We start from the raw sequence: 57,671 nt of genomic DNA, 5'->3' as shown, positions 1-57,671 counted from the left end.
GATTACTTCACCAACGATACGTGCAGACTTTTTATAAGCTTTGTCCGCCGTCATGCCAAGATCGTTCATGGCATAAAGAATACGCCGGTGAACAGGCTTTAATCCGTCACGTACATCTGGCAATGCACGGCTGACGATAACGCTCATGGCATAATCCATGAAAGATGTACGCATTTCCGTACTAATATTAATTTCTTTAACCCGGGAACGTTCCATTTCAGACATTCGTTTTACCTCCATAACCTCTAGAAAAACAGGTTTTTAAAGCCCCTAATTCGGCTTTTAAAGAAAACTTGGCTGACGCAAGCCTTTTCCGTCAGCCTTAGTTGCACTTATACTATCGACTTAAACTTGTTGCCGCGCCGAAAAATCATCGTGCAAACAAGTTGAAATTTCTGATAGTGTAAACGAACCGAAACTGGACCCTGTCCAGCTTCAGCATTTTCTATGTTCAGTTTCAGCACCTAAAAGCAAATGCTGAAAACATTCTTAATTAAATATCTAAATTCTTAACGTACTGTGCGTTTTCTTGAATGAAATCACGGCGGGGTTCTACTTTATCTCCCATCAAGATCTCAAACGTTTCGTCAGCAGCCATTGCATCCTTCATTTCAACTTGAAGCAATGTACGTGTTTCCGGATCCATTGTTGTTTCCCACAGCTGGGTAGGGTTCATCTCACCAAGACCCTTATAGCGCTGCAGCTGCGGCTTTGGAACTTGCGGAAGTTCAGCCAATAATTTTTCAAGTTCTTTATCATTGTAGGCATATTCGATACGCTTTCCTTGCTGCACTTTATAAAGCGGCGGCTGAGCGATATAGATGTAGCCATGCTCAATGATCGGACGCATGTACCGGAAAAAGAAAGTCAGTAGAAGCGTACGAATGTGTGCTCCATCGACATCGGCATCTGTCATGATAATGATTTTATGATAACGGGCTTTTGTAATATCGAACTCGTCGCCGATCCCTGTACCTAAAGCCGTAATAATAGCACGGACTTCGTTATTTGACAGGATCTTGTCCAGTCTTGCTTTTTCAACGTTAATAATTTTACCGCGCAGAGGCAGAATCGCTTGGAAATGACGGTCACGTCCTTGTTTTGCAGATCCGCCGGCAGAGTCACCCTCAACCACGTACAGTTCAGAGATGCTTGCATCTTTAGAAGAGCAGTCGGCAAGTTTCCCCGGTAATGAAGAAACTTCCAATGCACTTTTGCGGCGCGTTAGTTCACGTGCTTTTTTAGCTGCTACACGGGCACGCAGCGCCATCATTCCTTTTTCAACAATCGACTTCGCTACAACCGGGTTCTCAAGCATGAAAGATGAGAACGTCTCAGAGAAAATAGACTCAGTGATCTGTCTTGCCTCAGAGTTTCCAAGTTTCGTTTTCGTCTGCCCTTCAAACTGCGGATCAGGGTGCTTGATTGAAATAATCGCTGTTAATCCTTCACGGACATCTTCCCCTGTAAGGTTCGTGTCGTTGTCTTTAAACAGGTTATTCTTTCGCCCATAATCGTTGATCACACGAGTCAAAGCTGTTTTGAAACCTGATTCGTGCGTTCCGCCTTCGTGTGTGTTGATGTTGTTCGCAAAAGAATAGATATTGCTTGCATAACTGTCATTGTATTGGAACGCGATTTCAACGGAGATGCCATCTTTTTCACCTTCAACAAAAATCGGCTCTTCATGAAGTACTTCACGAGTACGGTTAATATGTTCAACGTATGACTTAATTCCGCCCTCATAGTGGTATTCCTTCACTTCTGGCTCTTCACCTCGTTTATCTTCTGCAATAATACGGAGACCGCGGTTCAAGTAAGCAAGTTCGCGAATACGATTAGAAAGAGTCGGGAAATCATATTCTAATGATTCAGTAAAAATTTCTGGGTCTGGCTTAAAGTGTGTACGTGTACCCGTCTTATCTGTTTCACCGATAATTTTCAAGTCGGCAGTCGGTACACCGCGCTCATAGGATTGGTAATGCAGTTTGCCGTCACGTGAAACCGTAACTTCAAGCATTGTGGACAGCGCGTTAACTACGGATGCACCTACACCATGGAGACCGCCAGATACTTTATATCCGCCGCCGCCGAATTTACCGCCGGCATGCAGTACAGTCATGATAACTTCCAGTGCTGGTCTTCCCATTTTTTCATGCATACCAACAGGAATACCGCGTCCATTATCTTCTACAGTGATGCTGTTGTCCTCTTCAATCGTAATGCGAATCGTATCACAGTATCCTGCTAGCGCTTCATCGATTGAATTATCAACGATCTCCCATACAAGATGGTGCAATCCGCGTACATTTGTTGCACCAATATACATCCCAGGACGTTTACGGACAGCTTCTAGCCCTTCGAGTACCTGGATATTGCTTTCATCATAATTTTGCTGATGCTCTAACTTTTGTTCAGTCGTCAATTGGTTCACCTTCATTCCGGTTTAAAAACGCTTTATTTATAAAACCTTTATTTGATATTCCAGCCATTTTCAAGTTCGAGGCGATCAGAGGCTCTCTTTTTTAACGTAGAGGCAGAAAGGGGAGACATGTAAATTGTTTTGTCAGTAATAATTACGGATTTTGCAGCATTCCCGCTCAAATCGGTTAATGTCTGATTCTTTTCATGCTTTTTAAGAAATTCCTTAGCAAGCTCAGAAGTCTTTAACGCATTAATATCCAATATAGCTAGTACATCTTTAGAATGAATAACTTCTTCATCACCTAAATGCAAAAGCAAATCCCTCACCTCATTTCAAACGTTCTATGGAGCCTGAATGAACTTGATAGGTTGCTGCCTTGAACAATGTTTCATGGTGAATTCCTTCAACACTGGTCGTAGTAACAAAGGTTTGAACTTTCCCTTGGATGGTATTTAACAGATGAGATTGCCTGAAGTCGTCTAATTCAGAAAGTACATCATCCAGCAGCAGAACAGGATATTCTCCAACTTCTGAATGAATCAAATCAATTTCGGCGAGCTTCAGTGAAAGAGCAGTCGTGCGCTGCTGTCCTTGAGAACCAAATGTTTGTACATCTTTCCCATTTACCGAAAACAGCAGATCATCCCGATGGGGTCCGAATAATGATGTACCCCGTTCAATCTCTTTTTCTTTTATTTTACCAAATTTCGAATGAAACGCTTCTATCATTTTCGACAAATCGGGTTCATCGCATACCTCTACGGCAGGTTTGTAATGAATTTCTAAGCTTTCGAGCCCTCGCGATATGCCATAATGGATCGGTTCTGCCCATCCTTGCAGCTTCTCCATGTACTTCATGCGTTTCAATGTAATCCTTGCCGCTTTATCTATAAGCTGTTCTGTTAATATCTCAAGCATCGTCATATTTTCGGTGCTTTTATTGCGATACATGTTTCTCAAAAGGGAATTTCGCTGAGACAGAATCTTTTGGTACACCGATAGATCGTTCAAATAAACAGCGTTTACCTGTCCGATTTCCATGTCAATAAAACGACGACGCACCTGCGGACTGCCTTTTACAAGATTTAAATCCTCAGGTGCAAACATGACGACATTAAAATGTCCGACGTAATCTGTTAACCGTCGCTGTTCAATGCGGCTGATTTTCGCTTTTTTTCCTTTTTGTGAAATGACGAGGCTCAAATCAAAAGAACTGTTTTTCTTTTTGATGCTACCCTCTATTTTAGCATATTCTTCGTCCCAAGTTATTAACTCTTTATCTTTTGACGTCCGGTAGGACCTCGCCATGGCCAAAACATAGATTGATTCCATGACATTCGTTTTACCTTGGGCATTTTCGCCAAGGAAAACATTGACCTTATTTTCAAAGCTTAAAGACTGGTCTTTATAGTTGCGGTAGTTCCTCAGATAAAGCTCTTCAATATGCAAAGGGATACCCCCTATTCCGTTGTTACCTTAAACTCTCCTATATCTGGAATGGACACGACATCACCCGCATATAATTTTTTCCCTCGGCGTGTTTCATGTTCTCCGTTCACAAGAACTTCATGTTCTGCTAAATACCATTTTACCATGCCGCCCGATTGGATGACATCGGTAGTTTTCAGCAGCTGCTGAAGTGTTATAAATTCTGTATTAATCTTTACGTTTTCCAATTAGAAAACCTCCTGCTTCCTTAATCTGCGTTGCTTTTGAAAGTGGTTGACTTCCGCTCCAGGTGCTCCCTTTCCACGGGGCGGTGAGCCCCCTCGACGCTTTGCGACATAGCGAGTCTCACCTGTCCCGCTGATCCCGTAGGAGTCTCGCACCTTGCGCTCCAATCAACCTATCAATGGAGAAAATTAACTAAATAAACCTCAAAGCAACGATTTATAAAAAATATTGTTATTATTCTTTCTAGTTTCTCCAAAAATCGAGTCTCTTAGAAAAAGAAAAGAAAGCCGCCGGTCATCCGGCAGCTTTATATTTAGTAAGTTCTTACCGGCAGGATTAACTGGCGGATCGTGTTATCTGATACAGGCTGGATAAGGAACGGTCTCATAGCACCTGTGAAAAGAATGCTGATTTCAGAACAATCCATAACCTTAAGTGCCTCCATCACATACTTTGCATTAAAAGAGATCTTCAGTTCTTCTCCTTCAATGTCTTCAGCGATCATATGTTCAAAAACTTTACCGATTTCAGGCGAGTTCGATGAAAGTTCGATCGTTTTGTTGTCGAGCGTTGCCAGTTTAACAACGTTATTTCTTCCTTCTCTTGCTAATAAAGAAGCTCGGTCGATCGCTTGCAAGAACTCTTTAGTTTTTAAAACAAATGTTGTCTTGCTCTCAGAAGGAATCAATTTTGAAGTATCTGGATAGTTTCCGTCCAATAAGCGCGAGAAGAGCATGATGTTCTTTGCTTTAAACAAGATCTGATTGTTCGTAACAACAATTTGCACTTTCTCTGCAGAATCATCAAGAATCTTAGAAAGTTCGTTCAAGCTCTTTCCTGGAATGACTACGTTTTGGAAAGATAACTCTTCTGATTGTGAATCGATTGGCATTTTACGCTCTGCTAATCTGTGGCTGTCTGTTGCAATACAGTTCAGCAGTCCATCAGTTAGTGCCCAGTTGACACCAGTTAAGATTGGACGTGTTTCTGAGGTGGACACCGCAAAGACAGTTTGTCGGATCATTGTTTTTAAGAGATCGCTTTGAATTTCAAAGACAAGATTCTCTTCTATCTGCGGCAAACGCGGATATTCTTCAGGATCAAGTCCCAATAAGCTGAATTCAGATGCACCTGAGCGAAGCGTTGTTTCAAACCGCTCTCCAACTTCGATCTCTACTGAATCATTAGGAAGCTTTTTAACGATTTCTGAGAAATAACGGGCTGGAAGAACAACACTTCCTTCTTGTTTTACTTCAATATGTACAAGATCTCCTTCTTCAGTCGGTATTAATCTTTCAATCGAAATATCAGAATCACTACCAGTTAAGTGTACACCTTCATAAGTCACTTCCATTTTTATTCCCGTCAAAATCGGAATTGTTGTTCGTGAAGAGACAGCTTTCATGACATCTTGAACTGCTTCAATCAATTGGTTTAATTGAATCTTAACTTTCATTGTTTTACCCCCCTGATATTAATTAAAAATCTTTTAAAAAATAGTAGTAATAGTAATAGGCGCTGTGAATGTGTGGATAACCCGTTTAAACAAAGATAGAACAGCCTATCCACATGTGGACAGACTGTGTATAAAGCAACAGTAGTTATTCACAGTATTCAAGGTTGCTATTTAGATCGATTTTAACTGATCATGAATTTCTTGTACTTTCTTTTGCAGCACCTGATCTGTAATAAGCAATGTTGAAATCTTTTCATGTGCATGAAGAACCGTTGTATGATCACGGCCTCCAAACTCTTCCCCGATTTTAGGAAGTGAGTTATCCGTTAGCTCACGTGAAAGATACATAGCGATCTGTCTTGGAAAAGCAACTGATTTTGTTCTCTTTTTCGCCGTGAAATCTTCGAGCTTAACGTTGTAATGTTTGCCGACTACTTCTTGTATATGATGAATGGTAAGAGTTCTTGGTTTTGCTGACGGTATAATATCACGCAGTGCTTCTGCAGCCAAATCTGCGTTCATATCCTGATTAATTAAGGAAGAATAAGCTACAACTCGTATAAGTGCACCTTCAAGTTCACGAATGTTTGTATCAATTTGATTTGCAATATAAAGCATAACTTCATTTGGAATATCAAGGCCTTCAGCTTTCGCCTTTTTTCGCAGAATAGCGATCCTTGTTTCTAGATCTGGCGGCGTAATATCCGTAATCAATCCCCATTCAAACCGTGAACGGAGCCTGTCCTCTAATGTTGGAATCTCCTTAGGCGGTCTGTCACTTGAGATGACAATCTGTTTGCTTTCTTCATGCAGTGCATTAAATGTATGGAAAAATTCCTCTTGAGTCTGTTCTTTTCCCGCAAGGAATTGAATATCATCTATAAGAAGCACGTCCACACTTCGGAACTTATTGCGAAATTCAACGGTTTTATTATCTCGAATAGAATTTATGAATTCATTTGTAAATTTTTCTGACGACAAATACACAACTTTTGCCCCTGGATTATGTTCCAGTACATAATGTCCGATCGCATGCATCAAATGCGTTTTTCCTAACCCGACTCCACCATAAATAAATAGCGGATTGTAAGCTTTCGCTGGTGCTTCTGCTACAGCTAGCGATGCAGCATGCGCGAAGCGATTTCCAGAACCGATTACAAACCGGTCGAACGTGTACTTTGGGTTTAGCATACTTTGAGACACTTCTTCGTGAGGTTCTTTTGGCGTTTTAGGTGCCTTTTTCATCGCCAGCTCTAAGTCTAAATCTATTTCTGATTGATTTTGTGGAATGATGAACTTTACATCCAATGCCGCCCCAGTAACGTCCAGCAAGGTTTCCGAAATAATGCCAGCATACCTTGATTCCAGCCAATCACGCGCAAATTCATTAGGTGCTGTGATAACAAGCGTATCATTTTGCAAAGCATGAGCTGTTGTTGATTTTAACCAGGTTTCAAAGCTGGGCTTACTAACTTTTGTTTCTATAGCCGCAAGTGCTTTGGACCATAGGTCATTAATGTTTTCCAACCAATTTACCCCCCTTATCTCTTTTAAGTCATCCTATTTTAGCAGTCGTTTTCCCTGTTGTTTAAGGTTTGTACATGCAGTGAATACCTATGCATAAAAATAAAGTCCACATGAAATGTGAATGATAATTAATATAGTAGATAATAGGATTATAAACAGCCATACAGTGTTTGTGGACAACCTTTTAAACAGTGAATTTAAACTGTCCACAACTTTATCCACAGCATGTGAATAACTTTGTATAGCTAAGATGTTATTAACGAGTTAAAACACAACAAGCATATCAAAAAAAAGCAAGCTTGGCAACGGATTATTGTTACTTATCCACAACGCCCATACCTTGTGTAAAGAAGTTGTCCACAACACAAGATTTTGTGTAAAAGATGTCGATAATTGGTGTGGATAATGAAAAAAGTGTCGAAAAAGATGTCCACAGACAAGAGGATAAAGTTTTTGGAGAACGTTGTAGAAGGTTTAATTGAAGATCTTGAGAATCTTTCACAAAACGGGAGTTTTATCTAAAAGATTTTAGTTTTTGTTTGTCTTCAGCGAAATGTTGATGGGAGTGAATTATTTCTTTTATTCTTCATTGACGAGTTGATTGTAGTGCAAGGTGCGAGACTCCTGCGGGACGAGCGGTCAGGTGAGACCTTTAAGGCGCAAAGCGGCAAGGGGCTCACCGCACGCCCCGCGGAAAGCGAGCAACCTGGAACGGAAATCAACCACTTCTAAGAACAACAAAACATGCGAACCAGCCTAAAACTAAAAACCACCTTGACAAATTAATAGGTCAGTCATTATACTTTATTAGACTGTCTTTTATAAGAGATATCCTCAGGGAGGTGTAATATACATGAAACCTACATTTCAACCGAACAACCGTAAGCGTAAGAAGGTACATGGTTTCCGTGCACGTATGGCTACTAAGAACGGACGTAAAGTTCTAGCTCGCCGTCGTCAAAAGGGAAGAAAAGTGTTATCCGCATAGGCCACTGACATCAGTGGTCTTTTTTTACTTTTATAGACCTATCCGCTCACTCCGTTTCTTAATTTTTGCAGTACAGAATAATTCAGTTTTTGTCTAAACCATGTTTTATAAAACTAAATTAAACCGATACTGGAAGAGATCGCAGAACAATGGAATGAGATTGCTTAAATTGATGGAGTGTTAAATGAATGAAGAAAGAGCAGCGCATCAAAAAAAATGAAGAATTTCAAGAAGTCTTCAAAAAAGGAAAATCAACGGCTAATCGCCAATTTGTTATATACAGTTTAAAAAAAGAAGATCAAGAGCTTTTTCGTATTGGTCTGTCTGTCAGTAAAAAGGTAGGAAAAGCTGTTACGCGAAATCGCATCAAGCGCTCGGTTAAAGAGATTTTTTATAAATACAGCGAACAATTGCTGCCAGGCAGGGATTATGTTGTTATTGCGAGAATACCGACAGCAAATATGGATTTTCATGAAATTGAAAAAAGTCTGCTTCACGTATTAAACCGAGCGAATGTTTTAAAAAAGAGGGTGTAAGAAGTGAAATCCTTATTTATAGGGATTATACGTTTTTACCAGAGGTGGATCTCGCCGATGACTCCGCCTTCTTGCCGCTTTTATCCGACTTGTTCGCATTACGGAATAGAAGCTTTCAGGCAGCATGGTGCAATAAAAGGACTTTGGCTGACGGTAATTAGAATTCTGAAGTGCCATCCTTTTCATCCCGGGGGCGTTGACCTCGTGCCTGAAAAAAGAGACAATAAATAATTGAGATAAGATTTATGATTTTAAGGAGGATAAGAGTGTGCGCAAGAAAATAGGTTTAATCATTGCCCTTATCGCACTCATGGCTGTCCTATCAGGATGTGGAACGATGGATCCTGTCACAGAAGACAGCACGGGAATTTGGGACACGTATTTTGTTTATCCATTATCATGGCTGATCACATATTTTGCAGATCTGACTGGTGAAAATTATGGACTAGCTATCATTATTGTTACTTTATTGATTAGAACGGCTTTGCTTCCTTTAATGATAAAGCAAACGAAGAGTTCTAAAGCGATGCAGGAAATTCAGCCTGAAATTCAAAAACTGCGTGAAAAGTACAAATCAAAAGATGCTAACACACAGCAAAAACTGCAGCAGGAAACAATGGCACTATTCCAAAAAAATGGTGTGAATCCATTAGCCGGCTGTTTGCCATTACTTATCCAGATGCCTATTCTTTTAGGTTTCTACCATGCAATCATGCGTACAGAAGAAATAGCTAATCACAATTTCCTTTGGTTTGACCTAGGAGATCCAGATCCTTATTTTATTTTGCCGCTAGTTGCAGGTCTTACAACATTCTTGCAGCAAAAAATCATGATGGGCGGAATGGACAATCCAAATCCGCAAATGAAGATGCTTTTATACATCATGCCAGTCATGATCGTTGTATTTGCGATTAATTTCCCAGCTGCATTATCTTTATATTGGGTGATCGGTAACATCTTCATGATTGCACAAACATATTTCATTACGACCCCAATGAAAAAGAAAGAAAATCAAGTTGATGGGGGAGCTAAAAAGTGAAAAAGGTACAGGTAACAGGGAAAACGGTTGAAGAAGCAGTAGCAGCAGCACTAGACCAACTTCAGACTTCAAAAGAACAAGTAGAAGTGAAAATTCTTGAGGATTCCAAAAAAGGCTTTTTTGGACTCGGCGGGAAGCCGGCAGTTGTTGAAGTAACAGTGAAAGCTGATCCTGTTAAAACCGCGATCGAATACCTTCAGGATGTAACGTCCAAGATGGGGGTGCCCGTTACCATTTCTCAGCGGCAGGAAAACGATCACCTAGTGCTTGATTTAACCGGTGAAAAAATTGCAATTTTAATTGGAAAACGCGGACAAACGCTTAATGCGCTTCAGCTTTTAACAAATATGGTTGCAAACTCAGATCCAGAAACTAAGCATGTGAAAATTGTTCTAGATGCTGAAAATTATCGTACCAGACGGCAGGAATCACTGGAACGTCTTGCTGAGCATTCCGCTCAAAAGGTGTTCATCACGAAAAAGAGCTTCGCGCTTGAACCGATGCCTGCTAATGAACGAAAAGTGATTCACTTAGCACTCAAAGAAAACCGGGATGTTGAAACAACGTCCGAAGGGGTAGAGCCATTCCGAAAAGTGGTTATCCGTCCCAAAAATATGGTTAAGAGATAAAGAAGCTTCAGAGGGTATTCCTCTGGGGCTTTTTATTTACTGCTGGCTCATAATACGGTACACTATTTTTTATTGTGGATATTTATGTCCTTTTTTACGTAACAATTATCACAGCTGCCATTTAAGGTCATACTAATTGATAAATAGATAGAGCGTTTTATAAGGGAAGTTGAGGTGAAACAAATGGAATACGATACAATTACGGCTATTTCTACACCGATGGGTGAAGGAGCAATAGCAATCGTGCGTCTTAGCGGTCCGGAAGCGGTATCGATCGCTGACCGAGTTTATAAAGGTTCAAAAATGCTTGAAGAAGCTGACACTCACACGATTCATTACGGAAAACTGATTGATCCAAAAACGAACCAGGCAGTAGAGGAAGTTATGGTAAGCGTAATGAGAGCTCCGCGGACGTTTACGCGTGAAGATGTTGTGGAGATCAACTGTCACGGCGGATTAGTTTCTGTTAACCGGGTTCTTCAGCTCATTCTGCAGCAGGGTGCACGTCTGGCCGAACCAGGAGAATTTACGAAGCGTGCTTTTTTAAACGGACGAATCGATTTGTCACAAGCGGAAGCAGTTATGGACTTGATCAGAGCGAAAACAGACCGAGCCATGAACGTTGCGCTTAATCAGATGGAAGGCCGGCTTTCATCTTTAGTCAGCAGACTTAGACAGACACTTTTAGAAACCATTGCCCACGTCGAAGTAAATATTGATTACCCAGAATACGATGCTGAAGAAATGACTCATTCTTTATTAAATCATAATCTTTTAACGGTAAAAAAAGAGGTAGAATCCATTTTGCAGACGGCTCAGCAAGGGAAGATTCTTCGCGAAGGATTATCTACGGCTATTATCGGACGTCCGAACGTGGGGAAATCTTCGTTAATGAACGCTTTAGTTCATGAAAATAAAGCCATTGTTACAGATATAGCCGGGACTACAAGGGACGTTATTGAAGAGTATGTCAACGTAAGAGGTGTCCCTTTAAGGCTTGTGGATACTGCAGGCATCCGAGAAACAGAAGATATTGTTGAAAAAATCGGTGTCGAAAAGTCACGAAAAGTATTAAAAGAAGCAGATTTGATTCTGCTCGTTTTAAACGGAAATGAACCGCTGTCCCATGAGGATGAGAATTTATTTCGTGCAGCCGCAGGGCTGGATAAGATTGTAATCATTAACAAAACAGACTTAAAAACAAATCTGGATATAGATCAAGTTAAAGTTTTAGCGGAAGGTTCACCGGTTATTGCCACATCATTAGTTAAAGAAGAGGGAATAGATGAACTAGAACAAGCGATAGCGAATCTATTTTTTGCAGGCGGAATTGAAGCACAAGATCTTACTTATGTATCAAACTCAAGACACATTGCATTGCTGCAGCAGACCATTCACCATATTGACGAAGCATTGGGCGGCATTGAAGCTGATCTTCCAATTGATATGGTTCAGATCGATATTACGAGAGCATGGGAGATACTTGGTGAAATTGTAGGAGACACTGTTTCAGAAAGCTTGATCGACCAGCTTTTCTCTCAATTTTGTCTAGGAAAATAAAGAAGAAGGAGGTAAGAACACATGGGATATAAAGCTGACATTTTTGATGTTATTGTTGTTGGTGCCGGGCATGCAGGTGTTGAAGCGGCTCTAGCCTCAGCTCGTATGGGTGCAAAAACACTTTGCCTAACGTTGAATTTAGATGCCGTAGCCTATATGCCCTGTAATCCGTCTGTCGGCGGACCGGCAAAAGGGATTGTAGTGCGTGAAGTGGATGCACTTGGCGGCGAAATGGCTCGAAACATTGATAAGACGCATATTCAAATGCGGATGCTGAATACAGGAAAAGGTCCTGCGGTACGTGCATTGCGTGCTCAAGCAGATAAATATCTGTATCAGCATGAAATGAAGAAAACAATGGAGAATACTAAAAACCTTACATTGCGTCAAGGGATGGTAGAACGTCTTATTATGGAAGACGATGTATGTAAAGGTGTTATTACGAAGACGGGTGCAGAATACGAGGCAAAAGCAGTTGTATTAACAACGGGCACGTATTTGAGAGGAAAAATTATAATCGGTGAACTTGCTTATGAGAGCGGTCCGAACAATATGGCACCGTCCATTAATTTATCGTATCACCTGCAGGAACTTGGGTTTGATATGGTTCGCTTTAAAACCGGTACTCCGCCGCGTGTTAACAGCAAAACAATTGATTATTCGAAAACGGAAATACAGCCTGGAGACGATGTTCCAAGAGCTTTTTCATACGAAACGACTGAATATATCACAGACCAGCTTCCTTGCTGGCTGACTTACACGGGGGATGAAACGCACCAGCTGATCAACAGCAACCTTCACCGTTCACCGATGTATTCTGGAATGATCGAAGGAACTGGTCCTAGATATTGTCCGTCCATCGAAGATAAAATTGTACGTTTCAATGACAAGCCGCGCCATCAGATTTTCTTAGAGCCTGAAGGGAAAAACACAGAGGAAGTGTATGTGCAGGGCTTATCTACAAGTCTTCCTGAAGATGTGCAGAAGAAAATCCTTGCTACGATTCCTGGTCTTGAAAAAGCGGAACTTATGCGTGCGGGCTATGCGATTGAATATGATGCAATTGTTCCAACTCAATTATGGCCATCTCTTGAAACGAAGAAAGTAAGCGGCTTATTCACTGCAGGGCAGCTGAACGGTACGAGCGGCTATGAAGAAGCTGCCGGACAAGGACTTATGGCCGGTATCAATGCTGCGTTAAAGGTAAAGGGGAAAGAACCGCTTATTCTTGATCGTTCAGAAGCTTATATTGGTGTGCTTATCGATGATCTGATCACAAAAGGTACGAACGAACCTTACAGACTTTTAACATCGAGAGCTGAATACCGTCTTTTATTAAGACATGACAACGCTGATCTGCGATTAACGAAAAAAGGTTTTGAAATCGGACTGATACCGCAAGAACGGTACGAACGCTTTGAGGAGAAAAAAGCACAGATATCGATGGAAATTGAGCGTTTAGAACATGTTTCAATCAAACCATCTGAAGAGGTTCAGCAAGTTCTTGCAGAGGCACAGTCTTCAGCGCTTAAAGAACCAATGACTGCTGCAAATCTGCTTAAACGTCCTGAAGTAACCTATCCTGTGATTCAAAGATTAGCACCTGCAGAAACACAACTAAGCGAAACGGTTTCAGAGCAGGTCGAAATCCAAGTGAAGTATGCTGGTTATATTGATAAACAGCTCGCACAGGTAGAAAGAATGCGCAAGATGGAAAACAAAAAACTGCCTGTTGACCTTGATTATATGGCGATAAACGGACTCGCAACAGAAGCGAAGCAAAAGCTGCACGAAGTACGTCCGCTTTCTGTAGGACAGGCATCACGAGTATCCGGGGTAAATCCAGCTGACATTTCGATTCTGCTGATTTACTTAGAACAAGGCAAACTGGCTAAGATTGCCCGTTAGAAGGGGTTGATTTTCGTTCCAGGATGCTCGCTTTCCGTGGGGCGTGCGGTGAGCCTCCCTATCGCTTCACGCTGGCGGGGTCTCACCTGGCACGCTGATCCCACTGGAGTCTCGAACCTTGCACTTCAATCAATTTTCTTGTCAACGAAGGGTCTTCAAAAAGGGGGACGCAACAAAAATGAATATCGAGATGTTCCAAACTTCCCTAAAAGAAAAGGGAATTGAGTTATCAGAAAAGCAGCTGTCACAATTCGAAAACTATTTTCATTTGCTTGTTGAATGGAATGAAAAAATGAATTTAACGGCGATTACAGAAAAAGAAGAAGTATATTTAAAGCATTTTTATGATTCCGTTACAGCGGCGTTTTATTTTAATTTTAAGCAGGACATCACTGTATGTGATGTTGGAGCAGGTGCTGGTTTTCCAGCTATTCCGCTTAAAATTTGTTTTCCTGAAATCAAGTTAACTGTTGTGGACTCTTTGAATAAACGAATCGGTTTCTTAGAGCATGTTGTAAATGAACTTGGATTAGAGAATGTTTCAATGTACCATGATCGTGCCGAAACATTTGCTCACAGACCAGAATTCAGGCAGCAGTTTGATCTTGTTATGGCAAGAGCAGTTGCCAGACTTTCTGTTTTATCCGAGTTTTGTCTGCCGCTAGTGAAAAAAGGCGGCCATTTCCTAGGGATGAAAGGTGCAAATCTTCCTGAAGAAGTGAAAGACGGCGAAAAAGCGGTTAAACTTTTGGGAGGTAAGATTGAAGATGTTCATTCTTTCTTGCTTCCGATTGAAGAAAGCGAAAGAAATATTGTCATTATCGAAAAAGTTAGTGGGACGCCTAAAAAGTTCCCACGCAAACCTGGAACTCCTAACAAGTCACCGATTCAATAAAAACGGCCTGTGTTTCACGTGAAACACAGGCGCTACATAAAAGAAAGATTTTTACAGACTTGCAGGATTTTAGGACTAGTGGGAAGAAATAGATTAACAGGCAGATTACAAAAGGTGGTGTATTCGCATGAAGCATCCTTTTTCACGTTTATTCGGCATCGGCGAAAAGAGCCAGCAGACATTAGATCCAGAACCAGCTGAAAAAAACGACAACGAAGAAGTACTTCAAATTCCGGTTCAGTATATTATCCCAAACCGGTTTCAGCCCAGAACGGTTTTTATAGATGAACGAATTGAAGAATTATCACAAACCATCGAAGCTCACGGCATCATTCAGCCAATTGTTGTTCGCGGCATTGGAGAAGACCAATATGAATTGATTGCGGGTGAGCGCAGATGGAGAGCTGTCCAAAAACTAGGCTGGGAGAAGATACCGGCTATTGTAAAGGAAATGGACGATTCACAAACAGCATCAGTAGCTCTTATTGAAAACCTTCAGCGGGAAGAATTGACGGCGATTGAAGAAGCAATGGCTTACGCGAAGCTGCTGGAATTACATGGACTTACACAAGAAGGACTGGCACAAAAGCTAGGCAAAGGCCAGTCAACGATTGCAAATAAGCTTAGATTATTAAAGCTTCCGCAATCCATTCAAGATGCTCTTTTGCAAAAAAAGATTACAGAACGTCACGCAAGGGCTTTGATTGTCTTAAAGACACCAGAAAAAATGGAACTGGTCTTAGCAGAGATTCTTGAAAAGCAATTAAATGTTAAACAAACAGAAGACCGGGTTAAAAGAATGATAGAATCTGAAACCGCAGAGAAAAAACCTCAGCCTCGCCGCAAGTCTTACAGCAAGGATATGCGCCTTGCTATCAATACGGTAAGACAGTCAGTGGATATGGTCGTTCAAAGCGGACTTTCTATTGATACTGAAGAAGAAGAGCACGAAGAATTCTATCAGTTTACAATCCGAATTCCTAAAAATTAAGAGTTAAAACCATCAGCTTTTTATAGCTGGTGGTTTTTTTGTATTATTTCCTCGAAAATTAATACTTTACTAAAGAGTGTTTTTAAAATGTTTCTTGAAGATGCTCCTTTGACTAGTTGATTGGAGTGGAAGGTGTAAGACTCCTGGGGGATGAGTGGGACAGGTGAGACTCCTGAAGTGCAAAGCGCTAGGAGGCTCACCGCACACCCCCCGGAAAGCGAGCACCTGAAACGGAAATCAACCACTCACAGGAGCAGCGAAGCATGCACAAACTGTCTTTCAAAAAGATTAAATACAATGCACCAGAAAAAAACTCTAAATTTCATTATTTCAATAAGTTATTTTAAAATCTTCATGATAGAATAATAGGTAATTGATTGTTCATAAAGTGAGGTAGGTGACAACGTGGCGAAGATCATTGCAGTAGCCAACCAGAAAGGCGGAGTCGGAAAAACGACTACGTCAGTCAACCTTGGTGCATGCTTAGCATATTTCGGGAAAAAGGTATTGTTAGTAGATATAGATCCTCAAGGTAACGCAACAAGCGGTGTAGGAGTAGACAAAGGAGATATTGATCAATGTATCTACAATGTCTTAGTTGAGGATGTGGAAGTTAAAGATGTAATTGTTGAAACGATCTGTGAAGGACTACATATTCTCCCTTCTACTATTCAGCTAGCAGGGGCGGAGATCGAACTTGTACCGACTATTTCTAGGGAAGTACGATTAAAAAGAGCACTTGATCAGGTAAGCTCAAACTATGATTTTATTATTATCGATTGCCCGCCATCTCTTGGTCTGCTTACGATCAACTCTTTAACAGCATCAGATTCTGTCATAATACCGGTGCAATGTGAATATTACGCACTTGAAGGCCTTAGCCAGCTTTTAAACACAGTACGGCTTGTCCAAAAACATTTGAATACTGATCTTAAGATTGACGGAGTATTGCTTACAATGCTTGACGCCCGAACGAATTTAGGGATTCAAGTCATTGAAGAAGTGAAAAAGTATTTTCAAGATAAAGTGTATGAAACGATCATACCAAGAAATGTTAGACTATCAGAAGCGCCAAGTCATGGAAAACCGATTATTATTTATGATCCTAAATCCCGGGGTGCAGATGTTTACTTAGATTTTGCGAAGGAAGTGATTGGCATTGGCGAAAGGGTTAGGTAGAGGGCTTGGAGCATTAATAAAAAATGAAGAAGAACAAGTCCAAGAAGTCAGTGTAAAAGAACTAAGACCGAATCCGTATCAGCCCCGAAAAGTTTTCGATCAAAAAGCGATTGACGAGCTGAAGGAATCCATTCAGGAACATGGAATACTGCAGCCGATCTTAGCTAGGAAAAGCATAAAGGGCTATGAGATCATACTTGGCGAGCGAAGGTTCCGAGCTGCATCAGAAGCAGGTCTTAAGACAATCCCTGTTATCATAAAAGATTATTCAGAAGAAAAAATGATGGAAGTGGCACTGATTGAGAACCTTCAGCGGGAAGACTTAAATCCTGTGGAAGAAGCTCAAGCTTACCAGAAGCTAATAGATCATCTTAAACTTACACAAGAGGAACTGGCTTCGAGAGTTGGAAAAAGCCGTCCGCATATTGCGAACCATATCCGCCTCTTACAGCTGCCGAAACCTGTCCTAGAGCTTTTATCCAGTGGCATGATTACGATGGGACACGGCCGTGCATTACTCGGACTTAAGAAAAAATCAAAAATGCAGCGGGTCGTTCAGAGAATCACCGATGACGGGTTAAATGTTAGACAGCTCGAGAAACTCATTCAAGACATCAATATGAATGTTTCACGTGAAACAAAAAAGAAAACAGCTCAAACAAACGTGTTTTTTAAAGAGAAAGAATCATCATTGCGAGACCGTTTTGGTACAAGTGTTTCTATCAAAAAGTCAAAACGCAAAGGCAAAATTGAAATAGAGTTCTTTTCTCAGGATGATTTAGAACGAATTTTAGATCTTTTAGAAAAGTAAGTATGAAACCATCAATGAGGTGGTTTCTTTTTTACACTATAAGTTATATGACTAGCAGTTTTCTCAACATGCAAGGAGGAAGAATAATTGTCTATCATCTACTTTGACCATGCAGCAACCTCATATCCAAAACCTAAAGAAGTTATCGAAGCTGTTGGACGAGCTGTTAACTTAGGAAATCCTGGCCGCGGCGGTCATTTTTTGTCTAAAGAAGCCTCGAGAGTGGTTACAGACGCAAGATATGAGATTGCATCCTTCTTTGGCTGTGAGTCTACGGAATCTGTCATTTTTACGAAGAGTGCTACTGAAGCAGTTAATCTTGTATTAAAAGGATTTCCGTGGAAAAAAGGGGATCATATAATTGCTTCTGGCTTTGAACATAATGCTGTCTATCGGACTCTTCATTTTCTTGAAAAAACAATAGGGATCAGCGTTACTTATTTACAAGGCAGTGAAGCATTTCATAAAGAAAAGATCATCTCTAACATCACAGAAAACACCAGGTTATTGGTTTGTACCCACGGATCAAATGTGGATGGAACACTTTTACCGGCAGATATATGGGGCGGTGTTTCAAAGAAATATAAATTAAAATTACTCGTGGATGCTGCTCAGACAGCTGGTGTTCATCCCATTCATATGACAGATGAAAATATTGATTATTTAGCGGTACCTGGCCATAAAGGGTTGCTAGGCCCGCAAGGCATTGGGATGCTGCTTATAAACAATAAAGAAACGCTGCTTTCTCCATTAATTTACGGCGGAACAGGAACATTTTCTGAACATCCCGAACAGCCAAATGAACTTCCATACAGACTCGAGAGCGGAACATTGAATGTTTCTGGAATAGCAGGAGTTCACGCTGGTGTTAAAGAGGTTTTACATAGAGGGTTAAAGAATATTCAAAAGCATGAAGAAGAGATGCTTTTTGAATTTCTGAAGCAAATTGAATCTATACCTGAAGTAAGCATAACGAAACCTTCTTCATTTCCAGACCGGCTACCTGTTGTATCGTTAAGAGTTGAAGGGCTGGATGTTCATGAAATATCCGTGATTTTAGATGAACATTACAATATTGCCGTAAGAGCCGGACTGCATTGTGCACCGCTTGCTCACAGCCGGACAGGAACAAACAATGAAGGAGCTTTGCGAATCAGCTTCGGTTATACCAATACAAAAGATGAAGTAAACACTTTGATCAGAGCTTTAAGGGAAATCATCAATGGTCTACTTGGATAGGAGATAAATGACATGTCACTTCTAGGAACATTTGTTAACGGAATCGCGATCATCTCTGGCAGCTTTTTAGGTCTGTTTTGGACATCTATACCCGATCGGATAAAAGACACCATTCTTCAGGCAATGGCACTGGCAGTTACTATTTTAGGAATAGGCATGGGGCTTAAGAGCGAACAATTTCTTATCGTTATCGCCAGCCTGGCTGTTGGAGGAGCGCTAGGCGAGTGGTGGAACCTTGAAGAAAAACTGAATTCAGTAGGAAAATGGCTTGAGACGAAAGTAGGGAAACAAGATAAAGGATCTGTTGCAACAGGCTTTGTTACAGCTACACTCGTTTTTGTAGTTGGAGCTATGTCTATTGTCGGCGCTTTAGACAGTGGATTGAGACAAGAGCATGATGTCCTTTATACAAAGGCTTTGATTGACGGATTCTGTGCCATTTTATTTACTTCAGCACTTGGAATTGGTGTGATGTTCTCTGCAATTCCAGTTATCTTATATCAGGGTGCCATTACGCTATTAGCCACACAAATCGACCGTTTTGTGCCGCAAGAGCTCATGGATGCTCTTATTGTAGAAATAACGGGAACAGGTGGAATTATGATTGTCGCAATAGGTCTAAACCTGCTCGGAGTAGCTAAAATCCGAGTTGCCAACTTGCTTCCAGGACTTTTAATCGCAGTGATTCTTGTTTTTATTGTAGAAAAATGGGATAGCATCCTAGCTTTTTCACAGGGAATCCAATAAGAAAAGCCGCTTGTATCATTGATACAAGCGGCTTTGTTTTTATTGAATTTTATAGATGTCTTGTGATCGAGATTCTGTTTGATGCATCATGTTTTTTTGCTGAATCTTTTTTCTCAGGCAAGCCATGTGAAGGGAATCAGCAATCAAATCTGCCATTTTCATTACGATGCTGAGCCTCGTATTCTGAAGAACGAAATACTCCATAAAACCGCTCACGTTTACAATTCCAGTTATATGCATGTCCCCGACAGGAGGAAGCTGTTTGTTCACTCCTGCACCAGGTTTAACTGGACCATCATTAATGGATACCATCCCAACATGATTTAACCGTCCCAGACAAGCATCTATTCCGATGATAAATGCGCCTGGATTTTCAGTTTCAATCATTTTTAGTTTTTCTTCGAGATTCACCGCATGAACGGGGTCATCAAGGGTTCCATACACATGAAAGGGAAAAGTATCTTTATTGTATAACTTCGTGCCAACGAGGGGACCAAGTGCGTCGCCGGTTGATCTGTCTGTACCAATGCATACGACAACGACTGGCTGGCGGCTCGATTCCGGAAGCATAGGTAAAATTTGTTCTGTAATTCGCAGTGTGGCTTCCTTTTCTTCATGGTGCAATTTATATTGAATGGGTTTCCCTAGTCCTAGCTTCCGTTTGAGGAACATGACATCCTCTCCTTTATTATGGTACTACTTAGTATACGGAAGAATTCCTTTTCCTATACATGGTAGAATAGAATAATCACAGACTTTTGTTTAGGGACTATACCCGTTTAGGTCATGCTCGTAACCGAATAAATTTTTCATACAGGTTTTCTATGAATGACATTGTAATTCCATGTGAAAGCTGATTAAATAATTTCATAATCTTTTGAGAGGATGGAGACTTCATTGGCAGGTACAGATTTACCTAAAAAAGCAGAACAAGCAGTAACGATATTTTCAGACAAAGATTGGTGGGCTGGGATTGGTGCTACCGGACTGAAAATTACAGCAATCATTATTATTGCAATCATCTTTAAATACGTTATTAAAGCGGCAATCGCTAATATTTTTAAGGTGAGATTAAAATCACCTTTACGGCTTAGTGAAAAAAGAGAAAACACATTATTCAGGCTCTTAAATAACGTAGCGACTTATGTGATTTATTCTATAGTCATCATAGCCATATTAGGTGAATTTATGGATGTAAGAGGCATACTGGCAGGAGCGGGAGTCTTAGGACTCGCAATCGGTTTTGGAGCTCAGAACCTCGTAAGAGATATCATTACAGGTTTTTTCATCATATTTGAAAATCAGTTTTCTGTCGGGGATACAGTACGGATTGCTAGTTTTGAAGGAACGGTAGAAGAAATCGGCCTTCGGACAACAAAAATTAAGAGCTGGACAGGAGAATTGCATATCCTGCCGAATTCGTCTATCACAGAAGTAACAAACTTTTCCGTTCATAACAGTATTGCCGTAGTAGATCTAAGCATTGCGTATGAAGAAGATATCGATAAAGCACAAAGAATCATTGAAGATGTTGTTAAACGAGTAAAGCCTGATTATCCTGAAATGGTTAAAGATCCTGAAGTACTAGGTGTTCAAATGCTCGGTGCTTCTGAAGTGATTATTCGTGTAACATCTGAAGTGCTGCCGATGACTCATTTTAAGATAGCAAGAGAACTTAGAAAAACATTGAAACTCGAACTTGAAAAAGCGGGTATTGAAATTCCATATCCGAAAATGGTCACCTATCATAAAGAAGCTAATATGAAAGAAAATAAGAACAAAATGGAGGGCTGACAATGCAGCAAAAAGAATTTCACCTTCATGATGAGGTGGAAATGAAGAAACAGCACCCATGTGGAACGAATCGCTGGAAAGTTATACGCATGGGAGCGGATATCCGGATTAAGTGTATGGGTTGTCAGCACAGTGTCATGCTGCCCAGGTCCGAATTTGCGAAGAAAATAAAGAAAGTATTAGCATCTCCAGGAGAGTAAAGTTTTACGGAATTGAATTGAAAAGATCAGCAGACAATGAACCGGGTATATCATAACCCGGTTCTTCTTGTTTTTTAAAGTGATAAAACCTATAATTGGGAAGGATATTTTTTTAACTGAAAAGTCTCGTCTTTCCGAGCTTTATATAAAACAGAGGAGTGAAATAACAGTGGCTCTTACAACTGGAATCGTTGGTTTGCCGAACGTAGGTAAATCAACATTGTTTAATGCTATTACTCAAGCAGGTGCTGAATCTGCCAACTATCCGTTCTGTACAATCGATCCTAACGTAGGGATTGTAGAAGTGCCTGATCACAGACTGCAAAAATTAACTGAGCTTGTACAGCCTAAAAAAGTTGTTCCGACAACTTTTGAATTTACTGATATCGCAGGAATTGTAAAAGGGGCAAGCAAAGGAGAAGGACTTGGTAACAAGTTCTTATCTCATATCCGCCAAACAGATGCAATTTTACAAGTTGTTCGCTGCTTTGATGATGAAAATATCACACACGTTCACGGAAAAGTAAATCCGATCGATGATATTGAAGTAATCAACCTTGAGTTAATCTTTGCTGATCTAGAGTCTATCGATAAGCGCGTTGCACGTGTTGAGAAGCTGGCAAAATCGAAGGACAAAGAAGCGGTAGCTGAATTTGCTGTTCTTTCAAAAATTAAAGAAGCACTTATGCAAGAGCTTCCTGCAAGAAGTGTGGACTTAACGCCTGAAGAGAAAAAGATTGTTCATGCAATGCACTTGCTGACAATGAAGCCGATCCTTTATGTAGCAAACGTAAGTGAAGATGAGCTTCTTGAAGGAACAAACGAGCACGTTGAAGCGGTAAAAGAGTATGCTGCTCGTGAAAATGCAGAAGTTATCGTAATCTGTGCAAAAGTTGAAGAAGAGATCGCCGAGCTTGATGGGGATGAAAAGATGGCATTCCTGGGTGAGCTTGGGATTGAAGAAGCGGGTCTTGATAAGCTGATTCGTGCTTCTTATTCACTACTTGGATTAGCAACTTACTTTACAGCAGGTGTACAGGAAGTTCGCGCATGGACGTTCCGTAAAGGAATGAAAGCTCCTGCTTGTGCGGGTATCATCCATACTGACTTTGAAAGAGGATTTATCCGTGCAGAGGTTGTCGCTTATGACGACCTAATGGCTGCAGGTAACATGGCGGCTGCTAAAGAAAAAGGAAAAGTTCGTCTAGAAGGTAAAGAATACGAGATGAAAGATGGAGATGTTGTTCATTTCCGTTTTAATGTTTAATAAAAAAACACTGTGAGGGGTTGGTCTCCGCTCCAGGATGCTCGCTTTCCGCGGGGTGTGCGGTGAGCCTCCTAGCGCTTTGCGCTGTTAGGAGTCTCACCTGTCCCACTGATCCCGCAGGAGTCTCGCACCTTACGCTCCAACCAACAAGTCAACGAAGTTTCTTTACAAAACCACCAATTTCTTTTTGGAAAAGATTCCAAAACAAAATAGTAAAAAACGGAGGAAAAGCAGTCGCTTTTTCTCTTTTTTATGCTTTATTTTAAAGTAAGCTTGTTTTATACAACATGTTTTGATATAATTCTTTATTGTGAGTTAATTGTCAACAAATATTGTTTTTGATGATTTTCTCCTTGCCCGGAACGAATGTTTTGGGCCGCTTAGACCAAAAGGAGGTGAACGGAATGAAAAAGTACGAAATCATGTACATCGTCCGTCCGAATATTGAAGAGGAAGCTCTTAAAGCAACAAAAGAGCGTGCGAAAAGCATCCTAACTGATAACGGTGCGGAAATCGCGAACGAAAAGGAAATGGGTAAGAAGCGTTTAGCTTACGAAATCAATGACTTCCGCGATGGATACTACACACTATTAGACGTTGTAGCTCCAAACGAAGCGATTAATGAATTTGACCGTCTTATGAAGATCAACGAAGATGTTCTTCGTTTTATGACAATCGTAGACGAAAGAAATTAATCCTTTAAGGAGTGGTTCTGAATGCTAAATCGTGTAGTACTGGTGGGACGTTTAACGAAAGACCCAGAATTAAAGTACACTCCAAACGGTGTGGCAGTAGCTAATTTCACACTTGCTGTAAATCGTCCTTTTTCGAATCAGCAAGGTGAGCGTGAAGCAGATTTTATTAACTGTGTCGTTTGGCGAAAGCCCGCTGAAAACGTGGCAAACTACCTGAAAAAAGGTTCTCTTGCCGGAGTGGATGGACGTGTTCAAACGCGTTCTTACGATAACCAGCAGGGTCAAAGAGTCTATGTTACTGAAGTAATGGCAGAAAGTGTTCAATTCCTTGAACCTAAAAACGCTAACGCAGGCGGCCAGCAATATCAAGGCGGCAGCAACTTTGGTGGACCATCAAATGACCGCGGATTTGGGCAGCAAAATCAGAACCGCAGCTATGGAAGTGACAACGGATTTGGCGGACAGCAGCAACAGCAGCAGAACCCAAAACGTAATAACTTCAACGATGACCCGTTTGCAAATGATGGCACGCCGATCGACATTTCTGATGACGATCTGCCATTCTAAACAACTAACGTAAACTATGAATCGGTATATATAAAAAAATAAAAAAATTAAAGGAGGGGACCATCAATGGCTGGACGTCGTGGTGGACGCCAAAAGCGTCGTAAGGTTTGTTTCTTCACTGTAAACAAGATCACTTACATCGACTACAAGGACACTGATCTTTTGAAGCGTTTCATTTCTGAGCGCGGTAAGATTCTTCCTCGTCGTGTAACTGGTACATCTGCTAAATATCAACGTCAATTGACTCGTGCGATCAAACGCTCGCGTTACATGGCTTTGTTACCATATGTATCTGAATAAGATCAAACAAAAGGAGCAGCGAGATTTCTCGCTGCTTCTTTTTTGCTTTTTGAAGGATACTTGTATGGTTTTCGAGAAGAATTAACGGAATAATATGTATAAGGGAGCGTTTATAGATGCAAAAAACGAAAGCAACGCCTTTTCAAATTCCGTATCTTCAATTACCGGTAAAAGATCCTGTTCGTTCGGCTGAATTTTATAAGAATATTTTCGGGATGGAGTTTTCTTTTCCTTATAATCCTGAAGATGGTGCAGCCTATATGGTGTACCGTGATAATGTCGCTGTTGGTTTGATCGAATGTGAAGAAGTTCCAAGCTTTGATTTTATGAATAAAAATGGTGAACTGCAAGCGGTCCTTACGTTTGAAATTAATGATATTCACACATTTTATAAAGAACTTCAAAGTCAGGGAATTGAGACCGAAGAAATGACATTTAAGTCTGACGGGGGTTATAACTTTATCGTCAGAGACCCAGATGGGCATGCTTCACACGTATGGAGCGGATGGCCAGAGTAAGCTAGTATAATTACTCCGAAAAACAGCTTATAGCTGTTTTTTCCTTTTATACACGTGTACAATGTCACTTTTTGTTTACATCTAATAAAGTACGTCTATGCTAGAATTATCGTTAAAGTTGAATTACTGCGGTTATGTTACTACAATTAAAGCATATGAAGAATTATTATGAGGTGAATCATGCGCAATACTAAAGTGTTGGTTGAGGGTGCTGTCGTTTCAGGCATATACACTCTTCTTTTTTTAATGAGTATGTACATACCGTTTTTTAGTATTTTCTCTTTGTTTTTTCTGCCGCTGCCGTTTATTATCTATCTCTACAGGCACAACCTGAAAGCGGGGTTGCTTCTTTGGGCAGTAACATTTGGGGTATCCCTTGCGTTCGGGGGACTCAGCGGTATTATTATTACCCTGTTTTCTGGATTGACCGGAATTGTAATGGGGGAACTTTATAGAAGAAAAAAATCTGCTTTTGCCGTCCTGCTTGGCGCCAGTTTAGCGAACCTATTAAACATGCTGGGTACGATTGTGATCGCCCAAGTTGTGATGGGCATCAACTTTGTTAAAGAGCTAGAGACTCAGTTTCAAACTGCCATAGGGACTGCAGAAGAGTTTTATAGATCGAGCGGTCAAGATCCTGCACAAATTGAAAAGTTTAAAGAGCAGGCGGAAATGATTCCAATGATGCTGCCTACTTATATTATAGGGGGAGCAGTCATTCTTGCCTTTTTAACACATCTCGCCGCAAGAATGCTGATGAAAAGACTTCGGTACGATATCCCTTCGTTTCCTCCATTTAGAGAGTGGAACCTGCCGAAATCATTTTTGTGGTATTATATTGTAGCGATTGTTTTAACTTTCAGTATGCCTGACAAAGGTACTGCTTTATATATTGTAACGATAAATTTGTATATGATATTATCGTTTGTACTAATCATACAAGGTTTTACAGTGATTTTTTATTATGCCTGGATAAAGAATTGGAAGAGAAAAAGAATCATATTGTTGATTATACTATTATTTTTGCTGAACTCTTTCCTGCCAATTCCTCTGGAAGTCGTGAAATTCTTAGGTATAATTGATTTAGGTTTTATGATTAAAAAACGGTTGAAACCAAAACAGTAGGAGCTGAAAATATGCCAAAGTTTTTATTAAAACGGTGGCATGGTTATCCCGTCATCGCCTTATTTGTTACTTCTGTTGTGCTGGTCAGCATCATCACATATTTTCAATGGATGATCGGAATGGCAGGCTTTGTGCTATTAGGCGGCTTATTTTATTATGCCATGAAAGCCGAAGCAAGTTTTCAGGAGGAACTAGGTGACTATATTTCTACGCTTTCGCATCGCTTAAAGAAAGTGGGCGAAGAAGCGCTGATGGAAATGCCGATCGGGATTATTTTGTATGATGAGGATTTCAAGATTGAGTGGGCGAACCCCTATATGGGAGCACTGATTGAAGAGGAATCCTTTATCGGGCATTCTCTAAACCATGTTTCAGAAGAGCTTATTCCTTATTTAAAAAGTGATGCTAAGGAAGAAGTTATTAAGATTAATACACATAAATTCCAAGTGAATTTTAAGAAGGAAGACCGGCTTCTGTACTTTTTTGACGTAACCGAGCAGCTTGATCTTGAGCGGTTATATGATGAAGAGCAAACGGTTATGGCGATTATCTATCTAGATAACTATGATGAAGTCACACAAGGGCTGGATGATCAATTCCGTTCGACGATCAACTCAAAAGTAACATCTGTTTTAAATGCGTGGGCGAACGACAATGGCATCTTCCTTAAACGAACGTCTTCAGAGCGTTTTCTAGCTGTTTTTAACCAGCGGATTTTATATGAATTAGAAAAGAATAAGTTTAGTGTTTTAGATGAAGTTAGAGAATCAACGGCAAAGCAGAATGTTTCTCTTACGTTGAGTATCGGTGTCGCAGCCGGAACTTCTTCGCTGCCTGAACTTGGGCAGCTTTCTCAATCGAGTCTTGATCTTGCTCTCGGACGCGGAGGCGACCAGGTTGCCATCAAGCAGACGAACGGAAAAGTGCGTTTCTATGGCGGTAAAACGAACCCTGTGGAGAAACGGACTCGTGTACGTGCTAGGGTTATTTCACATGCGCTGAGCGAACTAGTAGCTGACAGCGATAAAGTGATGATCATGGGACATAAGAACCCGGATATGGATTCTATCGGGTCTGCTATCGGTATTTTAAAAGTGGCTCAAGTTAATGGGAAAGACGGGTATGTTGTTCTAGATCAATCAGATATCGATATTGGTGTTCAGCGTCTGATGGATGAGATCAAAGAAACGGAATCCGTCTGGAAATTCTTTATTTCGCCTGAAGAAGCAATGGAGATTGCTTCACGGGATACCCTCCTTGTTGTCGTCGATACACACAAACCATCGATGGTTATTGAAGAAAAATTGTTAACCAAGCTTGACCATGTTGTTGTAATCGACCACCACCGCCGAGGGGAAGAGTTTATTAAAGACCCTGTACTCGTTTACATGGAGCCTTATGCATCTTCTACAGCAGAGCTTGTAACTGAGCTTCTGGAATATCAGCCTAAGAGGCTGAAAATGCGCATGCTTGAGGCGACAGCTCTTCTTGCAGGGATTATTGTAGATACGAAGAGTTTTACGCTAAGAACCGGTTCTCGTACGTTTGATGCCGCTTCTTATCTAAGGGCGCACGGAGCCGATACGATTCTCGTACAAAAGTTTTTAAAAGAAGATTTAAATACGTACACAAGACGCTCAAAGCTGATTGAGAGCGCCCAAGTTTATAAAAAAGGTATTGTTATCGCAAAAAGTACACCTGAGGATGCTTATAATCAGGTAGTTATCGCTCAGGCTGCTGATATTTTATTATCGATGAACGGTATTCAAGCGTCCTTTGTTATTTCAAACCGCATTGATGGCAAGGTAAGCATCAGTGCACGCTCACTTGGGGATATCAACGTGCAGATGATCATGGAACGATTAGAAGGCGGAGGGCATCTGACAAATGCTGCATGCCAGATCGAAAACAGCACGATTGATGAAGCTGAAAGACATTTAAAGCAAATCATTGATGAGTATATTGAAGGGGGAGAAGAGGAATGAAAGTAATTTTTCTTCAAGATGTAAAAGGCAAAGGTAAAAAAGGGGAAGTAAAGAACGTTTCTGAGGGGTATGCACGAAACTTTCTTTTTCCTAAAAACCTAGCTTCTGAAGCAACGGCAGGTGCGATGGCAGCACTTCAAGGGCAGCAGAAGAGCGAAGAGAAAAAACAGCAGGCACAGCTGGAAGAAGCTGAGGCACTTAAAGCGAAACTAGCTGAAATGACCATCACTATTAAAACAAAAACAGGTGAAGGCGGCCGAGTATTTGGTTCTGTCACAAGCAAACAGATTGCTGACGGATTAAAAGAACAAGGCATTAAAATCGATAAGCGTAAAATCGAGCTAGCTGATCCGATTAAATCACTTGGCTACACGAATGTACCGATTAAAATTCATTCGCAAGTAACAGGAATGGTTAAAGTACACGTAACAGAAGAATAAAAAAGCCGGGCTTTCCCGGTTTTTTCGGTGTTTATAAAAAGGTCTGTTTTCGTAATCTTTGTAGCACTTGAATGTGGTTGATTTCCGCTCCAGGTTGCTCGTTTTCCGGGGGGCGTGCGGTGAGCCTCCTGGCGCTCTGCGCCTTTAGGAGTCTCACCTGTCACACTCGTCCCCCAGGAGTCTCGCATTCTTGCGCTCCAATCAACTTGCAGATGAAGATCATAAAAAGACCAGAAAGCAACAATTTTATAGAGAAAAAAGAGGGGAGGAGGAAAAAAAGAATGAGTGATTTATTTGCCGACCGCATTCCGCCGCAGAATATTGAAGCGGAGCAGGCGGTGCTGGGTGCTATCTTTTTAGAGCCTGAAGCTTTGATTACTGCTTCAGAAATTTTGCTGCCGGAAGATTTCTACCGAGCCACACATCAAAGAATATATCGTGTCATGCTGGACTTAAACGCAAAAGGAGAACCGGTTGATCTTATCACCGTAACGTCTGAGCTTTCCGATAATAATCAGCTAGATGAAGTAGGCGGCTTATCCTTTTTAACAGAACTTGCAGACAGTGCTCCAACTGCCGCGAACATTGAATACTACAGCAAAATTGTAGAAGAGAAGTCACTGCTGCGCCGTTTGATTCGAACTGCTACTGACATTACAGCAAACAGTTATGCTCGTGAAGAAGAAGTAGAAGCGATCTTGAATGAAGCGGAGAAATCCATTCTAGAGGTTGCGAACCGAAAAAATACGAGCGCGTTTACACAGATTAAAGATGTTTTGGTACATGCTTATGACAACATCGAAGCTCTTCATAACCGTAAAGGGGATATCACTGGGGTTCCGACAGGCTTTAATGATCTGGACAGGATGACTGCTGGTTTTCAGAGAAACGATTTAATCATCGTAGCCGCACGTCCTTCAGTTGGTAAAACGGCCTTTGCCTTGAACATAGCTCAAAACGTTGCTACTAAAACGGAAGAAAACGTTGCGATATTCAGTCTTGAGATGGGTGCTGAGCAGCTTGTCATGCGTATGCTTTGTGCGGAAGGAAATATTGATGCACAGCGTCTTCGTACAGGTGCACTGATTCCGGAGGACTGGCAGAAGCTTACGATGGCGATGGGCAGTCTTTCAGCTGCCGGCATCTATATCGACGATACACCGGGGATCAGAATCAATGACATTCGTGCAAAATGCCGCCGCTTAAAGCAGGAAAAAGGCTTAGGGATGATTCTTATCGATTACTTGCAGCTTATTATGGGAAGCGGGAAATCTGGTGAGAACCGTCAGCAGGAAGTTTCTGAAATCTCCCGTTCACTAAAAGCTCTTGCACGTGAACTGGAAGTGCCTGTTATTGCCTTGTCTCAGCTGTCACGTGGTGTTGAATCCCGTCAGGATAAGCGACCGATGATGTCTGATATTCGTGAATCAGGTTCCATCGAACAGGATGCCGATATCGTAGCCTTCCTGTATCGTGATGATTATTATGATAAAGAGTCCGAGAGCAAGAACATTATTGAAATCATTATTGCGAAGCAGCGTAATGGTCCTACTGGAACTGTAGAGCTTGCATTCGTAAAAGAATATAATAAATTCGTTAATCTGGACCGGCGGCACGACGAGAGTGCCATACCGCCAGGCGCATAAAGAAAGCAGCTGGATTTTAGTCCAGCTGCTTTTCCATTTCTGTAATCTTTTTTTCGGATAGCCAACTTTCGATGCGGCCTTTCACTTTTTCTTTTTGAAAGGCATGCCATTTGTCCGTTAAGTTAAGTTGCGCGATTGTTTCATTAAATCGTTCAAACGGGTTATTTTCATTAAGTGCATGCAATAATTCATTATGCTGATTTTGATTTTCAAATTCGACCATCCAGCTAAAAGACTCAACGTTCATCACTTTTGGGATCTCAATAAAACGTTCTGGTTCATCAGCATCTAAAAACTCGAGATTAGGCAATCCTCCTGGTTCAATCGCATCAAGAAGAATGACTTGTTCATTTTTATCTAAATAGTATATGTGGTTAGCTGCGTTATCCATATAAGCAACCATTAATTTTTCAATAAACAAAGAATGATACCTCCTAAACAAGGTGAATACTACAGAATACGTTTGAGTTTTTAATCTTTTGACTATGGGAATGTAAAAATTTTACGAACAAATATATTAATTTTTGATTTAATGTTCGTGTTTTTCGTTGACTTTCGCGAAAGTTATTGCTAAACTAAGCATGGTTTTCAAGATTAGGCGATATATATCGCCAGTCGTTAATTTGATGGAGGTGCAACCATGTCATCAGTAGTAGTAGTGGGAACACAGTGGGGAGACGAAGGAAAAGGTAAGATTACCGATTATCTCTCAGAAAAAGCAGAAGTAGTAGCAAGATATCAAGGCGGAAACAACGCTGGGCATACAATTGTTTTTGAAGGTAAAAAATATAAGCTTCACTTAATTCCATCTGGAATCTTTTATAAGGATAAAATCTGTGTAATCGGAAACGGTATGGTTGTTGATCCAAAAGCTGTTCTTGAAGAGCTTGCATATCTTCACAGCCACGGAGTAAGTACAGATAACCTTCGTATCTCAAACCGTGCTCATGTTATCCTTCCTTATCATCTTCGCCAAGATATTTTAGAAGAAGAAAGCAAAGGTGCTAACAAGATCGGTACAACGAAAAAAGGTATCGGCCCTGCTTATATGGATAAAGCAGCCCGCATCGGAATTCGTATCGCTGACCTTTTAGACCGAGAAGTATTTGAAGAAAAGCTTGAGCGCAATTTAGCTGAAAAGAACCGCTTGTTTGAGCGCATTTATGAAGCAGAAGGCTTTACGAAAGAAGAAATCCTGGACGAGTACTTTGAATATGGCCAGCAGATCGAAAAGTATGTTGTGGATACATCAGTTGTATTAAACGATGCACTAGATGACGGCCGCCGCGTTCTATTTGAAGGCGCGCAAGGCGTTATGCTTGATATAGACCAAGGAACATATCCTTTCGTAACATCTTCAAACCCGATCGCAGGAGGAGTAACAATCGGTTCTGGTGTTGGTCCATCTAAGATCAACCATGTTGTAGGTGTTTCAAAAGCATATACAACACGTGTTGGTGATGGTCCGTTCCCAACTGAACTTCATGATGAAATCGGAAATCAAATCCGTGAAGTTGGACGTGAGTACGGTACAACAACGGGACGTCCGCGCCGTGTTGGCTGGTTTGACGCTGTTGTAGTACGCCATGCTCGCCGTGTATCAGGTATTACAGATCTTTCTCTGAACTCAATTGATGTTCTAACGGGTATCGAAACTTTGAAAATCTGTGTTGCTTACAAGTACAAAGGCGAATTAACTTATGAGTTCCCAGCAAGCCTTAAAGTATTGGCTGAATGTGAGCCTGTATTCGAGGAAATGCCAGGATGGACAGAAGACATTACAGGGGTAAAAGATCTTGGAGAACTTCCTGAAAATGCGCGTCATTATGTAGAACGCATCTCACAAGTAACAGGTATTCCGCTATCGATCTTCTCAGTAGGACCTGACCGTGCACAAACAAACATGGTTAGAGGCGTGTTTGCTTAAAAATAATAATTAATCGAGGCTCCTTGTTCGCAAGGAGCTTCTTTTTTTATTTAACAGAGGAATTATCCTTTGTAAAAAAGCAACCTTAAAAGTTTTTATAAAAAATAAAACAAAAACATATTGTCAAACCCTCAATATCGTGATAAAGTAACACTTGTCGTGAAAAAACGACATCGTTTGTTTTTAAGTAAGAGCCATTAGCTCAGTCACGAGCTTTACAGCGTGATTGAACTACGAGTTGTCTCGACGGATACACTTACATTCTTCACTCTTAGAGGAAGAGACAGGGTACCGCGGACAAAAATTAGCACGAGCCATTAGCTCAGTCGGTAGAGCATCTGACTTTTAATCAGAGGGTCGAAGGTTCGAGTCCTTCATGGCTCACCACTTTTTTTAAAAAAGTGGCCCGTTGGTCAAGCGGTTAAGACACCGCCCTTTCACGGCGGTAACACGGGTTCGAATCCCGTACGGGTCACCATCTTTTATATAAATATTTTTTAGCATCAAATGGACTCGTGGTGTAGTGGTTAACATGCCTGCCTGTCACGCAGGAGATCGCCGGTTCGACCCCGGTCGGGTCCGCCATTATTTTTTTAGTATATGAATAAGATTTACTTATGGCTCGGTAGCTACGAGCGTTACAGCACGATTTAGCTGCGAGTTGTCTCGGCGGATACACTTCCAAGAGAAACGTGTAGAGGAAGAGACACAAATTAAATAAGACCAAAAATTTTTGGTTTTGAAAATTTTTGGCTCGATAGCTCAGTCGGTAGAGCAGAGGACTGAAAATCCTCGTGTCGGCGGTTCGATTCCGTCTCGAGCCACCATTTTACTTTTACTTATATCCTAAATCATGCGGCATGCCTTTAGAGGCATGCTTTTTTTATATACTAAAGCTTGTTTGAAAAGCATACAAATGAAACAGGACTTTTTCTTTTACCAACAGGGTTACACACGTATTGCTTCGAATATATTGTTATCAAACTGGGATGAGGAAGGCAGATGATCATTCAATGGAATTCCAATGGGTATTGTATTTAATCACAAGTTATCTTGTCGGCGGTTTGATGACAGGGTTTATTGTAGCGAAGGTATTAAGAGGGCACGATCTAAGAGTGATGGGCAGCGGCAATATAGGTGCCAGAAATGCGGGGCGTGTTCTTGGACCACCTGGCTTCGTGCTTACATTAGCCGGTGACATTCTTAAGGCGGCAGCAGTAGTATGGGCGGGAATTGAATTAGGTTTTCCATCCTATATTCAGCTGCTTGGTTTTTTAGCAGTAATTATAGGACATCTTTATCCAATATTCCTTGGATTTAAAGGAGGAAAAGGAGTAGCATCGTTTATAGGAGGATTGCTAGTTTTTAATTGGCTGTCTGCGGTACTGGTGGGAGCTGCGTTCCTGCTGTTCTATTCCATAAAAAGAAGTCTCACAGTAGCGGGTCTTTTTGCATTTGCACTCGCTCCATTTTTTTATTGGCTGTTAGAAAAGCAATGGCTAGAGACACTAATCCTCATTCCAATCAGTCTATTAGTTTTGTATGTACAAAAAGATGATATTAAAGAGCGGCTCATGTTAAGAGAATAAACAAAGATAGTTGAGAGGAATAGGAGAAAATCACTATTGCTCTCTTTTTAATTCGCAGTTTTCATATTCATTGTTGTTTTTGAAAGTAGTTGCTCTCCGTTCCAGTCTAACCTGTCCCGCTTCATGGAAGTATCCTTGCTCCCCGTTCCAGTCTAACCTGTCCCGCTTCATGGAAGTATCCTTGCTCCTGCGTCTACAAGTAAATGCTACCGATGTGAGCTTCCTCGTCGCATGCCTAACGAGAAGCTTCTCATGTGGAAGGCACGCACCTTGCAATCCAATCAACTAGTCAATGAAGAAATGAGTCGAAAGTAACAAACTTTTTATAAATAGCCTTTGAATCAAATTATTTACCCGGTTTCCCCCTTCCTAAAACATCCGGTTTTTTACAGTTACATTACAAAATACGTGAAATTCTGACAAATTGAAGTTCATTGTGATAGGATACAAAAGGATTAAGGAGAATTTTGTCATAGGACAATAGACTTAGCTTAGATATAGCAGAGGATCTTTAGGGGGAACTAGAACGTGCAAAATCGAAAAACCACTGAAAGATTTATAAAAAAGACAGTGCCATTTTTTGTGGCGGTTATCCTATTACTAACAACTTTTACGATGAATTCATCGGTAACATATGCGCATCATGACGATAACCAATTAATCAAGACCGTTTTCCATGTCTATGTAGATGGGAAGAAAATCGGCACAGTTCGTGAAAAAAGCGTCGTGGACCGGACTGTAGAACAATATATTCAAAATGCAAAAGGTAAAAAAGGTGCTTTTGCTTTTACATTAAACGAATCTATTGAACTTAAGCCAGAAAAGATGTTTAGACCACAATTTGATAATGAAGCTGCAAGAGAAGCGTTATCGAAAACGCTGTCAGTCTCATTAGAAGCTTACCGTCTCGTGATAGATGGACAAACTGTAGCCTATGTATCCAGTGAAAAAGAAGCGGAAGACATTCTACTGAAAATGAAGCTGGAGCATGTTTCAAAAGAGGAACTGGACGCCATTGAAAAAAATAAAGCTGAAGATAAGGAAGTTGAAATTCCTGAACTGCAGGCAGGGGAAAGTAAAGTAGTAGACATAGACTTTTCATCGCCAATTTTAGTTAGAAAAGCTCAAACCTCTTTAAGTGAATTGGTTTCAGTTGATGAAGCGATCACTCGTATTAAGGAAGGAACGCTTCAGAAGAAGGAACACATCATTCAAGAAGGTGAAACGGTAGAAGGCATTACGGAAAAGTATCATCTGACAATGGATCAGTTTTTCACGCTAAATCCGCGTCTTGTGTTAGTACCCGTTATCCATGGAGGTGAAAAAGTAACGGTTACAGAGAAGAAACCTTTTACACAAGTACTTGTCTATGAAGCAACTCGAACTCAAAATGAGATACCTTTTAAAATAGAAAAACAAGAAGATAGTACGCTTGAAAAAGGCGAAACGAAAATCGTTCAAAAAGGTCAAAAAGGATTAGAGGATATTACGTATACCGTTAGAAAAACGAACGGTAAAACGATCCAAAAAGATATTTTGAACCAAGAGCAGGTGAAAGCGCCGGTAACAGAGATTCAGAAGATCGGAACGAAAATAATCCCTTCAAAAGGAACAGGCCAGCTTTCGTGGCCAGCTGTTGGAGGTTACATCTCCAGTCATATGGGATCACGCTGGGGACGCCAGCATAAAGGAATGGATATTGCCCGTCCATCGAATCGATCTATTCTTGCAGCAGATAACGGAACCGTTGCGTTTGCAGGATGGGATGGAGATTACGGAAACAAAATCATCATCAACCATAATAATGGAATGAGAACGATCTATGCACATTTAAGTTCCCTTTCTGTATCAACGGGGGATGTTGTGCAAAAGGGTTCTAAAATTGGTGTTATGGGATCAACTGGGCAGTCAACAGGTGTTCATCTGCACTTTGAGGTATATAAAAACGGAGTGCTGCAAAACCCTGAAGACTATCTGTAAAAATAAGCGCAGTGCCTCCTGGGAAAGATTTTTTCCTGGGAGGTTTTTCTTATTTGAATTTAAAGGTTTTCCCGGTATTATGGAGAAAGTTTCACTTATGATAAAATAGTAGAGATACAGCATTTTATACAATACTAAAATTCAAAATTCATTCAGGCTTTCATTAAAATAGAGTTTCCGAAAAAAGGAGCGTTCCCATGGATAAGAAAATTCTCGTTGTGGATGATGAAAAACCGATTGCAGATATTCTGCAGTTTAATCTTGAAAAAGAAGGCTTCACGGTTATGTGTGCATACGATGGCATCAATGCGCTGGAAAAGGTTGAAAAAGAGAAGCCAGACATGATTCTGCTCGATATCATGCTTCCATTGAAAGATGGTATGGAAGTATGCCGTGAGATACGCAAAAAATACGATATGCCGATCATTATGCTGACTGCAAAAGATTCGGAAATTGATAAAGTACTTGGACTTGAGCTTGGTGCAGACGATTATGTAACGAAGCCTTTCAGCACACGCGAGCTGATCGCACGCGTTAAAGCCAATCTGCGACGCCATCAGCAGGAGTCTGAGCGCGAGGTAGATGAGAACAACGAAATTACCATTGGTTCTCTTACGATACATCCTGACGCTTATATTGTTACAAAGCGCGGAGAAACGATAGAACTGACACATCGGGAGTTTGAACTGCTTCATTATTTAGCTAAACATATCGGCCAAGTAATGACTCGTGAACACTTGCTGCAGACAGTTTGGGGCTATGATTATTTCGGTGATGTCCGTACTGTCGACGTTACGGTGCGCCGTCTGCGTGAAAAAGTGGAAGATAATCCGAGTCACCCATTGTGGATCATTACTAGACGCGGAGTGGGGTATTACCTAAGAAATCCTGACCAGGAGTAATCATCATGGATAAAGTCAATTTTTTTAAATCAATACATGTGAAATTTGTATTGATTTATGTTTTGCTCATATTAATAGCCATGCAGGTAATCAGCGTCTATTTTATTAACAATTTAGAGACGGATCTGCGACAGAACTTCACAAAATCACTTTATGACAGAGTGAATTTGCTGGAGTTTAATATTGAGCAAAAAATGAAGGACGAAAAGAGCTACAAAGATCAAAAAACAGAAGATGGGACAGAACCTGAAAAAACGCTTGAAGGTGATATTCAAGCGTTAATTGACGAGGAATTCGAAGAAAAAGAAGTTCAGGTTCTTAATAAAGAGGGCACTGTGCTAGCAAGCAGCAATCCTAGATTACTAGGCCAGGTCAGCTTTAATCCAAAAATCAAACTTGCGCTTGAAGGGACAGTGGATGACGAGGTCATGCTGACTCCCGAAGGCGAGCGGGTGATGGTTCTTGCTAAGCCGATTAAAATTGACAACAATGGACCAACCATCGGTGCAATCTATTTAGAAGCATCGATTGAGAGCATTTTTAAACAAATACAGCGAATTAATAATATTTTAGTTACCGGTACTGTAATAGCCCTTATTATTACAGGACTTCTTGGTGTCTTTTTGGCGCGGACGATAACGCGTCCGATGGCGGATATGAGAAAACAGGCCCTCGTTATGGCAAGAGGTGACTTTTCCCGTAAAGTACAGCTTTATGGAGATGATGAGATCGGTCAACTCGCGATGACGTTTAATAACCTGACGAAAAAACTTCAGGAAGCGACAGCTATTACAGAGAGTGAAAGAAGAAAACTTCGTTCGGTCTTAACCTATATGACAGATGGAGTAATCGCAACCGACCGGGATGGAGCGATCATTCTAATGAATGACCGGGCGGAAGAAATGCTGAATATTTCAAGACAGAACGCTCTTGGTACATCACTGATGGAGCTATTGCGATTAAATACAAATTACACGTGGGAAGAGCTCTATAACGAATATGAATCCATGCTGCTCGATTTCAGTACGGATGATCTTCATTATGTTGTTCGAGCAAATTTTTCAACGATCCAAAAAGACGATGGTCCGATTAACGGTCTAATTTGTGTATTACATGATGTTACGGAACAAGAACAGATTGATAATGAACGAAGAGAGTTCGTTTTTAACGTATCACATGAATTAAGAACACCGCTTACTACGATGAGGAGCTACCTGGAAGCTCTTGCGGATGGTGCATGGCAGGATGAAAACATAGCACCGCGCTTTTTAGAGGTGACTCAAAACGAAACAGAGCGTATGATCCGTCTCGTTACCGATTTGCTTCAGTTATCAAAAATGGACAGCAAAGACTATCGGTTTAATTTCCGTGAAATTGATTTAGTAGATTTCCTGGATGGTATTATTGAGCGGTTTGAGATGCTTGAGAAGGAGAACATTGAACTGTCCCGTTCTCTCCCTGACAATGTGATACCTGTTCAGTTAGATACAGATAAAATGACTCAGGTGTTAGATAATATCATTTCTAATGCAATGAAATACTCTCCTGAAGGCGGTACGATAACAGTTGCTGTTGCAATCACCGGAAGAAAAGTAAAAGTAAGTATTTCTGATCAAGGTGTAGGGATACCGAAAAATAACGTGTCTAAAATTTTCGACCGCTTTTTCCGTGTCGACCGTGCTCGTTCCAGAGACCTTGGCGGTACAGGACTTGGTCTTGCGATCGCAAAAGAAATTGTTCTTGCACATGGCGGGGATATTTGGGCAGAAAGTGAATGGGGACAAGGAACGACGATACATTTTACTCTTCCTTTAAGAAAAGTTAGGGAGGGGCAGCGATGAATTGGTTAAAATGGATTACAAATACCAGAAAAATAATTACTCTTTTCCGTGAGAACTATGAACTTATCAAATCGGTTACACTAACTGCGCTTATTTTATTAAGCCTTGTACTAACTTGGAGTCTATGGACGTTTAAACCAAGCTATCCATTTTTAGAAGACGCGCGGACCGTAAAAAAACAAGAAGTAGATGATCCGGCGGAAATTCAAGACGTAGTCAATCCAACGCAAGTTATCTATCATAACGGGAGCAAGTTATATGGGGCAGAGGCTAATAATGTAATAGAAAAATTTCACAACACATTAAAAGAAACTAAGTTTATTATTGAACCCGGTACAAGAACTCTGCCGTTTGACCCTGAAGACAAATTGATAAAAGAAACTGATCACCAATACATCGAAGTTATTTATCCTGTAGAAATGACACAAGAAATCTATAAAGAAGTATTCTCTTTTGAATCGGAAATTACGGCAAGCAAACCGCAATACGTCGACAGGATCTTTCTTTACAAAAGTGATTCTTCAGGCAGTATAGAAGGATATTTAGTATCCTATCAGTCAAAGAAGATGCAAAAGATTAAAGCTTCTAATAATGCGCTGCTTCCATTAATAAATGACATTGATGATATGGTTGCCAATAGCAGTCTGGTTCCTTATCTTTCTTATGATATTGAACAGAGGAATGACGATGGCCAGAATGAAATTCAGCAAAGGTTCTACTTCCCGAAAAACAAGCTGGAACTTAACAAATATAACTATATTTCTAGAGCGACAAACGAAGACACGTATGAATTGTATAAGAAAGCCCTCTTTAAAGATCCACAAGCTGTAAAGAGTGCAACAAGCGATAATGAAATAACGTATGCGGATGGAACAGCAGCAATGGTCGTTAAAATCCTGCAAAATCGTTTTACGTATACAAATTTTGCTGGATCCGCAAATCCGAATACAACCCAAATCTCACCGCTCTTTCAATCGATAGACTATATTAATACTCATGCGGGCTGGGGAAATCCATATATTTTATGGAATATAGGTACCTATACAACTGACTTTTGGCTGTTTGTTGAAAACCTCCCTGTACTCGATCCAGAAATACAAATGAGTTTAACTTGGTACGAAAACGAATTGCAGGAATATGAACGATCTTTAGTTCAGCTGGATTTAAGCGAGACGTCCATTCCTTCTTCATTAACAGAAGAAGTTACTATACAATCTGGAGACTCAGTTATAAATAAACTGAAAGAATCTGATTATAACACCAACTATATTAAGGACATTCGCATCGGATATACCATGAAAAAGCGTGAACCTCATATCTATATGCTTGAACCGCAGTGGTTTATTAATTATGACATAAAAGGCTGGGAGCCATTATTTAAAGAAGACAGAGAGGAAGGGTTTTAATTGGATTGGAAGAAAACAAAAAGCATCTTTATCCTTACCTTTCTTGTCTTGAACTTGTTTCTGGGTTACCAGCTCTACCAAAAAAACGATATAAACAATATTGCCTATCTTTCGGAACAGCCTTTAGAAGAAAGGTTAGCGATCAATAAAATCTCATATCAGGATAAACTTCCAAAATACAAAGCTGAACAGACTTTAATTAGTGCTCAGCGCTACAAATTTACGGAAGAAGAGCAAGAACTAAGTTCAAAAAACATTTCACTTGATGAGGATGCCAGCACGGATATTACACTGCATTATAAGCTGGAAGAACCAATTGATCTTCCTGAAAAGGATACAAAAGATCTCATCGATGAGTTAGGAAAATTCTTGGAAGAAAACGTGACTCGAGGCAAAGATTACAGATTTTATGAATGGGACAAGGAAGAAAAGATCATCTGGTTTAACCAGGTTTACCTAGAAAAGCCAATTTTTTATAATACTGCTAACTTTGAAACTCCAAAAGGTTCAGAACTAGATTATGAAGCACCAAATGGTATGATTAAATTCAAACTCGACGATAAAGGGAACTTAACGGAATTCACACAAACGTATTTAGGAATTATGCGTCAAGGTGCCTTTCAAGAAATCATTACTCCCAAAAAAGCATTAGGACGTTTATTAGATACTAGCCACTTAAAAAAAGGCCATAAAATTAAAAATATCAAACTAGGATATTACAGTCTTGTAGGTGTAGGGGATCTTCAGGTTTATGCACCAACCTGGCTGATTGAAACAGAGAACGGACAATATTTAGTCAATGCAACTGACAGTTCCATTCAAGTGTTATCTGAAAAAGAGGAGTAGAAAGGAACATGCGGTTATGAGTTTAAAATTTAGCGTTCTCGCCAGCGGGAGCTCGGGGAACGCGATTTACGTAGAAACAGAGAAAACAAGACTGCTTGTTGATGCTGGACTCAGCGCTAAGCAGATACAGATTCTTTTTGAAAAAGCCGCTTGTGGAGAAGTGGGAGATATCGACGGTGTATTAGTCACTCATGAACACAGCGACCATATCAAAGGGCTGGGTGTCCTGGCACGAAAGTTTAAGCTGCCTATCTATGCAAATAAAAACACGTGGAACGCAATGAATGGCCTAATTGGGGAAGTAAACACGGAACAGAAGTTTGAGTTTGAGATGGAAACGGTCAAAACATTTAATGATTTAGAAGTAGAGTCATTTGGCGTCTCTCATGACGCTGCTGAGCCGATGTTCTATGTGTTTCATCATAATGGCAGGAAACTAGCTTTAATGACCGATACAGGCTATGTGAGCGACCGTATGAAAGGGATTATAAGGGATAGTCATTCTCTTGTTATAGAATCAAACCATGATATCAATATGCTGATGATGGGGAGATACCCTTGGAACATTAAGCGCCGTATTCTAGGAGACCATGGACATATCTCGAACGAAGATTGCGGTCATGCTCTTGCTGATGTAATCGGTGACGGGACTAAGCATATCTATTTAGCTCATCTTAGCAAAGATAACAATATGAAGGACATCGCTCGTCTTGCAGTGGAGCAAACATTGAAAACCCATGATATCTCGACTGGAGATCAAGTTATTTTACATGATACAGATGCGAGTCAGCCAACAAAGCTGGCAGTCGTTTAAATAACTTACTTGTTTAAAGTAAACCGTTTCAGGAAATAACAATAAGTGTGGGAAATTATGAAAAATAACCCAAAATGTCCATAATTTAAGGACTTATTACTTATAATGGGTTATGAATTCGAACACTTCATTGTTGAAAGGAACGGTGATGACTTACATGGGTTATTATGATGGAGATCATGAATCCTCATCTCGACAAAAAGGAAATCGCGGAGGTAAGTTTCTACCAGCTTTGCTAGGAGCGATTCTGGGCGGTTTACTAGTATTATTTACAGTGCCAGCACTAGGAGGCGCAGGTTTGCTTCCGGATAACCTGTATCCTTCAAATGAAGAAGAAAACGGTCTTGGTGCTGATGAAAACGCGATTGAGAGAAACGTGGATGTGGATCTTACTACAAACGTAACCGATGCAGTAGACAAAGCATCGGATGCAGTGGTAGAAGTGGTGAACATTCAGCAAACCGATTTTTGGAGCCAGCAGCCAGCAGGTACTGGATCAGGAGTTATTTATAAAAAAGAAGGCAATAAAGCGTACGTTGTAACAAACGATCATGTGGTAGCTGATGCGAGCCAGATCGAAATCACTTTAAGCAATGGAACAAAGCTGAAAGGGACACTTCGCGGTACAGATCCTTTAATGGACTTAGCGGTTGTAGAAATCGATGGAAGCAAAATCAAGGATGTAGCTGAGTTTGGTACATCTGGAGACTTAAAACGGGGAGAACCTGCAATTGCAATTGGAAACCCGCTAGGCAATTTTCCAGGATCAGTCACCCAAGGGATTGTCTCAAGTGCCGACCGTTCTATTCCAGTAGATCTAGATCAAGATGGCAATCCGGATTGGCAGGCTGAAGTCATTCAGACTGATGCAGCAATCAACCCCGGAAACAGCGGCGGAGCACTCATTAATATAGCCGGACAGGTAATTGGGATTAATTCATCAAAAATAGCTCAGCAGGAAGTAGAAGGAATAGGATTTGCGATTCCGTCAGATGTAGCAAGACCCATTATTGAGGATCTTGAAAAGTACGGAGAAGTACGAAGACCATTCTTAGGAGTAAATATCATTCCTCTATCACAGGTAAATACTTACCATCGTGAACAGACATTAAAGATCCCAGACAGTGTAAAAGGCGGCATTGTCGTTATGGAGATCACGCCAACATCTCCAGCTGCACGAGCTGGCATTAAAGAAATGGATGTTATCGTTGAAATGGACGGCGAAAAGATCAATGATCCGATCGCTCTTCGTAAATTCCTTTATACAAAAACAAAAATTGGTGAAGAAGTCGAAGTTGTTTTTTATCGCGATGGTAAAAAACAAACAGCTAAAGTTGAATTAGGTAAGCAAACATAAAATAATAGGAGCAGGGGGTGATGAACCTCCTGTTTTTATTTTGTATACAAAACGCTATATGTGGACTACTTTTTACGTGTATATCGTTTACAGAAGAAAAAGAATTCGGTAGTGTAAGATAGAGAATTGTGGATAAGTAAGGAGAATTGTGAAATGAAGATTATTTGCTGTAAAGAGCATGCGGAGCTTGCGATTGACATCATTGTGGATGAGTTTGAAACAGCTCCAGTTGTAGAGTTACTAACAGAGAAAGATGAGTTATCAACAACATGTGAATACTGTAATGAAGCAGGTGTATATAAAGTATCGAACATATGAACGCCTACAATATATGGGCTTAATTGTGCATATGTGGATAAGTTCTGGGGATAACTTATTTCGAAAAGGAGTTTTCAACAAGTGAATATATCAATTGTTTCCGTAGGGAAGCTAAAAGAAAAATACTTAAAACAAGGAATAGACGAATACTTAAAAAGGCTTGGACCTTACACAAAGATAGATATTATAGAAGTTCCCGATGAAAAAGCACCTGAAACGTTAAGTGACCAGGAAATGATCATGGTGAAAAATGCAGAAGGTGAAAGGATTCTAGCGAAAATCGGACAAGATGTTCATGTCATCGCAATGGCCATTGAGGGAAAAGCCATTTCTTCAAAAGATCTGGCAGATAATTTGGACAAGCTGGCAACGTACGGGAAGAGTAAAGTGGCATTTGTTATTGGAGGATCACTTGGACTTAGTGATGCCGTAATGAAGCGGGCTAATGAAAAAATTTCATTCGGAAAAATTACGTATCCACACCAGCTAATGAAGCTCGTGTTAGTAGAGCAGATATATAGGGCTTTTCGCATTAATCGGAATGAACCATACCACAAGTAGGGTGGTTAAGTGATATTTAAGTACTAGTAGTTTAATCTGAACACAGGCGCCAGACCCCAGCTATAAGAATCGTTCCTTTGATTCATTTTCATCTAATAAGGGTAATTTTAGATGTGGCATTTTAGTTAGGGAGATGAATATGAAAGTATATACGATTGGACATTATAACCATTCGAAAGAACAATTTTTGAAGTTGTTGGGAGCAGCAGAAATCAGCTTTGTGGCAGATGTCCGGGCATTTCCTGCAAGTCGCAGGAGTTCACACTTTAAAAAAGAAAACATGGACCAGTGGCTGAAAGAAGCGGGGATTCACTATCACCATTTTCCCGGTCTTGGCGGCAGAAGGAAAATGTCGGGACTGGTAGGTGAGCAATTGAACGAAGGGTGGAATAATCGCTCTTTTCAAAACTATGCGAATTACACACTGACGGATGATTTTCAGTATGCTTTGGAACTGCTTAAGGAACAGGCCAAAGAAAGGACTCTCGTCTACATGTGTTCAGAACATCATCCGGCAAGATGCCACCGTCTTCTCATCAGTAACGTGCTGCAGGCAAATGGATGGGAAGTGCTCCATCTCATACCTGATTCCAAAGGGAATCCTGGGATAGTACGTCATGAATTGGGGAAGTGGGGCGCCATGCCAATCATTGAAGAAGATGGAACCGTCGTGTATCCGAAACTATAAAAATGAAACGTGAGAAACACAGGTGGGAAGCCCGGGGACAAGTCTCGTGCTTCCTATATGTATAAGAGCAGATATACTTTTCAACCCCAGGCTCTCCTATTTACTAGAAATAGGTTACTTCAACCCATTCTTTACAATTTTATCTTTAATAATTGTCTCAACATCCAAATCTAATTCATTACAGAGTATAAGTCCGTATATGAATACATCAGCGATTTCTATCCTTAAGAGCCTTCTTTAATATTTCTTTTGACCTTACGCAGCCACGAACTTAACCGAATGATACAAGTCAGAGACGAAGTTCTCTGGCTTCTATTTTTTATAAATCTGAATCTATAAATTTTACGATTCTTTCGCATATTTCATGTGTAATTAATGAATCTTGGATGGATGGCTCAGGAACCCTGTCATTTTTTACACAATCTATAAAATAATCTGTGATCTGGTAGAATCCGCGTTTATAAAGAGTTGGCTCCCAGTCTCCAAATTTAGATATGCTGATCTCTTTATTATGAAAATGAGTCGTTTCAACGAGGCTGTTGACTACATATTTATGCTGGCCAGTGTTATATTCTATAATTTCTTCTGTAACTCCACCATTTCTGTTCATGATACCTATAGCGATACAGTCGTCGCCAATTAACTGTATAACTAATTGATTCAGCATTTTTCCATCTTTAAGAAACTCCACTTTTACATCCTTAACCGGTGTATTCATCAAAAATCTAAGTGTATCCACCACATGAATAAAATCCTCTACAACAAATCTTCTCGTATAGTCAGGTGAAACAAATCGATTTTTCTGCATGATAATCAGGCTGGCTTTACCGTGTTCCTTCAATTCTTTTACTCTTGGAATAAATCTTCTGTTGAAACCTACCATTGCAATTTTACCGGTCTCTTTTGCGAGCTGTTCAATTCGTTCAGCTTCTTGAAAATTTAAGGATATTGGTTTATCTATATAAACGTGTATACCGCTCTTGAGCATTTTTTCTGCTATTTCGAAATGTGCTTCTGTAGCGGTGTTGATAAACGCCGCATTGATATTCTTGCTTACCAGTTCGTCAACAGTTTGAACTTTTTCTTCTATTCTGTACTTTTTTGATAATTGGTTTAACGTGTCTTCATTTCTTGTACAAAGCACAAGTTCCAGGCCAGCTTTTTCAGAGAGCACAGGCAAGTAAGCCTTCTTTGCGATATCGCCTAATCCAATGATTCCAACTTTCATGATTTTCACCTCAATCTTTTTTGAAGCTCACTTATACAGTAACATGCTTAATACCTGTTTCTATAAGGAATAACTCAAAGGTAAAAACTTTGAGTCTTTTTTTAAATTTTACGGTACGTGTTCTTATAAATATTACACGTTCGCCTCATCGACCACTTTTTTCACCTGTATTCGACAAAACCTCACCTGTATTCGACTTCTTTTCGCCTGTAAATAATACTTTTCCGCCTTTGTTGATGCATCCCCATAAATTAATGATCAAAAAATCTTATTCGCTAAATTCAAGCAGCATTTTTATTAACTCTTTTGTCGCGTATGTTGCATATTTGTCTTTCTTTTTTATAATTCCAAGCTCATATGGAAGAGATGGATTCGTTATTGGGATTGCCTTCACTTTATCCTGATCCACCTTTTTCGCTATAGACTCTGGAAAGATAGATACCCCTAAATTTTCTCCGATCATACCGATTATAAAATCCCACTGGGAGCTTTCATAGGCAACTTTCGGACGAAAGCCTGCATTTAAACATTCTTGAATGACTCTGTCATGCAGCGTAAATCCTTCCTTAAAAAAAATAAAAGATTCATTATGCAGCTCTTTCATTTCGATACTTTTTCGTTCGGCAAAGGAATGAGATGCATGAACGAAAAGCATAAGCCGCTCTGTCAAAAAAGAGACGATTTCATATTTTTCTTTATTGATTGGCAAGACAACCACAGCGAGATCCAACAGGCCATCACTCACTTCTTGCTGCACTTTCTTCGCACCGTGTTCGACCATTCGGATTTGAATGTCGGGATAGAGCGTTTTGAATTTCTTTATGATTTTTGGGAAAAATAAGAAACCAATAAGCGGCGGAATTCCGATTGTGATTTTTCCTTTTTTTAAGTTCATCAGATCGTAGAGGCTGGATGAAAGATTATCAAGATTCTCCAAGATCATCTTGCTTTGTTCAAAAACAATTTCACCGGCTTCTGTTAGTTCGATCTGTCTTGAGGAACGGTCTATTAGTTCCATTTCAAGTTCGTCCTCTAGATTCTTAACCATTTTGCTTAAACTTGGCTGAGATATATGTAAAACGGCAGAAGCCTTGGTGAAGCTTTTGTATTTTGCAACTTCGTAGAAATAAGTCAGCTGGCGAATATCCATTCTGTAACTCCGATCTATAACTTTTGTGCATATTATCTATAGTTATGATTCATTTTACTAATTAAATACACAGGAGTAAAATGTCCTTCGTGCAATGAAACTAGTTTAAAAGAAGTGCCAATTGATGAAAGCGCACTCTTTTCATATATAAAAGGAGGAAAGATTTTGATTAGTATCATAATAGGGCTTGCCCTGCTTATGTTCTTTGCTTACCTCGGATGGTCAATCATTTGGGTTGCTCCAATCGTCGCAGGTATTGTCGCTTTAATGAGCGGATTAGACCTAATGGATGCATATACAAACACGTATATGACAGGCTTTGTGAATTTTGCGAAGCAGTGGTTTCCGATCTTCTTATTAGGAGCGGTACTAGGCAAATTAATGGAAGATACCGGTGCTGCTAAATCAGTTGCCATTCAGTTTACAAAGTTTATAGGGGAAAAGCGTGCTATTTTAGGAGTTTTGGTTGCATCTGCTGTTTTGACATATGGCGGTGTAAGTTTATTCGTAGTCGTTTTTGCGATTTACCCGATAGCGCTTGCTCTATTTAAGAAAGCAGATATCTCTAGAACACTAATCGCACCAACGATTGTTCTCGGTGCTTTCACATTTACGATGACAGCTGTACCAGGAACACCTCAGATTCAAAATCTAATCCCGATGAATACGTTTAAAACAACACCTATGGCGGGTACTATCATCGGTATCGTGGCAACGCTGATCATGGCAGTAGGCGGTTACCTATGGCTGAAATTCAGAGAGAAAAGAATGATGGCAGCTGGTATAAAGTATACTGAACCTGATAAATCGAAAGAGAAAGAAGAAGAAAGCGAAGAGAATCTTCCAAACTGGATTCTTTCTTTACTCCCTTTATTGGTCGTTGTTATTTTACTTAATTTCTTAAAAATAGCTCCAATCCCATCATTATTAGCAGGGATTCTAGCAATTTTACTTATTAGTGTGAAGCAATACAAAACGTTCATTCCATCTATGAATGAAGGAGCAAAAGGGTCAGTTATGGCCATTATCAATACGAGTGCAGCGGTTGGATTTGGAGCAGTGGTAACAAGCGTGCCAGATTTTGATCGCATAACAGATTTGCTATTAGGCATTTCAAGCAACCCACTCGTATCAGAATCACTTGTTGTACAGCTTCTGGCAATGATTACGGGTTCTGCATCAGGCGGTATGGGAATTGCTTTAGAAGCGCTTGGAGGTACGTATTTTGAGTTGTCTCAGTCAACTGGAATGAGCCCTGAGGCGTTTCACAGAATGGCATCCATAGCGTCTGGTGCATCTATTCTTCCTCATAACGGGGCACTGTTGACTCTACTTGCGGTTACACAGTTAACGCACAAGGAAACTTATAAAGATGTGTTTGTTGTTGCTCTAATCATTCCAACAATCGCTGTAATTGTCGGAATCATTATGGCAAGTATGGGTATTATCTAAATAAATTAGGAGTGAGTATTGTGGTAGAAAATAAAGTAGTTGTAATCACAGGTTCTGCAAGCGGTATTGGTTTTGAAATTGGAAAGACATTTGCTGAAAATGGAAGCAAAGTTGTATTAACAGATTTAAACGATGAGGGTGTAAAGAAAGCTGCTGAAGAACTTAAAGGTCTTGGATATGAAGCGATTGGCCTTAAAGCAGACGTTACGAGTGAAGAAGACATCAAGAACATGATCGAGACTGCTCATAGAGAGTACGGACGTGTGGATGTCCTGATCAACAATGCCGGTCTTCAGCATGTATCACCAATTGAAGAGTTCCCTACAGACAAATTCGAATTGATGATCAAGATCATGCTTACAGCTCCGTTTATTGCAACGAAGCACGTTATGCCGATCATGAAAGAGCAAGGTTTTGGACGCATCATTAACATTTCTTCTATCAATGGTTTGATTGGATTTGCTGGAAAAGCGGCTTACAACAGTGCAAAACACGGCGTTATCGGTCTTACAAAGGTTGCAGCACTAGAATCAGCTGCAGAAGGTGTTACAGTTAACGCACTATGCCCAGGTTATGTAGATACTCCACTTGTTCGCGGTCAATTAGAAGACTTAGCGAAAACAAGAAATGTATCTTTAGATAAAGTGCTTGAAGAAGTTATTTATCCGCTAGTTCCGCAAAAACGTCTTATGGAAGTAAGTGAAATCGCAGACTATGCGATGTTCTTATCAAGTGAGAAAGCGAAAAGTGTAACCGGACAAGCAATCGTTATCGATGGCGGATATACAGCACAGTAATAATTATTACAAAGAGTGCAGGCAAAAGAAGCCTGCACTCTTTGTTTTTAATTAACTGTAATTTCACTCATGAAAGCATGTGTATTGTTTTCCGTATCCTTAAAGAACGCCATCCATATATCAGTGTGGCCCATTTTACCGACAATATGAGGTTCATCAATAAAGGAAACACCTTTTTCCTTTAAGGCATTATATGTACTTGAAAGGTCCTCGACTTGGAAGTAGATCACGGAACTCGATTGAGAAAATTCTTCTTTTTCAGGCAGACTAAGAAAAATACGTAGCCCATCACATTGCAAGAAGGCAAGGCGGTCTGTGTTAAATAAAAGCTCGAGCCCAAGTGTATTTTGATAAAAAGTTAGAGCACGTTCCAGGTTTTGAACAGGTACTCCAATTTGGCCTACTTTTTGTATTACTTTTTTAGTTATAGTCATAACAAATCTCCTCATTTCAATTATTTATTAAGAGAATCATAATCTTTTTTCTCTACTCATTCTTATCCAATATCACTTTTTTTCGAAATTGAAGCGGGGAAATACCAGTATGTTGTTTAAACCATTTGCTAAAGGATACAGGATTATTCAACCCAACTTCAAATGTAATATCTGTCATGCTGTAATCAAGGTCTGTTAGAAGCGAAATCGATTTTTGGAGCCTTAATTCTGAAATTTGCTGATAAGGCGTTTTGTTATAGATTTTTGAGTAATTTCGTAAGAGGTGGTTTGGTTATAAACAAGCCACACGGGAGATCTCTTCGAGTGTGATTTGCTGATCATAGCACGCTCTGATAAATTCATGGGCAATGCTGATCCTTTTATAGAGTTCTGTTCGGGTAGAGAAGCGCAAAGCATCGAGTGAATCGAGATCTTTTAATGATTTCATATGTTCCAATAAAATAGACTCCATGATGCTATGAAATTGCTGTTCTTGCCAAAGTGAGTCATTAAAGGATGAATGCTGTTTTAGTTGGAGTATCTGATGAGAAATGGTGCTGCTTATTTCGTACGTTTTTTCAAAAAAACCAATAGAATGTGTTTCTTTAAAAGGATCAGACAATAACCGGTAAGACGACTCGTTCATCGTACGAAAAACGTGGTCACTAAATCCATGCTTGAAAAAAAGACAGAAAGACTCAACCTCAATTTGATTATCAATCGTAATTGAGTAGGACCCTTCATTAAGCAGGAGGTATCTGTTTTCTTCAACTGCAAAATACCCCTTATTCGTCTTATAGTGTGCTTTCCCGTTTGTGAAGGTCTTAAGAGAGAGTTGTCCGTTTCCTTCCCAATGGAAATGGCTGCTTTTTGCATGAAGTATATAATTGGATGAGCTAGTGTTGCCCATTGCATCGTCTCCTGTAAAATGATTGCCTGATAAATAGAATTATACATAATATGGATAGGTGTGTGGGGAACAAAAAGTAATGTTTCACATGGAACATTAGTGAAACAGGATTATTAATTGACCAACAAAAAGAAGGTGACTTAGATCACCTTCCTTTTTAAAACTACGAGGGTGGTTAAATTACTTATAACATCCTTAACACGTAAAAGGATTAATAACTTAAAAAGTAATAAATTCCTTTAGAGGGATTAAACATCTTTATATTTTACAACTGGCCACTTTTCCTTACGAAGGGCATTTAAGAGTTCCTTGCTGGAATTTAGATTTGTTTGCACAAGTTCTCTAGGCGTCAATGCCATCCATTGATTTAAGGAGACATCAGCAAAAACCTTGCTTTTGAAAATTTCTAGAAACCACAGACTTTGATTGCCGGTATTCTGAATATAGTGACCGAAAGCAAATGGAACATATCCGACATCTCCAGCACGGACGTTAAATGTTCTTGCAGCTCCATCTCCTGCAAAAACGGTCATCCTTCCCATTCCTGTCAAATAGTATTGCCACTCATCATTGTTTGGATGCCAATGAAGTTCTCGCATTCCGCCAGGTTTTACTTCGACCAATGCAGCTGAAATGGTTGTAACGGGAAAGTTAGTAGAATCTACAATGCGGACAGTCCCGCCGGGAAAGGTTAAGGGCTTTTGAGCTGACATTCGGTATGAAAAAGACTGAGGAACAGTTCCATATGGATCAGGTACTGCTTGGGTCTCAATAGGACCTGGTACGTTAGACTGGTAAATGTAACGCTGTTTTGAAGGGATATGAGTAAATGCGCTCTCTGGTACTCCAAAATTAGCAGATAGTATTTCTTTCGGTGTATGTGCAAACCAATCAGAGATCGATAACGTACTTAAATCAGAAAAATCACCGTTATCAAAAACAAGAATAAACTCACAGCCTTCTTCTAATCCTTGAATGGAGTGCGGTATACCGGGAGGGAAGAACCATAGATCCCCAGGTCCTACGTCTGAAATGAAATTTCTTCCGTTTTCATCAACCGATGTTATACGGGCGCGCCCAAGTATCATGTAAGCCCATTCTGCTTCTTGGTGCCAGTGCAGCTCTCTGACACCTCCTGGGGTAAGCCGCATATTTACACCTGCGAGTGTTGTTGCCACAGGAAGCTGTCTAACCGTAATTTCTCTCGACCAGCCCCCATGATTTAGCTGCATAGGGGTATCTGAAAAAGAAAACCGCATATTTGGAATCGTACCTGCATCCGTTTTAGGCGGGACTAACATATCAGGATTTTCTATATCACGCATAATATCCCGAGGTCCAAAATCAGTTGCACCAGCCCCATCATCCCTAATTGGCTGGGGGATATTCTGATAGGGTTGATTTCTAGATTTATCACTCATGATAACGACTCCTTTCAGCTGAAATTACCATTGTAATAACATATGAAGCCGTTTTTATTTCCATGATAAGTAATGGTCTGGTATTATGATTTACCTAAAACCGCATCAGCAAGGTTATAGACAATTGCATCATCTGTAGGAGGATTATGAAGACCAGCACGTACATCGCGAAAATGTCTTTGCAGCGGGTTTGCGGCTGAAAGACTTCTTGCACCTACAATTCTCATCGCTAAATCAACTACTTTGTTGGCACTGTTTGTGGCAATATGCTTAACAGCGGATAGCTCTGAAGCCATTTTTGTACGGTTTTCTGGCTGTTCGACCCATTTTCGTGCTACAGCATATAACACCTGGCGAGCATTAAACAGTTCAAGCTCAATCTCCCCGATTTTTCTTCTCACTTCAGGTACATCTTTTATTGGACCAGGCAGGGTATTCGGACTGTATTCTGAGGCGAATTTTATCGCATAATCCTTTGCCGCTGCGGCAATTCCAATATAAACGGCAGGAACTTGAAGATACCACCCTCTAGTTATTGAAGACCGTCCATCTTCTACAAATAAGAGGTCTTCTTCTTCAACGAGTACATCTTTTAGGACAAGGTCATCACTTTTGGTGCCTCTCATAGATATGCTGTCCCACGTTTCTTTTATAGAGACACCTTCTCGTTTATGATCAACTAAAATAAACCCCTTTTTATCGGTGTAATTAAGATCAGCGGTAATGATGGAATAATCGAGAGCTTCAGCCATAGAAGTAAATGCTTTAATTCCGTTCAAACGCCAGCCGTTTTCTCCTTTTATGGCAGTTGTGCCAGGAGTTCCGCCTCTTGAAGGGCTTCCGGTAGCTCGTTCTGTCTGAGCCAGATTTAAGAGAGATCTATTCTGAACAATATACGAGCTCACTTTTTCAAAAGTTGAACCTTGCCAATGCCTGTTTTCAGCCGCTTCAAGCATGACACCTAAGTGCCATCCCAAAGATAGAGCAGTAGGGGCATCGCCTTGAGCTATTATTTCTTGGACTTGTAAATATTCAAGAAGGTTGAGATCTTGGCCGCCAAACTCTTTTGGTATCGTCAAAGATAGAAAGTTCATTTTCTTTAGGTCTGCGAAATTCTCGTAAGGGAAAGTACCTTCTAAATCAACCGCATTAGCTCTTGTGCTGAAAACTTCTTTTAGTTCTTCTGCTTGTTTTAAGATTTCCTCTATGTTTGTTTGATTCTTATCCTGCCTTGTTTCCTCATAAGTTTTAGTCACAAATTTTCCCTCCGGTAATTTTTTTAGAGGACATAAAAAAATCCTCCTTTCAAAATGACGAAAGAGGATTGTTAAAAACTCTTTCTCATCTCTCAGACACTAGCATGTCTGCTGGAATTAGCACCTTTCCTATCTAGTAAAGATAAGCGGTTGCTGCAGGATCTTAGGACCAGTTCCTCCCCTGACTCGTGATAAGAATAATAGATTTTAAATTTTAATAGTCATCACTATAAAATACTAGAGAGTATATTGTCAATGGAAAACTGAAAACTTAAAATTTTTTTATTATTTTTAAAATGTGCGTTGACAGGCTACTTTTATTCCTGTATATTCTGTTGATAAATTGAATATTATCGATTTCTTATCGAGAGAGGTGGAGGGACTGGCCCTTTGAAGCCTCGGCAACAACTATTTTAGAACTGTGCCAATTCCAGCAAGCTTACAAGCTTGAAAGATAAGGAGAGAACAAATGCGTTTTTATTATTTACGTATTTTATTAACCTCTTCTTATTTCATGAAGAGGTTTTTATTTTTTCTCTTTGGAGCGGTACAAAAAATTCAAACGTTACGGAGGAAATCATTTTGAGCAAAGAAATTTTGTTAAACGCATTTGAAATGACAAGCGCTATGCATAACTCTCATGGACTTTGGAAGCACCCGGAAAATAAACGGCATAAGCGCTACAAAGATTTAGATTATTGGATTGATTACGCAAAGCTGCTGGAGAAAGGGAAGTTCGATGCGATATTTTTTGCAGATGTTTTAGGCGTTTATGACACTTACCAAAAGAGTAAAGCTCCTTCTATCAGGGATGGACTGCAGGTCCCGCTAAACGACCCAGCTCTGCTCATCTCTGCGATGGCTAGTGTAACTGAAAATTTATCGTTTGCGGTTACGGTCAGTACCACATATGAACAGCCTTTTGGAAATGCACGCCGTTTTTCTACACTTGATCATTTAACGAATGGAAGGATTGCTTGGAATGTCGTAACTTCTTATCTTCCTAATGCCGCAAAAAACTTTGGCCTGGAGGATATGATTAAACACGATGAGCGTTATAACATCGCTGATGAGTATCTCGAAGTATCTTACAAGCTTTGGGAAAACAGCTGGGAAGACGATGCAGTTGTTGAAGATATCGAGACGAATACGCTGGTTGATCCTGAAAAGGTCCATGAGATCAACCATGAAGGACAGTATTTTAAAGTGGAAGGACCTCATTTAAGCGAGCCATCCCTGCAGAGAACACCTGTTATATATCAGGCAGGCACCTCAGAAAGAGGACGTGATTTTGCTGCAAAACATGCAGAGTGTATTTTTGTGGGAGGTCCAACAGCTAAAAGGATCCGATTCTATGCAGATGATATTAGAGAGCGGGCAAAAAAACATGGCCGGAACCCTGAGAATATTAAAATTTTTTCGTTCCTAAACGTAGTTGTTGGAGAAACAACAGAGGAAGCAGAACGGAAATTTGAGGAATATTCAAAGGTTTGGAGCTCAGATGCTGCAAAGGCACAATATGGGGCAAGCGGATATGATATCGCTGAATATGAAGAACTTGATCCAGACCTTCCGTTTGAATATACAAAGTCTACTGAAGGCGGCCATTACAAGGCTGCCACACTTACAAAAGATGCTCCTAAAAAACTTACTGTAGGAGAAGTGCTTAACCGGTTTGAGTCACCTGACAGGGGAAGCTATATCGTAGGAAATCCAGAGCAAGTTGCAGACGGGATTCAAGCTCAGTTTGAGGAGTCTGGTGTTGATGGATTTAACTTAAATCACCTTGTAACCCCAGGTGATCTGGAAGCTTTTGTGGAACTCGTTGTACCGGTACTTCAAGAGAGAGGATTATATAAAAAAGACTATAACAAAGGTACGCTGAGGGAAAAATTATTTAGTGATAGGTTATTGCCAGATGACCATCCTGCAGCGAAATATAGAAGAGTTTTATCAGAAATAAAATAATATAATTCAGGAGTGAGGAGAGAATGAAAAAAATAACTCGGTTAATCATAGGGCTTACAGTCATCATTGCTTTAGCTGGATGTGGAGCTTCAGGAGAAGGGGAGAAGAAAGAGATTACACTCGGAGCGACCGTTCCATATAGCGATATGCTTGAAAAAGGTGTTAAGCCATATTTAGAGAAAAAAGGATACAAAGTCGAGGTAAAGGAATTCAATGACTATGTACAGCCGAATATATCCCTTAAGAGCGGTGCGCTTGATGCAAATCTTTTTCAGCACAAGGTGTATATGGACGCTTTTTCAAAAGAGAATGATATGAAATTATCAAGTGTAGTGACTGTACCGACAGCTCCGATCGGCATATACTCCAACAAATTTAAATCGCTCGAAGAAATTAAGCCTGGGAGCACGGTCGCACTAGCAAATGATCCTACAAATTTAGCTCGTGGTCTAACGGTTTTAAGAGATAACGGATTAATAGAGATAGATAATAAAGCAAATCCGTTGCGCGTCTCAGAAAAAGACGTTACAAAAAATCCGAAGAAACTTAAATTTCAGCCGGTAGAGGCGGCTCAAACTCCCCGTACATTGGAATCTGTTGATTTAGCAGCGGTTAATGGAAACTTCGCGATCTCATCAGGTTTAAACTTAGAGGACGCCATTGTAAAGGACAAGCTTCCAGATGAAATCATTAATCGAATCGTTGTTTTAGAAGAAGATAAGAATTCAAAGTTGGCTAAAGATCTTAAAGCAGCAGTGGAGTCCAAAGAATTTGAAAAAGTAATCAACAGTGACTTTAATCAATTTCATAAACCCGAGTGGATGAATAAGAAAGCTGCTTCAAAATAAATTTACTATATTTTGCAGTAAAATCCATTTTTATTAATATATCTAGCAATAGCCGTTACCTTTTTTATACGGTTTCATAGAATATGTTATGTTGAAAAATGGGGGGTGATGGATAGTGAGTAATTGCCCGCATTGTGGTTTGTTCCGATACGATTTAAGCGGATGTATATGCAGCGATCAGGAGTATAACAATGATTGGAACAGAAGAGCTATAGATGAGATTTTCAGCAGTGATAATACGTTCCTAAGAGCACCAAAAAAGTTAAAACGACCAAAGCAAAATCCAACAAACTTTTAGGACAAACAAGTCTCATATATTTATATTTTAAAAACAGACAAGCTGGCTCAACATAACGAGCCAGCTTTTAAAATTAATAGCACAAAAAAAGCAGACCCAACAATTATTATGGATCTGCTAATTTAATCACATGGTTAAACCTAGTGATGGAGGCGAACTTAGCTTCCTTACATTAGAAGTACGAGCACGGTTTTGCTGATTTGAACCTGTAAGATTTTTTTGGATAACGATACTTGAACCGATCTGCCCTTGTACCTCAAAGCCCCATTGTTTAAAAGCTCTAAGAGCATCCGTGTTATCTTCATCCACAGTACCATAAACCACTTGAATGCCTTGTTTTAATAGATGGTTTTCGAAAACTGGAAGAAAAGAACTGGCGATTCCTTTTCCTTGATGCTTTGTATCCAGCACCACGTAATCTACCAAAATCATATTGCCTAATCTAAAGCGGTAACTAACAAAGCCTGCGATTCTATCGCTGCTGTCGCAAACAACCATGACCTCATTAGCCATACCTAAAATAAGCTGGATGACTTCTTTTTTTACTTGAAAGTTGTTAACTACCATATCTACTAATATAGGATTGTCTTTACCAGGAATCCATTTACGAATATACAAAGATATTCCCCCTTATAATACTCTGCGAAGGGGAAGAATAGCGTAAAACTCAAAACTATTACTTACAAGAAATGATAAGTGTTCACTATAACTTTCGTTTGTATGAATTTCCCCCTTGCTTGTACTATATGTGGTTGTCCAAACAATGGTTTGTATAATATCCTAGTTTTTGATAAAAGGGGCCCTTATAATATGTAAGTTAAAAAGCCGGGAAATTTGTCCGGCTTTTTTTCGTAATAAATTACGCAGGATTTACGCCGTTCGTTTGCTTCTTACAGCGCTTCTTTCTTTTCTTAATAGGAAATAAGATCGGTAACACTATAGACACCCCCTTCTATATGTGAACCTTTGGAGGGAGGACAATGACTATACCTTCTTCCATAATCTATCTTACGCAAGCTTGTCTAAAATGTTTGGACAAACAATTGATATTTTAAAAATGGCTGCGTACAATTTTTATCACAAAAAAACCACTGGTATAATGGGATTTCCATTAAACCAATGGCTTAAATTAAAAATGATTAACGAATACCTTTCATGAACCCTTGAATCTTTGGAGAGATCACGAATAGGATCAAACTTAACAGGATTGCAACTCCACCGATTGTACCGAAGTACATCATTTCTGTTTCTGCAGAATAGAACTTGACGATTTGTGCATTGATTGCTTGTGCAGCAGCACTTGATAAGAACCATAAGCTCATTGTTTGTGCAGAGAAAGCAGCTGGAGCTAGTTTTGTTGTTGCTGAAAGTCCAACTGGTGACAATAAGAGTTCACCAAGTACAACGATAAAGTAACTAAGAACAAGCCATAATGGATTTACCAATGTGTTTTCTCCGCCAAAATAAGCAGGCAGAAGAATAACTAAGAATGATAAACCAGCAAATAATAAACTTAAAGCAAATTTCTTGGGTACTGTA

The 57,671-nt window shown here is 40.1% G+C and carries 57 protein-coding genes, 4 tRNA genes, 1 pseudogene and 2 riboswitches (2 of these 64 cut by a window edge); of the genes and pseudogenes, 45 read left to right on the top strand and 17 right to left on the bottom strand.

Going from position 1 to position 57,671, the window contains the following annotated elements; genetic code table 11:
• The 7 genes from gyrA to dnaA form a co-directional block, all read right to left on the bottom strand.
• Positions 1 to 225, bottom strand: the 5' end (the start) of a protein-coding gene (gyrA, locus tag UN64_RS07085) for a DNA gyrase subunit A (RefSeq protein ID WP_077361034.1). 2,319 nt of this gene lie to the left of the window's left edge; 225 of the gene's 2,544 nt are visible here — the first part of the coding sequence; the start codon lies at positions 223 to 225; its stop codon lies off the left edge, out of view.
• 268 nt (positions 226 to 493) lie between these two features.
• Positions 494 to 2,440 (bottom strand): DNA topoisomerase (ATP-hydrolyzing) subunit B, encoded by a 1,947-nt coding sequence (gene gyrB, locus UN64_RS07080; RefSeq protein ID WP_077361032.1) that lies wholly within the window; start codon positions 2,438 to 2,440, stop codon positions 494 to 496.
• Between the two features lie 32 nt (positions 2,441 to 2,472).
• Entirely contained in the window at positions 2,473 to 2,742 is a 270-nt protein-coding gene (gene remB, locus UN64_RS07075) for an extracellular matrix regulator RemB (RefSeq protein WP_171978813.1), read from the bottom strand.
• Positions 2,743 to 2,752: 10 nt separating this feature from the next.
• Positions 2,753 to 3,874 carry a DNA replication/repair protein RecF gene (recF, locus tag UN64_RS07070; RefSeq protein ID WP_077361028.1) on the bottom strand — a complete coding sequence of 374 codons (1,122 nt, stop codon included), beginning with the start codon at positions 3,872 to 3,874 and terminating at the stop codon, positions 2,753 to 2,755.
• An 11-nt stretch (positions 3,875 to 3,885) separates the two neighbouring features.
• Positions 3,886 to 4,101: a S4 domain-containing protein YaaA gene (gene yaaA / locus UN64_RS07065; RefSeq protein ID WP_077361026.1), complete on the bottom strand. Its 216-nt coding sequence runs from the start codon at positions 4,099 to 4,101 to the stop codon at positions 3,886 to 3,888.
• A gap of 311 nt (positions 4,102 to 4,412) precedes the next feature.
• Positions 4,413 to 5,555, bottom strand: coding sequence for a DNA polymerase III subunit beta (dnaN, locus tag UN64_RS07060; protein ID WP_077361024.1), 1,143 nt, complete (start codon positions 5,553 to 5,555; stop codon positions 4,413 to 4,415).
• A 171-nt stretch (positions 5,556 to 5,726) separates the two neighbouring features.
• Positions 5,727 to 7,082, bottom strand: a complete 1,356-nt coding sequence (dnaA, locus tag UN64_RS07055; protein ID WP_077361022.1) for a chromosomal replication initiator protein DnaA — start codon at positions 7,080 to 7,082, stop codon at positions 5,727 to 5,729.
• 853 nt (positions 7,083 to 7,935) lie between these two features.
• Between dnaA and rpmH the strand changes: the two genes are divergently transcribed.
• The 13 genes from rpmH (at position 7,936) to UN64_RS06990 (ending at position 19,604) form a co-directional block, all read left to right on the top strand.
• Positions 7,936 to 8,070: a 50S ribosomal protein L34 gene (gene rpmH, locus UN64_RS07050; RefSeq protein ID WP_007201576.1), complete on the top strand. Its 135-nt coding sequence runs from the start codon at positions 7,936 to 7,938 to the stop codon at positions 8,068 to 8,070.
• Between the two features lie 188 nt (positions 8,071 to 8,258).
• Positions 8,259 to 8,606 (top strand): ribonuclease P protein component, encoded by a 348-nt coding sequence (gene rnpA, locus UN64_RS07045; protein WP_077361020.1) that lies wholly within the window; start codon positions 8,259 to 8,261, stop codon positions 8,604 to 8,606.
• A gap of 3 nt (positions 8,607 to 8,609) precedes the next feature.
• Entirely contained in the window at positions 8,610 to 8,837 is a 228-nt protein-coding gene (gene yidD / locus UN64_RS07040) for a membrane protein insertion efficiency factor YidD (protein WP_077361018.1), read from the top strand.
• 37 nt (positions 8,838 to 8,874) lie between these two features.
• Positions 8,875 to 9,645 (top strand): YidC family membrane integrase SpoIIIJ, encoded by a 771-nt coding sequence (gene spoIIIJ, locus UN64_RS07035; RefSeq protein ID WP_077361016.1) that lies wholly within the window; start codon positions 8,875 to 8,877, stop codon positions 9,643 to 9,645.
• Positions 9,642 to 10,274: an RNA-binding cell elongation regulator Jag/EloR gene (jag, locus tag UN64_RS07030; RefSeq protein WP_077361014.1), complete on the top strand. Its 633-nt coding sequence runs from the start codon at positions 9,642 to 9,644 to the stop codon at positions 10,272 to 10,274. The genes spoIIIJ and jag overlap by 4 nt, the downstream gene beginning before the upstream one ends.
• Before the next feature lie 183 nt (positions 10,275 to 10,457).
• The gene (mnmE, locus tag UN64_RS07025; RefSeq protein WP_077361012.1) at positions 10,458 to 11,834 is read left to right on the top strand and encodes a tRNA uridine-5-carboxymethylaminomethyl(34) synthesis GTPase MnmE; all 1,377 of its coding nucleotides are present in this window, start codon (positions 10,458 to 10,460) and stop codon (positions 11,832 to 11,834) included.
• A 21-nt stretch (positions 11,835 to 11,855) separates the two neighbouring features.
• Positions 11,856 to 13,742, top strand: a complete 1,887-nt coding sequence (gene mnmG / locus UN64_RS07020; RefSeq protein WP_077361010.1) for a tRNA uridine-5-carboxymethylaminomethyl(34) synthesis enzyme MnmG — start codon at positions 11,856 to 11,858, stop codon at positions 13,740 to 13,742.
• A gap of 178 nt (positions 13,743 to 13,920) precedes the next feature.
• The gene (gene rsmG, locus UN64_RS07015) at positions 13,921 to 14,637 is read left to right on the top strand and encodes a 16S rRNA (guanine(527)-N(7))-methyltransferase RsmG (RefSeq protein WP_077361006.1); all 717 of its coding nucleotides are present in this window, start codon (positions 13,921 to 13,923) and stop codon (positions 14,635 to 14,637) included.
• 127 nt (positions 14,638 to 14,764) lie between these two features.
• On the top strand, positions 14,765 to 15,628 hold the full coding sequence (gene noc / locus UN64_RS07010) for a nucleoid occlusion protein (protein ID WP_077361004.1): 864 nt from the start codon (positions 14,765 to 14,767) through the stop codon (positions 15,626 to 15,628).
• Positions 15,629 to 16,033: 405 nt separating this feature from the next.
• Positions 16,034 to 16,807, top strand: coding sequence for a ParA family protein (locus UN64_RS07005; protein WP_077361002.1), 774 nt, complete (start codon positions 16,034 to 16,036; stop codon positions 16,805 to 16,807).
• Complete coding sequence (locus UN64_RS07000) at positions 16,788 to 17,618, top strand: ParB/RepB/Spo0J family partition protein (RefSeq protein WP_077361000.1); 831 nt, start codon at positions 16,788 to 16,790, stop codon at positions 17,616 to 17,618. The genes UN64_RS07005 and UN64_RS07000 overlap by 20 nt, the downstream gene beginning before the upstream one ends.
• Positions 17,619 to 17,705: 87 nt before the next feature.
• Positions 17,706 to 18,857: an aminotransferase class V-fold PLP-dependent enzyme gene (locus UN64_RS06995; protein ID WP_077360998.1), complete on the top strand. Its 1,152-nt coding sequence runs from the start codon at positions 17,706 to 17,708 to the stop codon at positions 18,855 to 18,857.
• Between the two features lie 12 nt (positions 18,858 to 18,869).
• Positions 18,870 to 19,604, top strand: a complete 735-nt coding sequence (locus UN64_RS06990; RefSeq protein WP_077360996.1) for a DUF554 domain-containing protein — start codon at positions 18,870 to 18,872, stop codon at positions 19,602 to 19,604.
• 39 nt (positions 19,605 to 19,643) lie between these two features.
• On the opposite strand, the gene yyaC is transcribed toward UN64_RS06990, so the two are convergent.
• Positions 19,644 to 20,276, bottom strand: coding sequence for a spore protease YyaC (yyaC, locus tag UN64_RS06985; protein WP_077360994.1), 633 nt, complete (start codon positions 20,274 to 20,276; stop codon positions 19,644 to 19,646).
• Between the two features lie 225 nt (positions 20,277 to 20,501).
• Between yyaC and UN64_RS06980 the strand changes: the two genes are divergently transcribed.
• From UN64_RS06980 to dnaB, 11 genes are all read left to right on the top strand, one after another.
• Positions 20,502 to 21,398: a mechanosensitive ion channel family protein gene (locus UN64_RS06980; protein ID WP_245801970.1), complete on the top strand. Its 897-nt coding sequence runs from the start codon at positions 20,502 to 20,504 to the stop codon at positions 21,396 to 21,398.
• A 2-nt stretch (positions 21,399 to 21,400) separates the two neighbouring features.
• Complete coding sequence (locus tag UN64_RS06975) at positions 21,401 to 21,598, top strand: DUF951 domain-containing protein (protein ID WP_077360990.1); 198 nt, start codon at positions 21,401 to 21,403, stop codon at positions 21,596 to 21,598.
• A 169-nt stretch (positions 21,599 to 21,767) separates the two neighbouring features.
• Complete coding sequence (ychF, locus tag UN64_RS06970; protein ID WP_077360988.1) at positions 21,768 to 22,865, top strand: redox-regulated ATPase YchF; 1,098 nt, start codon at positions 21,768 to 21,770, stop codon at positions 22,863 to 22,865.
• Positions 22,866 to 23,269: 404 nt separating this feature from the next.
• The gene (rpsF, locus tag UN64_RS06965) at positions 23,270 to 23,560 is read left to right on the top strand and encodes a 30S ribosomal protein S6 (RefSeq protein WP_066294406.1); all 291 of its coding nucleotides are present in this window, start codon (positions 23,270 to 23,272) and stop codon (positions 23,558 to 23,560) included.
• A 21-nt stretch (positions 23,561 to 23,581) separates the two neighbouring features.
• Positions 23,582 to 24,127, top strand: a complete 546-nt coding sequence (ssb, locus tag UN64_RS06960; RefSeq protein ID WP_066294403.1) for a single-stranded DNA-binding protein — start codon at positions 23,582 to 23,584, stop codon at positions 24,125 to 24,127.
• A 66-nt stretch (positions 24,128 to 24,193) separates the two neighbouring features.
• Positions 24,194 to 24,427 (top strand): 30S ribosomal protein S18, encoded by a 234-nt coding sequence (gene rpsR, locus UN64_RS06955; protein WP_066294401.1) that lies wholly within the window; start codon positions 24,194 to 24,196, stop codon positions 24,425 to 24,427.
• A gap of 116 nt (positions 24,428 to 24,543) precedes the next feature.
• A complete protein-coding gene (locus tag UN64_RS06950; RefSeq protein ID WP_077360986.1) occupies positions 24,544 to 24,945 on the top strand; it encodes a VOC family protein in 402 nt (133 codons plus the stop codon).
• 180 nt (positions 24,946 to 25,125) lie between these two features.
• On the top strand, positions 25,126 to 26,070 hold the full coding sequence (locus tag UN64_RS06945; RefSeq protein ID WP_077360984.1) for a YybS family protein: 945 nt from the start codon (positions 25,126 to 25,128) through the stop codon (positions 26,068 to 26,070).
• Positions 26,071 to 26,081: 11 nt separating this feature from the next.
• Positions 26,082 to 28,055, top strand: a complete 1,974-nt coding sequence (locus UN64_RS06940) for a DHH family phosphoesterase (RefSeq protein WP_077360982.1) — start codon at positions 26,082 to 26,084, stop codon at positions 28,053 to 28,055.
• Entirely contained in the window at positions 28,052 to 28,495 is a 444-nt protein-coding gene (gene rplI / locus UN64_RS06935; RefSeq protein ID WP_077360980.1) for a 50S ribosomal protein L9, read from the top strand. The genes UN64_RS06940 and rplI overlap by 4 nt, the downstream gene beginning before the upstream one ends.
• A gap of 281 nt (positions 28,496 to 28,776) precedes the next feature.
• Complete coding sequence (gene dnaB, locus UN64_RS06930; protein ID WP_066294385.1) at positions 28,777 to 30,141, top strand: replicative DNA helicase; 1,365 nt, start codon at positions 28,777 to 28,779, stop codon at positions 30,139 to 30,141.
• Between the two features lie 16 nt (positions 30,142 to 30,157).
• On the opposite strand, the gene UN64_RS06925 is transcribed toward dnaB, so the two are convergent.
• On the bottom strand, positions 30,158 to 30,562 hold the full coding sequence (locus UN64_RS06925; RefSeq protein ID WP_077360978.1) for a UPF0158 family protein: 405 nt from the start codon (positions 30,560 to 30,562) through the stop codon (positions 30,158 to 30,160).
• A 219-nt stretch (positions 30,563 to 30,781) separates the two neighbouring features.
• On the opposite strand from UN64_RS06925, the gene UN64_RS06920 reads away from it, so the two are divergent.
• The 16 genes from UN64_RS06920 to UN64_RS06845 all read left to right on the top strand — a co-directional run bounded on the left by UN64_RS06920 (position 30,782) and on the right by UN64_RS06845 (position 44,370).
• Positions 30,782 to 32,068 (top strand): adenylosuccinate synthase, encoded by a 1,287-nt coding sequence (locus UN64_RS06920; RefSeq protein ID WP_077360976.1) that lies wholly within the window; start codon positions 30,782 to 30,784, stop codon positions 32,066 to 32,068.
• Positions 32,069 to 32,379: 311 nt separating this feature from the next.
• A tRNA-Lys gene (locus UN64_RS06915) sits at positions 32,380 to 32,455 on the top strand.
• Between the two features lie 16 nt (positions 32,456 to 32,471).
• Positions 32,472 to 32,546, top strand: a tRNA-Glu gene (locus tag UN64_RS06910).
• Positions 32,547 to 32,577: 31 nt separating this feature from the next.
• A tRNA-Asp gene (locus UN64_RS06905) sits at positions 32,578 to 32,653 on the top strand.
• 166 nt (positions 32,654 to 32,819) lie between these two features.
• Positions 32,820 to 32,895 (top strand) — tRNA-Phe (locus tag UN64_RS06900).
• Between the two features lie 186 nt (positions 32,896 to 33,081).
• The gene (locus tag UN64_RS06895) at positions 33,082 to 33,657 is read left to right on the top strand and encodes a glycerol-3-phosphate acyltransferase (RefSeq protein WP_171978812.1); all 576 of its coding nucleotides are present in this window, start codon (positions 33,082 to 33,084) and stop codon (positions 33,655 to 33,657) included.
• A 528-nt stretch (positions 33,658 to 34,185) separates the two neighbouring features.
• Positions 34,186 to 35,637 (top strand): peptidoglycan DD-metalloendopeptidase family protein, encoded by a 1,452-nt coding sequence (locus tag UN64_RS06890; RefSeq protein WP_077360972.1) that lies wholly within the window; start codon positions 34,186 to 34,188, stop codon positions 35,635 to 35,637.
• A gap of 197 nt (positions 35,638 to 35,834) precedes the next feature.
• Positions 35,835 to 36,539 carry a response regulator YycF gene (yycF, locus tag UN64_RS06885; protein WP_077360970.1) on the top strand — a complete coding sequence of 235 codons (705 nt, stop codon included), beginning with the start codon at positions 35,835 to 35,837 and terminating at the stop codon, positions 36,537 to 36,539.
• Between the two features lie 5 nt (positions 36,540 to 36,544).
• On the top strand, positions 36,545 to 38,380 hold the full coding sequence (walK, locus tag UN64_RS06880) for a cell wall metabolism sensor histidine kinase WalK (protein ID WP_077360968.1): 1,836 nt from the start codon (positions 36,545 to 36,547) through the stop codon (positions 38,378 to 38,380).
• Positions 38,377 to 39,786: a YycH family regulatory protein gene (locus UN64_RS06875; RefSeq protein ID WP_077360966.1), complete on the top strand. Its 1,410-nt coding sequence runs from the start codon at positions 38,377 to 38,379 to the stop codon at positions 39,784 to 39,786. The genes walK and UN64_RS06875 overlap by 4 nt, the downstream gene beginning before the upstream one ends.
• Positions 39,787 to 40,632: a two-component system regulatory protein YycI gene (locus UN64_RS06870; RefSeq protein WP_077360964.1), complete on the top strand. Its 846-nt coding sequence runs from the start codon at positions 39,787 to 39,789 to the stop codon at positions 40,630 to 40,632.
• Between the two features lie 16 nt (positions 40,633 to 40,648).
• Entirely contained in the window at positions 40,649 to 41,446 is a 798-nt protein-coding gene (locus UN64_RS06865; RefSeq protein WP_077360962.1) for an MBL fold metallo-hydrolase, read from the top strand.
• Between the two features lie 157 nt (positions 41,447 to 41,603).
• Entirely contained in the window at positions 41,604 to 42,803 is a 1,200-nt protein-coding gene (locus UN64_RS06860) for a S1C family serine protease (protein WP_077360960.1), read from the top strand.
• 153 nt (positions 42,804 to 42,956) lie between these two features.
• Entirely contained in the window at positions 42,957 to 43,121 is a 165-nt protein-coding gene (locus UN64_RS06855; RefSeq protein WP_077360958.1) for a CxxH/CxxC protein, read from the top strand.
• Positions 43,122 to 43,202: 81 nt separating this feature from the next.
• Positions 43,203 to 43,682, top strand: a complete 480-nt coding sequence (gene rlmH, locus UN64_RS06850) for a 23S rRNA (pseudouridine(1915)-N(3))-methyltransferase RlmH (RefSeq protein ID WP_077360956.1) — start codon at positions 43,203 to 43,205, stop codon at positions 43,680 to 43,682.
• A gap of 139 nt (positions 43,683 to 43,821) precedes the next feature.
• Complete coding sequence (locus UN64_RS06845; protein WP_077360954.1) at positions 43,822 to 44,370, top strand: DUF488 domain-containing protein; 549 nt, start codon at positions 43,822 to 43,824, stop codon at positions 44,368 to 44,370.
• 319 nt (positions 44,371 to 44,689) lie between these two features.
• Here the strand turns inward: UN64_RS06845 and UN64_RS06840 are convergent, their stop codons facing one another.
• Together UN64_RS06840 and UN64_RS06835 are read right to left on the bottom strand one after the other, a co-directional pair.
• Positions 44,690 to 45,598 (bottom strand): Gfo/Idh/MocA family protein, encoded by a 909-nt coding sequence (locus tag UN64_RS06840; RefSeq protein WP_077360952.1) that lies wholly within the window; start codon positions 45,596 to 45,598, stop codon positions 44,690 to 44,692.
• Between the two features lie 268 nt (positions 45,599 to 45,866).
• Positions 45,867 to 46,748, bottom strand: a complete 882-nt coding sequence (locus UN64_RS06835) for a LysR family transcriptional regulator (RefSeq protein WP_077360950.1) — start codon at positions 46,746 to 46,748, stop codon at positions 45,867 to 45,869.
• A gap of 165 nt (positions 46,749 to 46,913) precedes the next feature.
• Between UN64_RS06835 and UN64_RS06830 the strand changes: the two genes are divergently transcribed.
• Positions 46,914 to 48,200, top strand: coding sequence for a GntP family permease (locus tag UN64_RS06830; protein WP_077360948.1), 1,287 nt, complete (start codon positions 46,914 to 46,916; stop codon positions 48,198 to 48,200).
• Between the two features lie 20 nt (positions 48,201 to 48,220).
• On the top strand, positions 48,221 to 48,997 hold the full coding sequence (locus tag UN64_RS06825; protein WP_077360946.1) for a 3-hydroxybutyrate dehydrogenase: 777 nt from the start codon (positions 48,221 to 48,223) through the stop codon (positions 48,995 to 48,997).
• 47 nt (positions 48,998 to 49,044) lie between these two features.
• On the opposite strand, the gene UN64_RS06820 is transcribed toward UN64_RS06825, so the two are convergent.
• The 4 genes and pseudogenes from UN64_RS06820 to UN64_RS06805 form a co-directional block, all read right to left on the bottom strand.
• Positions 49,045 to 49,425 (bottom strand): VOC family protein, encoded by a 381-nt coding sequence (locus UN64_RS06820; RefSeq protein ID WP_139343055.1) that lies wholly within the window; start codon positions 49,423 to 49,425, stop codon positions 49,045 to 49,047.
• A 58-nt stretch (positions 49,426 to 49,483) separates the two neighbouring features.
• Positions 49,484 to 50,341, bottom strand: a pseudogene (locus UN64_RS06815) (helix-turn-helix domain-containing protein).
• Positions 50,342 to 50,589: 248 nt separating this feature from the next.
• Positions 50,590 to 51,762 carry an oxalate decarboxylase family bicupin gene (locus tag UN64_RS06810; RefSeq protein ID WP_077360942.1) on the bottom strand — a complete coding sequence of 391 codons (1,173 nt, stop codon included), beginning with the start codon at positions 51,760 to 51,762 and terminating at the stop codon, positions 50,590 to 50,592.
• Between the two features lie 83 nt (positions 51,763 to 51,845).
• Positions 51,846 to 53,018 (bottom strand): acyl-CoA dehydrogenase family protein, encoded by a 1,173-nt coding sequence (locus UN64_RS06805; protein ID WP_077360940.1) that lies wholly within the window; start codon positions 53,016 to 53,018, stop codon positions 51,846 to 51,848.
• 82 nt (positions 53,019 to 53,100) lie between these two features.
• Positions 53,101 to 53,216: riboswitch (SAM riboswitch) on the bottom strand.
• A gap of 160 nt (positions 53,217 to 53,376) precedes the next feature.
• Positions 53,377 to 53,479: riboswitch (SAM riboswitch) on the top strand.
• Positions 53,480 to 53,600: 121 nt separating this feature from the next.
• On the opposite strand from UN64_RS06805, the gene UN64_RS06800 reads away from it, so the two are divergent.
• The 3 genes from UN64_RS06800 to UN64_RS20500 all read left to right on the top strand — a co-directional run bounded on the left by UN64_RS06800 (position 53,601) and on the right by UN64_RS20500 (position 56,132).
• Entirely contained in the window at positions 53,601 to 54,986 is a 1,386-nt protein-coding gene (locus UN64_RS06800; RefSeq protein WP_077361187.1) for an LLM class flavin-dependent oxidoreductase, read from the top strand.
• A 23-nt stretch (positions 54,987 to 55,009) separates the two neighbouring features.
• Positions 55,010 to 55,834: a MetQ/NlpA family ABC transporter substrate-binding protein gene (locus tag UN64_RS06795; protein WP_077360938.1), complete on the top strand. Its 825-nt coding sequence runs from the start codon at positions 55,010 to 55,012 to the stop codon at positions 55,832 to 55,834.
• 115 nt (positions 55,835 to 55,949) lie between these two features.
• A complete protein-coding gene (locus UN64_RS20500; RefSeq protein WP_139343035.1) occupies positions 55,950 to 56,132 on the top strand; it encodes a hypothetical protein in 183 nt (60 codons plus the stop codon).
• Positions 56,133 to 56,258: 126 nt separating this feature from the next.
• Here the strand turns inward: UN64_RS20500 and UN64_RS06790 are convergent, their stop codons facing one another.
• On the bottom strand, positions 56,259 to 56,750 hold the full coding sequence (locus UN64_RS06790; RefSeq protein WP_077360936.1) for a GNAT family N-acetyltransferase: 492 nt from the start codon (positions 56,748 to 56,750) through the stop codon (positions 56,259 to 56,261).
• 521 nt (positions 56,751 to 57,271) lie between these two features.
• Positions 57,272 to 57,671, bottom strand: partial view of a peptide MFS transporter gene (locus tag UN64_RS06785; RefSeq protein ID WP_077360934.1) — the 3' portion only. It continues 1,091 nt past the right edge of the window; only the last 400 of its 1,491 coding nucleotides appear in the window; its start codon lies off the right edge, out of view; its stop codon occupies positions 57,272 to 57,274.

This window comes from Fictibacillus arsenicus (assembly GCF_001999465.1).
Lineage (GTDB): Bacteria > Bacillota > Bacilli > Bacillales > Fictibacillaceae > Fictibacillus > Fictibacillus arsenicus.
The sequence above is the reverse complement of the archived record's forward strand: the minus strand, read 5'-3'. Positions and strand labels throughout refer to the sequence as shown.

Excerpts from the sequence above, each read along its gene's own strand:
- UN64_RS06920 (WP_077360976.1), top strand. The coding sequence starts at position 30,782 with ATGTCATCAGTAGTAGTAGTGGGAACACAGTGGGGAGACGAAGGAAAA.
- walK (WP_077360968.1), top strand. The coding sequence starts at position 36,545 with ATGGATAAAGTCAATTTTTTTAAATCAATACATGTGAAATTTGTATTG.
- UN64_RS06940 (WP_077360982.1), top strand. The coding sequence starts at position 26,082 with ATGCCAAAGTTTTTATTAAAACGGTGGCATGGTTATCCCGTCATCGCC.
- noc (WP_077361004.1), top strand. The coding sequence starts at position 14,765 with ATGAAGCATCCTTTTTCACGTTTATTCGGCATCGGCGAAAAGAGCCAG.
- UN64_RS06795 (WP_077360938.1), top strand. The coding sequence starts at position 55,010 with ATGAAAAAAATAACTCGGTTAATCATAGGGCTTACAGTCATCATTGCT.
- UN64_RS06990 (WP_077360996.1), top strand. The coding sequence starts at position 18,870 with ATGTCACTTCTAGGAACATTTGTTAACGGAATCGCGATCATCTCTGGC.
- rnpA (WP_077361020.1), top strand. The coding sequence starts at position 8,259 with ATGAAGAAAGAGCAGCGCATCAAAAAAAATGAAGAATTTCAAGAAGTC.
- yyaC (WP_077360994.1), bottom strand. The coding sequence starts at position 20,276 with ATGTTCCTCAAACGGAAGCTAGGACTAGGGAAACCCATTCAATATAAA.
- yycF (WP_077360970.1), top strand. The coding sequence starts at position 35,835 with ATGGATAAGAAAATTCTCGTTGTGGATGATGAAAAACCGATTGCAGAT.
- rpsF (WP_066294406.1), top strand. The coding sequence starts at position 23,270 with ATGAAAAAGTACGAAATCATGTACATCGTCCGTCCGAATATTGAAGAG.
- ssb (WP_066294403.1), top strand. The coding sequence starts at position 23,582 with ATGCTAAATCGTGTAGTACTGGTGGGACGTTTAACGAAAGACCCAGAA.
- gyrB (WP_077361032.1), bottom strand. The coding sequence starts at position 2,440 with ATGAAGGTGAACCAATTGACGACTGAACAAAAGTTAGAGCATCAGCAA.
- mnmG (WP_077361010.1), top strand. The coding sequence starts at position 11,856 with ATGGGATATAAAGCTGACATTTTTGATGTTATTGTTGTTGGTGCCGGG.
- mnmE (WP_077361012.1), top strand. The coding sequence starts at position 10,458 with ATGGAATACGATACAATTACGGCTATTTCTACACCGATGGGTGAAGGA.
- UN64_RS06810 (WP_077360942.1), bottom strand. The coding sequence starts at position 51,762 with ATGAGTGATAAATCTAGAAATCAACCCTATCAGAATATCCCCCAGCCA.
- UN64_RS06865 (WP_077360962.1), top strand. The coding sequence starts at position 40,649 with ATGAGTTTAAAATTTAGCGTTCTCGCCAGCGGGAGCTCGGGGAACGCG.
- UN64_RS06860 (WP_077360960.1), top strand. The coding sequence starts at position 41,604 with ATGGGTTATTATGATGGAGATCATGAATCCTCATCTCGACAAAAAGGA.
- UN64_RS06845 (WP_077360954.1), top strand. The coding sequence starts at position 43,822 with ATGAAAGTATATACGATTGGACATTATAACCATTCGAAAGAACAATTT.
- UN64_RS06895 (WP_171978812.1), top strand. The coding sequence starts at position 33,082 with ATGGAATTCCAATGGGTATTGTATTTAATCACAAGTTATCTTGTCGGC.
- rpsR (WP_066294401.1), top strand. The coding sequence starts at position 24,194 with ATGGCTGGACGTCGTGGTGGACGCCAAAAGCGTCGTAAGGTTTGTTTC.
- UN64_RS06835 (WP_077360950.1), bottom strand. The coding sequence starts at position 46,748 with ATGGATATTCGCCAGCTGACTTATTTCTACGAAGTTGCAAAATACAAA.
- rpmH (WP_007201576.1), top strand. The coding sequence starts at position 7,936 with ATGAAACCTACATTTCAACCGAACAACCGTAAGCGTAAGAAGGTACAT.
- UN64_RS06875 (WP_077360966.1), top strand. The coding sequence starts at position 38,377 with ATGAATTGGTTAAAATGGATTACAAATACCAGAAAAATAATTACTCTT.
- rsmG (WP_077361006.1), top strand. The coding sequence starts at position 13,921 with ATGAATATCGAGATGTTCCAAACTTCCCTAAAAGAAAAGGGAATTGAG.
- UN64_RS06950 (WP_077360986.1), top strand. The coding sequence starts at position 24,544 with ATGCAAAAAACGAAAGCAACGCCTTTTCAAATTCCGTATCTTCAATTA.
- dnaN (WP_077361024.1), bottom strand. The coding sequence starts at position 5,555 with ATGAAAGTTAAGATTCAATTAAACCAATTGATTGAAGCAGTTCAAGAT.
- UN64_RS06855 (WP_077360958.1), top strand. The coding sequence starts at position 42,957 with ATGAAGATTATTTGCTGTAAAGAGCATGCGGAGCTTGCGATTGACATC.
- UN64_RS06945 (WP_077360984.1), top strand. The coding sequence starts at position 25,126 with ATGCGCAATACTAAAGTGTTGGTTGAGGGTGCTGTCGTTTCAGGCATA.
- dnaB (WP_066294385.1), top strand. The coding sequence starts at position 28,777 with ATGAGTGATTTATTTGCCGACCGCATTCCGCCGCAGAATATTGAAGCG.
- UN64_RS06840 (WP_077360952.1), bottom strand. The coding sequence starts at position 45,598 with ATGAAAGTTGGAATCATTGGATTAGGCGATATCGCAAAGAAGGCTTAC.
- UN64_RS06975 (WP_077360990.1), top strand. The coding sequence starts at position 21,401 with ATGCAGCAAAAAGAATTTCACCTTCATGATGAGGTGGAAATGAAGAAA.
- rplI (WP_077360980.1), top strand. The coding sequence starts at position 28,052 with ATGAAAGTAATTTTTCTTCAAGATGTAAAAGGCAAAGGTAAAAAAGGG.